General features: G+C 58.3%; 47 protein-coding genes and 3 pseudogenes (1 of these 50 only partly in view). 18 read left to right on the forward strand and 32 right to left on the reverse strand.

Annotation, left to right across the window (positions count from 1 at the left end; all coding sequences use genetic code 11):
* On the forward strand, positions 1–687 hold the 3' portion of the coding sequence (locus CXF97_RS06185) for an MDR family oxidoreductase (protein ID WP_101157187.1). It extends 297 nt beyond the left edge of the window; 687 of the gene's 984 nt are visible here — the last part of the coding sequence; its start codon lies beyond the left edge, outside the window; the stop codon is at positions 685–687.
* Here CXF97_RS06185 and ada read toward each other — a convergent pair.
* The 4 genes from ada to CXF97_RS06200 all read right to left on the reverse strand — a co-directional run bounded on the left by ada (position 677) and on the right by CXF97_RS06200 (position 2,996).
* Positions 677–1,735, reverse strand: coding sequence for a bifunctional DNA-binding transcriptional regulator/O6-methylguanine-DNA methyltransferase Ada (ada, locus tag CXF97_RS06190; RefSeq protein ID WP_101157189.1), 1,059 nt, complete (start codon positions 1,733–1,735; stop codon positions 677–679). The two genes, CXF97_RS06185 and ada, sit on opposite strands and share 11 nt — an antisense overlap.
* A gap of 80 nt (positions 1,736–1,815) precedes the next feature.
* A complete protein-coding gene (gene alkB / locus CXF97_RS06195) occupies positions 1,816–2,487 on the reverse strand; it encodes a DNA oxidative demethylase AlkB (RefSeq protein WP_101157191.1) in 672 nt (223 codons plus the stop codon).
* Positions 2,488–2,494: 7 nt separating this feature from the next.
* A complete protein-coding gene (locus CXF97_RS28175; protein ID WP_016774926.1) occupies positions 2,495–2,665 on the reverse strand; it encodes a hypothetical protein in 171 nt (56 codons plus the stop codon).
* A gap of 28 nt (positions 2,666–2,693) precedes the next feature.
* Complete coding sequence (locus CXF97_RS06200) at positions 2,694–2,996, reverse strand: DUF1883 domain-containing protein (protein ID WP_007912251.1); 303 nt, start codon at positions 2,994–2,996, stop codon at positions 2,694–2,696.
* Positions 2,997–3,207: 211 nt separating this feature from the next.
* On the opposite strand from CXF97_RS06200, the gene CXF97_RS06205 reads away from it, so the two are divergent.
* The gene (locus CXF97_RS06205) at positions 3,208–3,564 is read left to right on the forward strand and encodes a hypothetical protein (RefSeq protein ID WP_016774925.1); all 357 of its coding nucleotides are present in this window, start codon (positions 3,208–3,210) and stop codon (positions 3,562–3,564) included.
* 72 nt (positions 3,565–3,636) lie between these two features.
* On the forward strand, positions 3,637–3,867 hold the full coding sequence (locus CXF97_RS06210; RefSeq protein WP_039762740.1) for a hypothetical protein: 231 nt from the start codon (positions 3,637–3,639) through the stop codon (positions 3,865–3,867).
* A 3-nt stretch (positions 3,868–3,870) separates the two neighbouring features.
* On the opposite strand, the gene CXF97_RS06215 is transcribed toward CXF97_RS06210, so the two are convergent.
* Together CXF97_RS06215 and CXF97_RS06220 are read right to left on the reverse strand one after the other, a co-directional pair.
* The gene (locus tag CXF97_RS06215; protein WP_101157193.1) at positions 3,871–4,158 is read right to left on the reverse strand and encodes a hypothetical protein; all 288 of its coding nucleotides are present in this window, start codon (positions 4,156–4,158) and stop codon (positions 3,871–3,873) included.
* Positions 4,159–4,298: 140 nt separating this feature from the next.
* The gene (locus CXF97_RS06220; RefSeq protein WP_101157195.1) at positions 4,299–4,481 is read right to left on the reverse strand and encodes a hypothetical protein; all 183 of its coding nucleotides are present in this window, start codon (positions 4,479–4,481) and stop codon (positions 4,299–4,301) included.
* A 258-nt stretch (positions 4,482–4,739) separates the two neighbouring features.
* On the opposite strand from CXF97_RS06220, the gene galU reads away from it, so the two are divergent.
* Positions 4,740–5,579, forward strand: a complete 840-nt coding sequence (gene galU, locus CXF97_RS06225) for a UTP--glucose-1-phosphate uridylyltransferase GalU (protein WP_024013124.1) — start codon at positions 4,740–4,742, stop codon at positions 5,577–5,579.
* Positions 5,580–5,708: 129 nt separating this feature from the next.
* Positions 5,709–7,067: a glutathione-disulfide reductase gene (gorA, locus tag CXF97_RS06230; RefSeq protein ID WP_101157197.1), complete on the forward strand. Its 1,359-nt coding sequence runs from the start codon at positions 5,709–5,711 to the stop codon at positions 7,065–7,067.
* Here the strand turns inward: gorA and CXF97_RS06235 are convergent.
* Positions 7,064–8,080: a DNA-binding protein gene (locus CXF97_RS06235; protein WP_101157199.1), complete on the reverse strand. Its 1,017-nt coding sequence runs from the start codon at positions 8,078–8,080 to the stop codon at positions 7,064–7,066. The two genes, gorA and CXF97_RS06235, sit on opposite strands and share 4 nt — an antisense overlap.
* A 177-nt stretch (positions 8,081–8,257) precedes the next feature.
* On the opposite strand from CXF97_RS06235, the gene CXF97_RS06240 reads away from it, so the two are divergent.
* The 3 genes from CXF97_RS06240 (at position 8,258) to ahpF (ending at position 11,584) form a co-directional block, all read left to right on the forward strand.
* Positions 8,258–9,196 (forward strand): site-specific integrase, encoded by a 939-nt coding sequence (locus CXF97_RS06240; protein ID WP_101157201.1) that lies wholly within the window; start codon positions 8,258–8,260, stop codon positions 9,194–9,196.
* Between the two features lie 137 nt (positions 9,197–9,333).
* Positions 9,334–9,897: an alkyl hydroperoxide reductase subunit C gene (ahpC, locus tag CXF97_RS06245; protein WP_101157203.1), complete on the forward strand. Its 564-nt coding sequence runs from the start codon at positions 9,334–9,336 to the stop codon at positions 9,895–9,897.
* 124 nt (positions 9,898–10,021) lie between these two features.
* Entirely contained in the window at positions 10,022–11,584 is a 1,563-nt protein-coding gene (gene ahpF, locus CXF97_RS06250; RefSeq protein ID WP_101157205.1) for an alkyl hydroperoxide reductase subunit F, read from the forward strand.
* A gap of 161 nt (positions 11,585–11,745) precedes the next feature.
* On the opposite strand, the gene gloA is transcribed toward ahpF, so the two are convergent.
* The gene (gene gloA, locus CXF97_RS06255; protein WP_101157207.1) at positions 11,746–12,267 is read right to left on the reverse strand and encodes a lactoylglutathione lyase; all 522 of its coding nucleotides are present in this window, start codon (positions 12,265–12,267) and stop codon (positions 11,746–11,748) included.
* Positions 12,268–12,404: 137 nt separating this feature from the next.
* On the opposite strand from gloA, the gene CXF97_RS06260 reads away from it, so the two are divergent.
* Positions 12,405–12,923, forward strand: coding sequence for a DUF4946 domain-containing protein (locus tag CXF97_RS06260; RefSeq protein ID WP_101157209.1), 519 nt, complete (start codon positions 12,405–12,407; stop codon positions 12,921–12,923).
* Between the two features lie 214 nt (positions 12,924–13,137).
* Here the strand turns inward: CXF97_RS06260 and CXF97_RS06265 are convergent, their stop codons facing one another.
* Entirely contained in the window at positions 13,138–13,503 is a 366-nt protein-coding gene (locus CXF97_RS06265) for a histone-like nucleoid-structuring protein, MvaT/MvaU family (protein ID WP_101157211.1), read from the reverse strand.
* Positions 13,504–13,730: 227 nt separating this feature from the next.
* Entirely contained in the window at positions 13,731–15,266 is a 1,536-nt protein-coding gene (locus CXF97_RS06270; RefSeq protein WP_101157213.1) for an EAL domain-containing protein, read from the reverse strand.
* A gap of 435 nt (positions 15,267–15,701) precedes the next feature.
* On the opposite strand from CXF97_RS06270, the gene hppD reads away from it, so the two are divergent.
* Entirely contained in the window at positions 15,702–16,778 is a 1,077-nt protein-coding gene (gene hppD / locus CXF97_RS06275) for a 4-hydroxyphenylpyruvate dioxygenase (protein ID WP_101157216.1), read from the forward strand.
* Between the two features lie 91 nt (positions 16,779–16,869).
* On the opposite strand, the gene rarD is transcribed toward hppD, so the two are convergent.
* The 3 genes from rarD to CXF97_RS06290 all read right to left on the reverse strand — a co-directional run bounded on the left by rarD (position 16,870) and on the right by CXF97_RS06290 (position 20,456).
* Positions 16,870–17,751, reverse strand: coding sequence for an EamA family transporter RarD (rarD, locus tag CXF97_RS06280; protein WP_101157218.1), 882 nt, complete (start codon positions 17,749–17,751; stop codon positions 16,870–16,872).
* Positions 17,752–17,953: 202 nt separating this feature from the next.
* Positions 17,954–18,967: an aldo/keto reductase gene (locus CXF97_RS06285; RefSeq protein ID WP_101157220.1), complete on the reverse strand. Its 1,014-nt coding sequence runs from the start codon at positions 18,965–18,967 to the stop codon at positions 17,954–17,956.
* A 178-nt stretch (positions 18,968–19,145) separates the two neighbouring features.
* Positions 19,146–20,456 carry an MFS transporter gene (locus CXF97_RS06290; protein WP_101157222.1) on the reverse strand — a complete coding sequence of 437 codons (1,311 nt, stop codon included), beginning with the start codon at positions 20,454–20,456 and terminating at the stop codon, positions 19,146–19,148.
* A 171-nt stretch (positions 20,457–20,627) separates the two neighbouring features.
* Between CXF97_RS06290 and CXF97_RS06295 the strand changes: the two genes are divergently transcribed.
* The 4 genes from CXF97_RS06295 to CXF97_RS06310 all read left to right on the forward strand — a co-directional run bounded on the left by CXF97_RS06295 (position 20,628) and on the right by CXF97_RS06310 (position 26,193).
* Positions 20,628–21,746 carry a sugar diacid recognition domain-containing protein gene (locus CXF97_RS06295; protein WP_101157224.1) on the forward strand — a complete coding sequence of 373 codons (1,119 nt, stop codon included), beginning with the start codon at positions 20,628–20,630 and terminating at the stop codon, positions 21,744–21,746.
* Positions 21,747–21,894: 148 nt separating this feature from the next.
* Positions 21,895–23,034, forward strand: a complete 1,140-nt coding sequence (locus CXF97_RS06300) for a glycerate kinase (RefSeq protein ID WP_101157226.1) — start codon at positions 21,895–21,897, stop codon at positions 23,032–23,034.
* A 304-nt stretch (positions 23,035–23,338) separates the two neighbouring features.
* Complete coding sequence (locus CXF97_RS06305; protein WP_101157228.1) at positions 23,339–24,964, forward strand: methyl-accepting chemotaxis protein; 1,626 nt, start codon at positions 23,339–23,341, stop codon at positions 24,962–24,964.
* 41 nt (positions 24,965–25,005) lie between these two features.
* A complete protein-coding gene (locus CXF97_RS06310; protein WP_101157230.1) occupies positions 25,006–26,193 on the forward strand; it encodes a pyridoxal phosphate-dependent aminotransferase in 1,188 nt (395 codons plus the stop codon).
* A gap of 197 nt (positions 26,194–26,390) precedes the next feature.
* On the opposite strand, the gene CXF97_RS06315 is transcribed toward CXF97_RS06310, so the two are convergent.
* From CXF97_RS06315 to CXF97_RS06350, 8 genes are all read right to left on the reverse strand, one after another.
* Positions 26,391–27,368: a D-glycerate dehydrogenase gene (locus CXF97_RS06315; protein WP_101157232.1), complete on the reverse strand. Its 978-nt coding sequence runs from the start codon at positions 27,366–27,368 to the stop codon at positions 26,391–26,393.
* 13 nt (positions 27,369–27,381) lie between these two features.
* Positions 27,382–28,680, reverse strand: a complete 1,299-nt coding sequence (locus tag CXF97_RS06320; RefSeq protein ID WP_101157234.1) for an MFS transporter — start codon at positions 28,678–28,680, stop codon at positions 27,382–27,384.
* 57 nt (positions 28,681–28,737) lie between these two features.
* Positions 28,738–29,763, reverse strand: a complete 1,026-nt coding sequence (locus CXF97_RS06325) for a sugar kinase (protein ID WP_101157236.1) — start codon at positions 29,761–29,763, stop codon at positions 28,738–28,740.
* Positions 29,756–30,538 (reverse strand): sugar phosphate isomerase/epimerase, encoded by a 783-nt coding sequence (locus CXF97_RS06330; RefSeq protein WP_101157238.1) that lies wholly within the window; start codon positions 30,536–30,538, stop codon positions 29,756–29,758. Before CXF97_RS06330 ends, CXF97_RS06325 begins: the two co-directional genes overlap by 8 nt.
* Before the next feature lie 85 nt (positions 30,539–30,623).
* Positions 30,624–31,649: a LacI family DNA-binding transcriptional regulator gene (locus CXF97_RS06335; RefSeq protein ID WP_101157240.1), complete on the reverse strand. Its 1,026-nt coding sequence runs from the start codon at positions 31,647–31,649 to the stop codon at positions 30,624–30,626.
* A gap of 141 nt (positions 31,650–31,790) precedes the next feature.
* Positions 31,791–32,432 (reverse strand): DUF1345 domain-containing protein, encoded by a 642-nt coding sequence (locus tag CXF97_RS06340; protein WP_101157242.1) that lies wholly within the window; start codon positions 32,430–32,432, stop codon positions 31,791–31,793.
* 146 nt (positions 32,433–32,578) lie between these two features.
* Positions 32,579–35,671: an efflux RND transporter permease subunit gene (locus CXF97_RS06345; protein WP_101157244.1), complete on the reverse strand. Its 3,093-nt coding sequence runs from the start codon at positions 35,669–35,671 to the stop codon at positions 32,579–32,581.
* Between the two features lie 15 nt (positions 35,672–35,686).
* On the reverse strand, positions 35,687–36,844 hold the full coding sequence (locus CXF97_RS06350; RefSeq protein WP_101157246.1) for an efflux RND transporter periplasmic adaptor subunit: 1,158 nt from the start codon (positions 36,842–36,844) through the stop codon (positions 35,687–35,689).
* 265 nt (positions 36,845–37,109) lie between these two features.
* On the opposite strand from CXF97_RS06350, the gene CXF97_RS06355 reads away from it, so the two are divergent.
* Positions 37,110–37,811 (forward strand): response regulator transcription factor, encoded by a 702-nt coding sequence (locus CXF97_RS06355; RefSeq protein WP_016774890.1) that lies wholly within the window; start codon positions 37,110–37,112, stop codon positions 37,809–37,811.
* A gap of 4 nt (positions 37,812–37,815) precedes the next feature.
* Complete coding sequence (locus CXF97_RS06360; protein WP_101157248.1) at positions 37,816–39,117, forward strand: ATP-binding protein; 1,302 nt, start codon at positions 37,816–37,818, stop codon at positions 39,115–39,117.
* 5 nt (positions 39,118–39,122) lie between these two features.
* Here CXF97_RS06360 and pncA read toward each other — a convergent pair whose 3' ends face one another.
* From pncA to CXF97_RS06370, 3 genes are all read right to left on the reverse strand, one after another.
* Entirely contained in the window at positions 39,123–39,749 is a 627-nt protein-coding gene (gene pncA, locus CXF97_RS06365) for a bifunctional nicotinamidase/pyrazinamidase (RefSeq protein ID WP_101157250.1), read from the reverse strand.
* 51 nt (positions 39,750–39,800) lie between these two features.
* Positions 39,801–39,968, reverse strand: coding sequence for a hypothetical protein (locus tag CXF97_RS27930; RefSeq protein ID WP_157830861.1), 168 nt, complete (start codon positions 39,966–39,968; stop codon positions 39,801–39,803).
* A gap of 65 nt (positions 39,969–40,033) precedes the next feature.
* Positions 40,034–40,393 carry a DUF2834 domain-containing protein gene (locus CXF97_RS06370; RefSeq protein ID WP_101157252.1) on the reverse strand — a complete coding sequence of 120 codons (360 nt, stop codon included), beginning with the start codon at positions 40,391–40,393 and terminating at the stop codon, positions 40,034–40,036.
* A 250-nt stretch (positions 40,394–40,643) separates the two neighbouring features.
* Here CXF97_RS06370 and ilvA point away from each other — a divergent pair.
* A pseudogene (gene ilvA, locus CXF97_RS06375) lies at positions 40,644–41,633 on the forward strand (threonine ammonia-lyase, biosynthetic); the annotation flags it as partial.
* A 30-nt stretch (positions 41,634–41,663) separates the two neighbouring features.
* On the opposite strand, the gene CXF97_RS06380 reads toward ilvA, so the two are convergent.
* A complete protein-coding gene (locus tag CXF97_RS06380) occupies positions 41,664–41,969 on the reverse strand; it encodes an NIPSNAP family protein (RefSeq protein WP_101157256.1) in 306 nt (101 codons plus the stop codon).
* 14 nt (positions 41,970–41,983) lie between these two features.
* The gene (gene eco, locus CXF97_RS06385) at positions 41,984–42,469 is read right to left on the reverse strand and encodes a serine protease inhibitor ecotin (RefSeq protein WP_101157258.1); all 486 of its coding nucleotides are present in this window, start codon (positions 42,467–42,469) and stop codon (positions 41,984–41,986) included.
* 369 nt (positions 42,470–42,838) lie between these two features.
* Here eco and CXF97_RS06390 point away from each other — a divergent pair, with 369 nt between their 5' ends.
* On the forward strand, positions 42,839–43,108 hold the full coding sequence (locus CXF97_RS06390) for a DUF1652 domain-containing protein (protein WP_101157269.1): 270 nt from the start codon (positions 42,839–42,841) through the stop codon (positions 43,106–43,108).
* On the opposite strand, the gene CXF97_RS06395 is transcribed toward CXF97_RS06390, so the two are convergent.
* From CXF97_RS06395 to CXF97_RS06420, 6 genes and pseudogenes are all read right to left on the reverse strand, one after another.
* Positions 43,105–43,503, reverse strand: coding sequence for a hypothetical protein (locus CXF97_RS06395; protein WP_101157271.1), 399 nt, complete (start codon positions 43,501–43,503; stop codon positions 43,105–43,107). The genes CXF97_RS06390 and CXF97_RS06395 overlap by 4 nt on opposite strands.
* Before the next feature lie 90 nt (positions 43,504–43,593).
* Complete coding sequence (locus CXF97_RS06400; protein WP_101157273.1) at positions 43,594–43,863, reverse strand: DUF2790 domain-containing protein; 270 nt, start codon at positions 43,861–43,863, stop codon at positions 43,594–43,596.
* Between the two features lie 155 nt (positions 43,864–44,018).
* A complete protein-coding gene (locus tag CXF97_RS28180; RefSeq protein WP_178081151.1) occupies positions 44,019–44,480 on the reverse strand; it encodes a hypothetical protein in 462 nt (153 codons plus the stop codon).
* A gap of 124 nt (positions 44,481–44,604) precedes the next feature.
* Positions 44,605–45,546: pseudogene (locus CXF97_RS06410) on the reverse strand (PoNe immunity protein domain-containing protein).
* Between the two features lie 5 nt (positions 45,547–45,551).
* Positions 45,552–47,120: a hypothetical protein gene (locus tag CXF97_RS06415; protein WP_178081152.1), complete on the reverse strand. Its 1,569-nt coding sequence runs from the start codon at positions 47,118–47,120 to the stop codon at positions 45,552–45,554.
* A pseudogene (locus tag CXF97_RS06420) lies at positions 47,117–47,885 on the reverse strand (type VI secretion system tip protein VgrG); the annotation flags it as partial. The pseudogene CXF97_RS06420 and the gene CXF97_RS06415, both read right to left, overlap by 4 nt.

Consider the following 47,885-nt stretch of genomic DNA (forward strand, 5'->3'; position numbering starts at 1 on the left):
GCGCAAAAGGCCCGGCTCAACGGTGACTGGCTGATTCCACTGCCGCAAGCTTTCACCCCCGCGCAAGCCATGGCCATCGGCACGGCAGGTTATACCGCGATGCTGTGCATCCTGGCGCTGGAGCGCCATGGCGTGACGCCGGATCACGGCGAAGTGCTGGTCACTGGCGCCAATGGCGGGGTCGGCAGCTTTGCCATCGCCTTGCTCAGCAAGTTGGGGTATCGCGTGGTGGCGTCCACGGGGCGGGTGTCCGAGCATGAATACCTGCAGCAATTGGGCGCTGCCGAAATCATCGATCGAGCCACTTTGTCCGAGCCGGGCAAGCCATTGGCGAAGGAACGTTGGGCGGCGGTGGTCGATTCGGTCGGCAGCCATACGTTGGCGAATGCTTGCGCCAGCACGCGCTCCGAAGGCGTGGTTGCGGCATGTGGGCTGGCGCAGGGCATGGATTTTCCGGCGTCGGTTGCGCCGTTCATTCTGCGCGGCGTCACTTTGGCCGGGATCAACAGCGTGACTCAACCGAAAGCACGCCGTGTCGAGGCATGGGATCGACTGGCCAGGGATCTGGATTTCTCCTTGCTCAACCTGATCAGCCAGGAAATCAGTTTGAGCGAAGCCCTTGAGGCCGCGCCCAAACTGCTCGCCGGTCAACTACGGGGCAGGGTGGTGGTCGACGTCAATCGCTGAGTTCGCGCTCTAACAGTTGACGTTTGCGCTCGACGCCCCAGCGGTAGCCGGAAAGATTGCCATCGCTGCGCACCACGCGGTGGCAAGGAATCGCTACCGCCAAGCGGTTGGCGCCGCAAGCCTGGGCGACGGCGCGCATCGAGGTCGGTGCGCCAATGCGCTGCGCGATCTGGGCGTAACTGGCGGTGCTGCCCGGCGGGATCTCGCGGAGTGCCTGCCAGACTCGCTCCTGAAACGCTGTGCCGCGTATATCCAGCGGCAAGTTCAGGCCGGTCGCAGGTGCTTCGACAAAGCCGACGACGTTGGCGATCAACCGTTCAAATTCGCGGTCGGCGCCGATCAGATTGGCGTTGCGAAACTGATCCTGCAGGTCGCACACCAATAGATGCGGATCGTCGCCGAGCAGAATCGCGCAAATCCCCCGTTCGCTTTGCGCGACCAGAATCGCCCCGAGCGAACATTGGCCTACGGCAAAGCGGATGTCATTGTTCTGCCCGGCGGCGCGGTAGTCGGTGGGCTTCATGCCGAGCAATTGGTCAGCGGCTTCGTAAAAACGGCTGTTGGAATTGAAGCCGGCGTCATACAGCGCATCGGTCACCGAGCCGCCGTTCGCGAGTCGCGCACGCAGCTTGCGTGAACGATGCGCCGTGGCGTACGCCTTCGGTGTCAGGCCGGTCGCAGTTTTGAATACCCGGTGGAAATGAAAAGGGCTAAGGCCGGCGGTGGCCGCCAGGCTGTTGAGCGCCGGCAGCGTCTCACAGGCCTCGATCTGCCGACACGCTGCCGCAATGATCGCTGCATGCTGCGTATCATTCTGATCCTTACTGGCGCGTTTGCTCGGCCGATATCCGGCAGCTTCGGCCAGTTCGGCTGTATCGAAAAATACGACGTTCTGCGGTTTCGGCAACCGCGCAAGGCTGCTCGGTCGGCAATAAACACCGGTGGTTTTTACCGCGTAGACAAATGTCCCGTCGGCACTTGAGTCGCGAGCCACCACGGCGGCCCAGCGTGGATCGTCTTCAATACTGGTGTTCGAAAGCGTGTCCATGAGAGGGAATCCGTTGACCTGTTTGACTCAGGTTAACCAGCATCGGAGCTGACGACACTCCGCGCCTTGCGGTCAAACTTTTACTGATCGCCAGCGACGCGGAAGGTGATGTTGACGCGCCGCTCGCCCAAGAGCGGGTGATGGCCGGGTTTGATTGGCAGTACGCCGTGATAGCGCAGGCGATCCACCCCACCCCAGATCGCCATGTCGCCGTGCAACAGCGGGATGCGCTGGCTCTTGTCGCTGCGTTCGAAACCGCCGAACAGAAACATCGCCGGCAAACCCAGCGACAACGAAACGATGGGCGCGGCATAACCCTTTTCGTCCTTGTCCTGATGCAACGACATCTTGGCACCGGCGACGTATTGGTTGATCAGGCAAGAGTCGGGATGGAAATCCTTGAAGCCGGCTTGCTCTGCCGCCTCGCTCGCGAGTATGGCAAACACCGCCGGCATTGACGGCCAGGGCAAACCGCTGAGTGGGTCGACGTTGGAATAGCGGTAACCGCTGCGATCAGTGATCCAGCCCAGCTGCCCGCAACTGCTGGTGCCGACCGACATGCTGAAACCGCCGGGCGTGACCATGTGGCGTAGCGGGGCGGCGACAAGAATCGCTTCAAGTTCGGTCAGCAGTTGCTCGACCTGCGGCAAGGCGAATCCGCGCAGCACCCACGATTGTTCGCCGATCTGCTCCGCGCGGGCTTGCTGTACGGGTTCGTTGTCGGCGAACAGGTCAAACGTGGTCGGTTGCATGGTGTTGTTACAGCGCTTTGCTGACCTTGATGTCACTGAGCTCTTCGTCAGCGTGCATTTTTTTCAGCGCCGCTTTCGCTTCCTCGTCAGTGCCCGTTTCCAGCTCGGCGAACTCGAAACGCTGTTCACCGTCCAGTTTGTACTTGATCACGTATTTGGTTTTTTGCGCCACGGTCATGTTTTCCTTTCAGAATTGGCTGCGCGTCTCAGCTCAGTTTAGTGCTGGAACGACGGATGATCTTGATCGAATGGGTCAGCGTCGGCTTGCGCGTTACGCTGATTGCGCGGCGGTTGACGGTGTCGATGGTGATGTTCCAGAAGCCGGTGCTTGGCGCCGTGATGCGCGCTGGGAAGGTGTCGAACGCGCCGCCGTGATAGGTGTGACGGCCGCCGTTTTTGAAGCTGCGAAAGTTGGCATCGTTCATCAAACGGATGTTGCACATTTGCGAGCATTGAATGACGACGATGTCGTCTTCGTTGAGGTGCTCGCGCTGGTGAATGAATTTCATGGGCGCCTCCAGAAGGGCTTTTTCTACAAAATCAAAACGATAGCTTGTCGATGGGCGCAGTTTATCAGCCCGCACGGGTTATTATCTGGCCGTCGGGCGTTGCTTTGACAAATTTTGAACAGAACTTCGCCACGGCAGGCGGGTTAAATGCAAAAGGCCCCGGAGAAAAGCGGCGTTTGTGCTGTCGGACGGTCTTTAACGGAGGATTTGTATGAAGTGGGGTGTGGTGTGTGTGCCGTTGATTCTGGCGATGGCCGGTTGTGCAAATGTTTCAGAAATCAATGAAACGCTGCCAACCATGAGCGTGATCTCCGGCAAAAAGCCCCAGGAGTACGCGCAGTGCCTGACCGACAAGCTCGCTGATAGCCGCGGTGCGTTGCAGGTTCAGCCGCAAAAGGACGGTGTTCGAGTAATTGTTCCGGGCAAACTCTCTTCAGGCCCGGCAGCAGTATTTGATATCGAAGATCGCGCTGGCGGCAGCAGCATCAAGCTGCATGAGCGCATGTCCAATGTGCCGGTTCGCCCTCGCGATGTGCAGAAAGCCGCAAACGCCTGTATTTCCGGCTGATAGACTACCCAATCTCGGCACCCGATGCCGTCACAGTCCTGCTGTGGCGGCATTGTCATTTTTGGAGTTGCGATGAAGCGAGAGCACGTGCGCGAACGCCATGCAGAGGGCCTTATCTCTGCCACCCATGTGATCCAGAACCCGGCCAATCCTGGCGAATGGATCGTATTTTTCAAGAAGAGTGCAGGGCGCAGCTACTTCCTGGTGGATGACAATGATGAAGTCGAGTCTTTCAGTCGGCTCGACGATCTGATCGAGGTCGTCCGTGGCCTCGGAATCAAGTTCGCCGAAATTCACATGTAAGGCTTACTTGCAGACGACCACGACGTTGCGGGTTTTGTAATTGCCAACGTCGACGCCCAGGGTCTTGTCGTCTTCCTCAGGGGCCGGTGTGCCGTCAGTGCCGACGATGCGATAGCCGGTTCCCGCGCAGGACGCATCGGCCTTTTCATAGCACATCGCCCAGGAGTTGGCTTCGCCGGAGCAGTCGATGCTCAACCCTTGTTCGCCGTTCTTCAGATAGGTCGGCTGCGAGGTGGCACAGCCGCTTAGTACCAATGCCGCGATAAGCGGCTGCAGTTTGTTCAGGTTCATGATTGCGTGGTCTTCAAGTGGGGGACTGGATGCTCTGACAGCGGCGCGATGAAAAGGTTATAGCGATTGGCCACTTGTTTGCCAACAAGGCACAAAAAAGCCCTGCGTGGTGGCAGGGCTTGGGGCGTGTGACGACTGGATCAGTCCTCTTTGCCGCGACGCTTGGCTGATGCAGGCGTATCGGTGAACACCGAGGCTACGTCCGTCGCCATCTGCTCGCTGTCGAAAGGCCCGGCAATGTGCTCGCCGTTAGTGGTGGTCAGCGTCCACTTGCCGTCTTTCTTGTCGATCACATACCCGTTGATGATTTTTACCGCAGCCATCTAGTCTGTCTCGTTCGCTGGTTCAAAGGCGCAATGATAGCGGCAAATGCTCGCATCGGGGGCGGATAAGCGTATGGTGATCCAGTTTCGACAGATCTTGAGCTACGCTGACTTTGCTGCTGAAAAACCCGGATGGAACTATCCGCGCGAATATTTCTCTATGTTGGCATCGGTTAGCCAGCGCGGGGCATTGTAAGGCGCGCGCCGCCTGATTAGACTGCCTCGAAACTCGTACACACAGCCTTTTCAAGGACTTATATGATCAAGAAATGCTTGTTTCCAGCAGCCGGTTACGGCACTCGCTTCCTCCCAGCGACCAAAGCCATGCCTAAAGAAATGCTGCCGGTGGTAAACAAGCCACTGATCCAGTACGGCGTTGAAGAAGCACTGGACGCGGGCCTGACTGAAATCTCCATTGTTACCGGCCGTGGCAAGCGTGCTCTGGAAGACCACTTCGACATCAGCTACGAGCTGGAAAACCAGATCAAGGGCACCGACAAGGAAAAATATCTGGTCGGTATCCGCAAGCTGTTGGACGAGTGCTCGTTCTCCTACACCCGTCAGACCGAGATGAAAGGCCTGGGCCACGCGATCCTGACCGGTCGCCCGCTGATCGGCGACGAACCGTTCGCTGTGGTGCTGGCAGACGACCTGTGCGTCAACATCGATGGCGACGGCGTGCTGACCCAGATGGTCAAGCTGTACAAGCAATTCCGCTGCTCGATTGTCGCCATCCAGGAAGTCGATCCGCAGGAAACCAACAAATACGGCGTAATCGCCGGCGAAATGATCCGCGACGACATCTACCGCGTACACAGCATGGTCGAAAAGCCAAAGCCTGAAGACGCGCCGTCGAACCTGGCGATCATCGGTCGTTACATCCTGACCCCGGACATCTTCGACCTGATCGAACAGACCGAGCCAGGCAAGGGCGGTGAAATCCAGATCACCGACGCCCTGATGAAGCAGGCCCAGAACGGTTGCGTGATGGCCTACAAGTTCAAGGGCAAGCGTTTTGACTGCGGTGGCGCTGAAGGCTACATCGACGCGACCAACTTCTGCTTCGAGAACTTCTACAAGACTGGCAAGGCTTACTGATAGCGTTCGCCTCGTCTGCAAATGAAAGCCACCTTCGGGTGGCTTTTTCATTTTCTGCCCTTATGTGGATGGCAGTGCTTGCCCAATGGGTGACTGCAGGTATGCTGATCCCCTGCCGAGGAGAAAGAAATGGCCTACGATTTTGACCTTTATGTGATTGGTGCCGGTTCTGGCGGTGTGCGTGCTGCGCGGTTTGCCGCAGGCTTCGGGGCGAAAGTGGCGGTGGCCGAGAGCCGTTATCTGGGCGGGACCTGCGTCAATGTCGGATGTGTGCCGAAAAAGCTGTTGGTGTACGGCGCGCACTTTGCCGAAGACTTCGAGCAAGCTTCCGGTTTCGGCTGGAATCTGGGCGAAGCCAACTTTGACTGGGCCACGCTGATCGGCAACAAGGATCGCGAAATCAATCGCCTCAATGGCATCTATCGCAACCTGCTGATCAACAGCGGTGTGACCCTGCACGAGGCGCACGCGAAAATCGTCGGGCCGCACGAGGTTGAGGTCAATGGCGAGCGCCACACGGCGAAGAACATTCTGATCGCCACCGGCGGCTGGCCGCAGATCCCTGAAATTCCAGGGCACGAACACGCGATCGGTTCGAACGAAGCGTTCTTCCTGAAAGAATTGCCCAAGCGTGTGCTGGTGGTTGGCGGCGGTTACATCGCGGTCGAGTTCGCTGGAATTTTCCATGGCCTCGGCGCCAACACCACGCTGTTATATCGCGGCGATCTGTTCCTGCGTGGGTTTGACGGTTCGGTGCGCAAGCATTTGCAGGAAGAATTGACCAAGCGCGGTCTCGACCTGCAATTCAACGCCGACATCGCGCGCATCGACAGGCAGGACGACGGCAGCCTGAAGGCGACGCTCAAGGATGGTCGCGTACTCGAAGCTGATTGCGTGTTCTATGCCACCGGTCGGCGTCCGATGCTGGACAATCTCGGCCTGGAAAACACCGATGTGCAACTGGACGACAAGGGCTTCATCAAAGTCAACGACGAGTACCAAACCACCGAGCCGTCGATTCTGGCGCTGGGCGACGTCATTGGTCGCGTGCAGCTGACACCGGTTGCGCTTGCAGAAGGCATGGCCGTGGCGCGGCGTCTGTTCAAGCCGGAGCAATACCGTCCGGTGGACTACAGGATGATTCCGACCGCCGTGTTCAGCCTGCCGAACATCGGCACAGTTGGATTAAGCGAAGAAGAGGCACGTGAATGTGGCCACGAGGTGGTGATTTTCGAGAGTCGCTTCCGGCCAATGAAGCTGACCTTGACTGAGTGTCAGGAGAAAACCCTGATGAAGCTGGTGGTCGACGCCAAGACTGACAAGGTGCTTGGCTGCCACATGGTCGGCCCGGACGCTGGCGAGATTGTGCAAGGTCTGGCGATCGCCTTGAAGGCTGGTGCGACCAAGCGTGACTTCGACGACACGATCGGGGTGCACCCGACGGCCGCCGAAGAGTTCGTCACCATGCGCACGCCGGTCAGCGCTTAAGCGTCCTTCGCGTTGGCCGAGTCTGGCGCTGCCGCAGTGGCAGCGGCCAGGCGCTGGCTGTCCTCAAGGCTCGCCTGAGCCTTGAGCAATTCCTTTTCCAGTGACTGATTGAGCTGTGTCTGCTCCTCGACGCTCTGCTTGAGTGCTTGGCTTTCCAGTGTCGCCACGCGTAGACGTTCCTGGAGGAGGGTACGCTCGCTGTCCATTCTTGTGGCCTGTTCGAGTAACTGATCCTGACGCTGATTGCTCTGCTTGAGCTGATCCTGCAACAGGTTCAGCTCGCGTTGGGTGCCACGGTTCTCGGTGAGCAGTCGTTCGTTATCGCGGTGCAGTTGAGTGATTTCGTCCTGGCGCACCAACGCGCTTTGCTGTGCTTGACGCAGTTCGGCCTGAATCTGCTGGATTTGCCCTTCGTGGCGGGCCTGTTCCTGCTCCCGCTGTTCCTTGGTCGCGTTGCGGTAATGCTCCAGCGCATCGCGCGCGTGCAGGTGTTTTTCTTCAAGCGAGCGGATCTGTTCGTCCTTGTCCTGCAAGCGCAATTCAAAATCTGCCAAGGCCTGGTTCAGCCCGGCATTGCGCGTCTGTTCGGTTTGCAGCATCGAGCGCGTGCTGTTCAGCGCTGCGGATTCGCGCTGCAGCGCAGCGCTTTGGATGTCGTGGTCGTGCTCGAGTTTTTCCAGCGCCTGGCGCGTCTCTTTCAGCTCGGTTTCCAGGGCTTCACGCTGCTCCTCGAACTGTTCGCGGGCTTGCTCGATGGGCTCCTGAGCCTGCTCTTTCAGGCGCTGGGCGAGGCGAGAGACGAGGGCGCTCAGCTCATCATCGATCGGTTCTGCTGACGCCTCTGTTGGTTGGGCACCGTCATCGAGTTCTTTCAGATAGCGATGGATCGTGGTTTTCGAACCGGTGTTGCCCATTTCAATGCGTACTGCATCGATGCTCGGGTGTTCGCCGCGAGCGAGAATCGCTGTGCGCGCGATTTGCACCAGTGCTTTGGTAATGCCGCCACGGGCCATGTTAACTCCTACCGTTACGTACTGTGGTACATGCCACTAAAGTACGCAGTGTACCATGCTTAAAATATAGGTAAATCCTTGAAATAAAACAGGCGGGATATACTGGTATTACCCAATGTCAGGCGGCAAAATGCGCCTCTGCATGTCTGAACCCGTACGCCAGCGAGAAAACTGCACATGAGTGACATCGATCGATATCTGCAAGCCGCCACTCGCGACAACACCCGTCGCAGCTATCGCATGGCTATCGAACATTTCGAAGTGACGTGGGGCGGGTTCCTGCCCGCCACCGCCGACAGCGTTGCGCGGTATCTGGTGGAGCACGCTGGAGTGCTGTCGATCAATACGCTGAAGCTGCGCCTGTCGGCGCTGGCCCAATGGCATAACAGCCAGGGTTTTGCCGACCCGACCAAGGCGCCGGTAGTGCGCAAGGTATTCAAAGGGATTCGCGCGCTGCACCCAGCGCAGGAAAAACAGGCCGAACCTTTGCAACTGCAGGATTTGCAGCGAGTAATCGATTGGCTGGAGCTGGAGGCGCAGACGGCCCGGCGGGAACAGGACCGCCCGACCTTGCTCAAGGCTTATCGCGATCGTGCATTGATTCTGTTGGGCTTTTGGCGCGGCTTTCGCAGCGATGAGTTGTGCCGCTTGCAGATCGAACACGTGCAAGCCAGTGCTGGCAAGGGCATCACTGTGTATCTGCCGCGCAGCAAGGGCGATCGAGAAAATCTCGGCCAGACGTATCAGGCCCCGGCGCTGTTGAAGTTGTGCCCGGTGCAGGCCTATATCGACTGGATCACGGAAGCCGCGCTGGTGCGCGGCGCAGTCTTCCGCAGCATTGACCGCTGGGGCAACCTGAGCGAGGACGGCTTGCACGCCAACAGCATCATCCCTCTTCTGCGCCAAGCCTTGCATCGCGCCGGGATCGCCGCCGCCAATTACACCAGTCATTCATTGCGGCGGGGTTTTGCGACTTGGGCGCATCAAAGCGGTTGGGATCTGAAATCGCTGATGAGTTACGTTGGCTGGAAGGACATGAAATCGGCTATGCGCTATGTTGAGATCAGCCCATTCCAAGGAATGGCTCGGATTATGGATAAACCGGAGCAACCGTAGAGATCGTTTTCTTCTATTAATACAGTCAGCTAATAGCGAAAACAAATCAGCAGTATCAGGTTTGCCAATGAGCCTTCCGTCGAGTGAGTGGGTAGGATTCACCCATCAACTTCATAACCCCTGACGGAGAGTCATCGATGCCTATCATCAACAGCCAAGTAAAACCGTTCAACGCTACCGCGTTCAAAAACGGCGACTTCGTTCAAGTCTCGGATGCTGACTTGAAAGGCAAGTGGTCCGTTGTGTTCTTCTACCCAGCCGACTTCACCTTCGTGTGCCCAACCGAGCTGGAAGACCTGGCAGACAACTACGCTGAGTTCAAGAAACTGGGCGTGGAAATCTACAGCGTTTCGACCGACACCCACTTTGCTCACGCTGCCTGGCACAACACCTCGCCAGCCATCGGCAAAATCGAATACACCATGATCGGCGACCCGACCCACGTGATCTCGCGCAACTTCGACGTGCTGATCGAAGAAGCCGGTCTGGCTGACCGCGGCACCTTCGTGATCAACCCTGAAGGCCAGATCAAAATCGTTGAGCTGAACGATGGCGGCGTTGGCCGTGACGCTTCCGAGCTGCTGCGCAAGATCAAGGCTGCTCAGTACGTCGCTGCACACCCAGGCGAAGTTTGCCCAGCCAAGTGGAAAGAAGGCGAGGCCACTCTGGCTCCGTCGCTGGACCTGGTCGGCAAGATCTAAGTCTGTGACATGCAACGCAGGGCGGCACGCCGCACCTTCTTAAGTTAGCTGCACCGCCCAATAAAAATGCCCGGGCGAGATTCGCTCGGGCTTTTTTTTGCCTCAAATAAAGGAAATCGCCCGTATGTTGGACGCCAATCTTAAAGCCCAGTTGAAATCGTACCTGGAACGGGTCACCCAACCGATCGAGATCGTTGCATCGCTCGACGACGGTGCGAAATCCCGTGAAATGCTGGACCTGCTGAAAGACGTTGCGAGTCTTTCGAGCCAAATTACCCTGATCGACAGCGGTGACGATGCCCGCAAGCCATCGTTCTCGATCAACCGCCCCGGAGCCGACATCAGCCTGCGCTTCGCCGGTATCCCGATGGGCCATGAATTCACCTCACTGGTGCTGGCCTTGCTGCAAGTCGGCGGCCACCCGTCGAAAGCCAGCGTTGAAGTCATCGAGCAGATCCGCTCGCTCACAGGCGAGTTCAGCTTCGAGACCTACTTCTCGCTGTCCTGCCAGAACTGCCCGGACGTCGTTCAGGCGCTGAACCTGATGGCCGTGCTCAACCCGAACATCCGCCACGTCGCCATCGACGGCGCGCTGTTTCAGGATGAAGTCAACGACCGCAAGATCATGGCCGTGCCGAGCGTCTACCTCAACGGTCAAAACTTCGGCCAGGGCCGTATGGGTCTGGAAGAGATTCTCGCCAAACTCGACACCGGCGCCATCGTGCGTCAGGCCGAGAAGATCAGCGCAAAGGAAGCCTTTGACGTGCTGGTTGTCGGCGGTGGCCCGGCCGGTGCTTCGGCCGCTATCTATGCTGCACGTAAAGGCATCCGCACCGGTGTTGCCGCCGAGCGATTTGGCGGTCAGGTGCTGGACACCATGGCCATCGAGAACTTCATTTCCGTACAGGAAACCGAAGGGCCGAAACTGGCCACGGCGCTGGAAGAACACGTCAAGCAATACGACGTCGACATCATGAACCTGCAACGTGCCGACAAGTTGATCCCAGGCAAGAACGGTGAGCTGCACGAAGTCCACTTCGCCAGTGGTGCGACTCTGAAAGCCAAGAGCGTGATCCTGGCGACTGGTGCGCGGTGGCGTGAAATGAACGTGCCTGGCGAGCAGGAATACCGTAACAAAGGCGTGGCGTACTGCCCGCACTGCGACGGCCCGCTGTTCAAAGGCAAGCGCGTGGCGGTGATCGGCGGCGGTAACTCCGGCGTTGAAGCGGCTATCGATCTGGCCGGTATCGTGTCGCACGTAACGCTGCTTGAATTCGATGTGCAACTGCGCGCCGACGCTGTGTTGCAACGCAAGCTGCACAGCCTGCCGAACGTCACCGTGATCACCAGTGCGCAAACCACTGAAGTCACCGGTAACGGCGAGAAGGTCAACGGTCTGCGTTACAAGGATCGTACGACTGATGAGTTGCGCACGGTCGAGCTGGAAGGCATTTTTGTGCAAATCGGCCTGCTGCCCAACACCGATTGGCTCAAAGGCACCATCGAGCTGTCGCCGCGTGGCGAGATCATTGTCGACAACCGTGGCGAGACGTCGATTCCAGGGATCTTTGCAGCGGGTGACGTGACGACTGTGCCGTACAAGCAGATCGTGATTGCCGTCGGCGAGGGCGCCAAGGCTTCGCTGAGTGCGTTCGATCACCTGATCCGGACTTCGGCACCGGCGTAATTGACTGGTCGGAAATGAAAAAACCCATGAGCGATCATGGGTTTTTTTATGCGTGAGACACGGCAAATTTGGGAGCGAGCTTGCTCGCGTGGGGCAACATCATCGTCATGACGCACCGCAGTCGCGAGCAGGCTCGCTCCCGCATAGATTCAGGCAGCTCCTTAGAGCGGCGCCGGCTGAATGATTTCGACCCAGTAGCCATCCGGATCCTTGATGAACGCCAGGCTTTTCATGCGGCCATCGGTCAGGCGCTTCTGGAAGTCGCAGCCCAGCTCTTCGAAACGTGCACACGCTGCGACGATATCCGGCACCGAAATACAGATGTGGCCGAAACCGCGCGGGTCGGTGTTGCCATTGTGATAGGCGAAGTCAGCATCGTTTTCGGTGCCGTGGTTATGGGTCAGTTCGAGAATGCCCGGGATCGATTTCATCCATTCGGTACGCGCGGCGGCGTCGGTCGGGATCTGCGCTTTGTCGACGAGTGCGAGGAAGTACAGGCTGAACTCGGCTTCCGGGAAGTCACGCTTTTCGACCAGCGAAAAACCCAATACGCGGGTGTAGAAGTCCAACGACTTGGTGATGTCCTTCACGCGCAGCATGGTGTGGTTGAACACGAAGTTGCGGGTTGCGCTGTCTGGCGTGGCAGTCACGCCGGGGAAAGTGTTCAGTTCGTTGAGGCTCATGGGCCCTCCAATAACAATGGGCGAGTGAATGGGCGCAATGATACGCATGCCGGGCGGCATCGCCAAATGCAAGGCGGGCTTGCTCTGTGCGAGGGTGGGGGGCAGACTTTGCCTCCTACCTTCGAGTGCGTCCGGCAATGATCCGACTGTTGAAATTCGTGTTTGTTTTTTTGGCTTTGTCGTTGGCCGTGGTTTTTTCTGCCTCGGCCGAACCGAGCATCACTTGGCCGCCAGGCTGGGAGGTCGAAGTATTGCCGGACAGCGCGCCGCCAGTTTCGCGACAGAGGGCAGTGAAGCTCGACGCCGATGGTAACCGGGTCATGGTGATGGAGTTGACCATGACTCAAGTGGAGGCGGGGCATCAGGTCAATCTGCACGGCGTGCTGCTGGAAATGCGCAAATCCATCCAGAAAGATTTTTTCCGCAGTGGCTATCAGAGTGTCTGCAACCGGATTCATCCGGCAGCCTTCGGTCCCTTGACCGGTTTGGAGACGACCTGCACGGTCACCGAAAACGGTCGGCACGTGTTATCACAAACCTTGGTAGCCGCCGTGGAAACGGACAAGGCTTATGTACTTTCGTATGCCGGTCAGGTCGAGGCTTATAAGGCGAGCGCAGACGATATAGAGTCGGCACGCAATAGCCTGAAATTATAAACGTCCGTACCAACTAGCGACGGTCTAATACCGGAAAGGATTAAGCACAAAGTTTGATTCAGCTCATCGCAGCAACATCACGCAGCAAAATGTTTAGCCTGATGATTCATTATCGTTACACACATTTACAACTTGTTCGATGAAAATCATTTCATCTGTTAGATATTGTCAATAAAAAGCCCTGCATGGAGCAGGGCTTCTTGTAGGCGTCAAATCAACTGCGCAACCAGGAATCCACCGTGGCTGCACCGTACTGTTCTTTCCAGGATTTGAGGCCGCGGTGGTTGCCACCCTTGGTTTCAATCAGTTCGCCAGTGTGCGGGTTCTGATAAACCTTGACCACCCGGGCGCGTCGAGTCTTAGGCGCTGCGGGCGACTGCAAGCCCGACTTTGCCGGGTTCGGATCAAGTATGGCGATGATGTCTTTGAGGCCTTTGCCATAGCTTTTCATCAGCCCCTGGAGCTTTTCTTCGAATTCGATTTCTTTCTTGAGCCCGGCATCGTTCTTCAGCGATTCCAGCTGTTTGAGCTGTTCCTGAAGGGCCTTTTCAGCTGCGCGGAATTCGGCGAGTCTGGACAATATCTTTACTCCAATAATGTATTTGGCTGATACCAACCGCAAACAAAGCTATAAGCCAAGAGCCTTGAAGCGACTCGGTGATAACTGGCTCACCTGCCAGTCTGGCTGAGGTTGAAAAAATTGTAGTAGTTAATGCGACAAGAGTAAATCCTGATGTTGTCGTCATGTAACAACAATGACTTTTTGTATCAATTTGGTGCGCCGGTCGGCCGAGTCATGATAGTGGGTTAACGATCATTTAATGCTCTGATGAAATCAGCGGCCGGCATTGGTTTGCCGAATAAATACCCTTGCAGGAAACTCACCTTATGCGCAGTCAAATAGTCGACCTGGGCCTGAGTTTCGACACCTTCGGCAACAATCCCAAGATCCAGCTTGGCCGAGAGCTCGATGATGGAATCGAGAATATGCCGTGATAGCGCATCGATGCCGATCATGGCGATAAAACTCTGGTCGATCTTGAGAAAATCGACCTTGAAAGTTCGCAAATAGCCGAGGCTTGAATGGCCGGTACCGAAATCATCTATCGCGATTTTTACTCCAAGAGCACGCAATTGCTCGAACAGCTCAAGAGTGATGTCGTTTGGCTCGATCAGCTCGCGCTCCGTCAATTCCAGCACCAGCTCTACGCTGCCCGGTTCAAACGCAGCGAGGAAATCTCGACAGTCCTTAACCAGCTCCAGGTCGTGGCAATGGCTGGCAGCGATGTTGATACCTACATGGAACGGTTTGTTGAAGGTTGCAGATTGTGGGCCCAGCAGCACCGCTGTCTGTTGCATCAGGGAGCGGGTCATCGGCACGATCAAGCCCGAGTGCTCGGCAAATGGAATGAACAGGTCCGGGCGTACCAGGCCCTCTTTGGGATGATTCCAGCGCATCAGCACTTCGGCACCCGACCATCGCTTGCTGTCGCCGTAAACCACGGGCTGAAAGTAAGGAATGAACTCCCCAGCCTCAAGTGCACGAAGCATTTCATGACTAGGCGAAGTCGAGCGTTGCTGAATGAAATGTCCGATCGCGCCGGAGACCACGCCGAAAAAGAGCAGCAGGCTGAACAGTGGCGGATACTCTGCCGCCATGTAACGCCAGATTTCGCCTTTGGGGAAACCCGCCGATACTTTGAAACCGTAACGCTCGGATTCCAGCACGCTCTGCGCAACCGGCAGGACGGGCAGGGATCCCTTATGCACGTTACCGTCTGCGGACAGCCAGTTCTCGCCCACCTGCAACATCAGTAATGTCTGGCGGCCGATCAGGCGCAGAATGTTGCTCAGGTGATAACCATCCAGTGTGGTCAGCGCGCCGCCACGACCGTTGCTGAGGCGATAAATCAACAATGCCGTATCAGGCGTTACCGGATTGCCGTTCATCAGCCACAGTCTGCCGTCGTGGTAATTCCCGGCATTGACGACTTCCTTGAACTGGCCGAACAGCGAGCTGCAATAGAGATTGTTGTCCCAGACCAGATTGGTCGAGCGCACGAAGGGGCGGCGGGTTACTTGTTCGCGCAAGGCCAGTTTTACCTCTTCGCAATTTTTCCCGGCAAGTGGCAACAGAATCCGCGCGGCTTCTGCGGTGTTATCGAGCATTAAGTCGAACTGTCGCAACGCTTGCTCGGCAGTTTCCCCGGCACTTTGCTGCAACGTGCGTTCTGCCTGCATATAGAGGATGACACTCCCGAGCACGACTGGCAGCAGGCCGCTGAGCAAAGTCACAACGATGCGGGTGCTGCGTTTGCGGCGGGGTCTGCGGGTCAACGGCATGGGCGCATCCTGTGAATGTTGGTATTGGTCGGCGCTGCTGCGCGCGCCCAGGTCAAGTGGGCCAAGGGGAGAATAGATGGCAGGTAGCGCTTGTGCTGGCCATGACTCAAGAGTTTCGCCGGGATCATCCTGACCAGACTTATTGGTGCAACAAACCTCTTGCGCCTTGGGAGAAAAAGCGGATTTTATAGAGAGGGCAGACAGGTCCGGTTACGCTGTGTAGAATCGGTTTACGCATACAATAATAACCGTCTTCTGGCAGCAGAAGCCTCGCCCGCAAGAGCCTTGGGTCGACAATGAAGATATTCGGGTTTCAACTGATCTATGGAGACTTCCTCGCCCGCAGCGTGCGTGGCATCTCCTGTGCGCCTCCCTCTTCATCAATTTCCTGACAGGTAATTCTGGTTAATTGATAAGAAATGATGAGGCGTCACCATGGCAGATTTATACGAAAACCCAATGGGCCTGATGGGCTTTGAATTCATCGAGTTCGCATCTCCGACTCCAGGTACGCTGGAGCCGATCTTCGAGATCATGGGCTTCACCAAAGTCGCGACCCACCGTTCCAAGAACGTGCACCTGTATCGTCAGGGCGCGATCAACCTGATCCTCAACAACGAACCCAACAGCGTCGCTTCGTACTTTGCCGCCGAGCACGGTCCGTCCGTTTGCGGCATGGCATTTCGCGTGAAGGATTCGCAGAAAGCCTATAGCCGCGCGCTCGAACTCGGCGCTCAGCCGATCCATATCGAAACCGGCCCGATGGAACTGAACCTGCCGGCAATCAAAGGCATCGGCGGCGCGCCGCTGTACCTGATCGACCGTTTCGGCGAGGGCAGTTCGATCTACGATATCGACTTCGTGTTTATCGAAGGCGTTGATCGCAACCCGGTCGGCGCCGGTCTGAAGATCATCGACCACCTGACTCACAACGTTTATCGCGGTCGCATGGCCTACTGGGCGAACTTCTACGAGAAGCTGTTCAACTTCCGTGAGATTCGTTACTTCGACATCAAGGGCGAATATACCGGCCTGACCTCGAAAGCCATGACCGCACCGGATGGCATGATCCGCATCCCGCTCAATGAAGAGTCGTCCAAGGGCGCCGGTCAGATCGAAGAGTTCCTGATGCAATTCAACGGGGAGGGCATCCAGCATGTTGCGTTCCTCACCGATGACTTGATCAAGACCTGGGATCAGTTGAAGAAAATCGGCATGCGCTTCATGACGGCGCCACCAGACACTTACTACGAAATGCTCGAAGGTCGCCTGCCAAATCACGGCGAGCCGGTCGATCAACTGCAATCGCGCGGCATCCTGCTCGATGGCGCGTCGGAGCAGGGTGACAAGCGCCTGCTGCTGCAGATCTTCTCGGAAACCCTGATGGGCCCAGTGTTCTTCGAGTTCATTCAGCGCAAGGGCGACGATGGTTTCGGCGAAGGCAACTTCAAGGCTCTGTTCGAATCGATCGAACGTGACCAGGTGCGTCGTGGTGTGCTGACCACCGAGTAATCTGCACTGAAATAAAAATCCCGTCCTGCAGCGATGCAGGGCGGGATTTTTTTGCTTCACAGAAAAACTGTGGGAGCGGGTTTTGTAAAGCTCAGGCTCGGCGTTGCCGCATCAGGTGTTTAAAGCCTTCGAAAACCAGCACCACCACCGCCAGCCAGATCGGTATGTAGGTCAGCCATTCACCCGACTTGATGCTTTCTCCGAGCAATAATGCCACGGCAAGCAACAACACCGGTTCCACATAACTCAACAAACCAAACAGACTGAACGGCAGTAAACGGCTGGCAATGATGTACACCACCAGCGCGGACGCACTGATCACGCCAAGCAGCGGAATCAACCACATCAACCCTGGGTATTGATCAAACACGCCCAGTCCCTGTTCGCCATTCTGCACAAACCAGTAGGCCACTGGCAGCATCAGGGTCATGTCGACCCATAGCCCTCCCAGGTTGTCGGTTTTCAGGTATTTGCGCAGCACGAAGTACAGCGGATAGCCGACCACGACGACCAGCGTCGCCCAGGAAAATCCGCCAACCTGATACAACTCATTCAACACGCCAAGGCTTGCGAAGAATACGGCGATTTTTTGCAGCCGAGACAAGCTCTCGCCGTAGGCAATCCGCCCGGTCAGCACCATCGCCAGTGGCAACAGGAAATAGCCCAGCGACACATCCAGGCTGTAGCCATTGAGCGGCGCCCACATGAACAGCCACAGCTGCACACCGAGCAGGGCGGAAGAAACCAACAGTCCAGCGATCAGTTCTGGCCTGGCCGCCATCAATCGGATCAGCTCCAGCACCCGTCGCCATTCCCCGGAAACCAGCATGAACACGGTCATGCACGGCACGGTCAGGAGCATGCGCCAGCCGAAGATCTCCACGCCGCTCAGAGGCGTCAGCAGCGATGTGTAGTAATACATGACGGCAAACAGCATCGAGGCTGAAACCGATAGAGCGATACCTTTAGACAAACTGTCCTCGCGGTTTGATGGTTAAACGGGGCGGGCAGGATACGTGGTTTTTGTGCTGAATATTGAGCGGGTGCTCATTATTTCCTACACGCTTGTGCTGGGTTGGCTATCCCTGGCAAGCCAGCTCCCACAGGATGTACGTTGAACCATAGCTTGCGTTTCAACACAGAGCATTATGGGAGCTGGCTTGCCAGCGATGCTTTCAGGATTGCAGCGGTTTGCGGCCCGACACAAAATGGCTCACATCATTGAACCCCGGTGTCGAGGCATGCCCCGGTGTCACCAGAGAATCAATGAAAGCCTCGTCTTCGGCCGTGATGGTCAACGCCTGCGCCAGCGTATAGGCGTCCCATTGCTGTTCGGTGCGCGGCCCGACAATCGCCGAGGTCACCGCGCTGTTGTTCAGCACCCAGGCAATCGCGAACTCGACCATGCCGACGCCGCGCTGCTCGGTGTATTGCTGAATCTGCTGGGCAATGCGCAGCGACTCCACCCGCCATTCGGTTTCCAGAATGCGTTTGTCCTGACGCCCGGCGCGGCTGTTGGCGTCCGGCGTGACATTCGGGGCGTACTTGCCACTGAGTACGCCTCGGGCCAAGGGGCTGTAAGGCACCACCCCAAGGCCATAGGTCTGCGCGGCGGTGATCTGCTCGCTCTCGGCCTGACGATTGACGATGTTGTACAGCGGCTGGCTGATCACCGGGCGATCGACACCGAGCTTGTCGGCGATGCGAATCACCTCGGCGATCCGCCAGCCGCGATAGTTCGACAGACCCCAGTAGCGAATCTTGCCCTGGCGGATGAGATCGCCAATCGCCGATACGCTGACTTCCAGCGGGGTGTGGTGGTCTTCGCGGTGCAGGTAATAGATGTCGACGTAATCAGTGCCGAGCCGCGCGAGGCTGGCCTCGAGTCCGTTGAAGATGTGTTTGCGGCTCAAACCGCTGCGGTTCGGCACGCCGTCAACCGGGCCGAAGCCGACTTTGGTCGCGAGCACCCATTCGTGGCGATGACGGGAGATCGCTTCACCGACGATTTCTTCGGAGCGGCCATTGGTGTAGACGTCGGCGGTGTCGATGAAATTGATGCCCTGATCCCAAGCCTTGTCGATGATGCGCAGCGAGTCTTCGGCGCTGGTCTGCTCGCCGAACATCATCGTGCCGAGGGTGAGCGTGGAGACCTGCAAGCCTGAATGGCCCAGTGTGCGGTAGCTCATGCCGAAATCCTTTTGTCGGTGGGGGGAAGTCAATCAGATACCAGAAGCATCGAAGGTCGCAAAGTGAATTGTTGCGCCGGATAAACGCAAAAAGATCGCAGCCTTCGGCAGCTCCTACAGGGAACGCATTCCAAAGTAGGAGCTGACGAAGGCTGCGATCTTTGATCTGCGCCTCTAATTAAGCCCGCAACGTCCGCGTCATCCGCAACGCCAGCAAACTTCCGCCGACAATCACCGCTGCCAGCACATACAGTGCCGCATCCGTCGAACCGGTGCTGTCTTTGACCCAACCCACCAGGTACGGGCTGAGGAACCCGGCCATCTGCCCCATCGAGTTGATCAACGCCAGGCCGCCAGCCGCCGCACCCGCGCTCAACATGGCGGTCGGCACCGGCCAGAACATCGGCAGGCCGGTCAGTGCGCCCATGGTTGCGATGGTCAAACCGAGGATTGCAATGGCCGGGTTGGCGGCGAAGTTGACTGCGATCACCAGACCAATCGCGCCCATCAGCATCGGCACCACCAAATGCCAGCGGCGCTCCTTGCGCAAATCTGCGGAGCGGCCGACCACCAGCATGAATACCGCCGCGAGCAGGTACGGAATCGCACTCAGCCAGCCGATCACCAGGTTATCGCTGAAGCCGAGGTTCTTGATGATCGACGGCAGCCAGAAGTTGATCGCGTACACGCCGCTCTGGATGCAGAAGTAGATTAGACCAAAGGCCCAGATCGCTGGGTTCTTGAACACCGCAAGCAGTGAGTCGGTCGCGGTTTTCGGTTTGTTGGCGAGGTCTTCGGCGTGGTCGGCTTCGAGCACCGCGCGTTCGTGGGCGGTCAGCCATTTGGCATTGGCAAAGCTGTCGCTCAAAAGGAAATACGCCAGCGCACCGAGGATCACCGTCGGAATGCCTTGCAGCAGAAACATCCACTGCCAGCCTGCCAGGCCACCCTGGCCGGCGGCGAAGTGGTTGAGGATCCAGCCGGAAAACGGGCTGCCGAGCAAACCGGAGACCGGAATCGCCGACATGAACAGGGCCATGATTCGCCCTCGGCGGAAGGTCGGGAACCACTGCGAGAGATACAGCACTACGCCCGGGAAGAAACCGGCTTCAGCTGCACCGGTGAAAAAGCGCAGGGTGTAGAACTCGGTCGGGGTAGTGACGAACAACAGGCAGGTCGACAGCGTGCCCCAGGTGATCATCATCAAAGCGATCCAGCGCCGAGGACCGAAGCGGGTCAGCGCCAGGTTGCTGGGCACGCCGCACAGCACGTAGCCGATGAAGAAAATCCCGGCGCCGAGACCGTACACGGTTTCGCTGAATTTCAATGCGTCGAGCATCTGCAACTTGGCGAAGCCAACGTTGACCCGGTCGAGGTAGTTGAACAGGTAGCAGATGAAAATGAAGGGAATCAAACGCAGCGTGATGCGTTTGTAGACGGCGTTTTTACCGTCGTCGATGGTCTGGGTAGCTGCGGCGCTCTGCGACATAGCGGCTCTCTCTTTATTATGATTTTTTGCGATGCAAAGGGTAACGTTGATCGCCCTGAGAGTCTCGGCCACCTTTGGCCGGATTGTCTTTGTGCCTGAGCACAGGGTTTGCCGCCAGACCCTGTGCGGCTGAACAACCGTTCGTGCCTGAAATGAAGGATTGCCGCCGCTATGTTCGAACTCGATCACGACCTTGCCCAGGATATCGTCGACCGGGCCATGGCCATTTTGCCGTACAACGTCAACGTCATGGACAGTCAGGGTCTGATCCTCGGCAGCGGCGAACCGGAACGCATCAACACCCGGCATGAAGGTGCGCAACTGGTGCTGGCCAACGGGCGTGTGGTGGAAATCGATGCGCAGACGGCGGTGCATCTCAAAGGCGTGCAGCCGGGTATCAACCTGCCGCTGCTGCTCGATCAGCGCTTGATCGGCGTGCTCGGCATCACCGGCGAGCCCGAGCAATTGCGCACCTACGCCGAACTGGTGCGCATGACCGCCGAAATGCTCGTCGGCCAGCGCAATCAGCAGGCCGAGCAACAGTGGCGGCGCCAGCGTTGCGATGATCTGCTGGCGTTGCTGTTGAGCGAGGCGGGGGATTCGCCGCGTCTGGTCGACGAGGCGCAGCAGCTTGGGCTCAAGCCGCAATTGACGCGGGTGCCCTATCTGTTCGAGCTGGGTCTGGAGCACGCCCCAGGACAAACCGTGGAAGCACTGAGCGCTTGGCTGACGTGGCGCTATCCCGACAGCTGGTGCGTGAGTTCGGCGAAATCGTCGCTGCTGTGGTGCCGCCCGGCGAGCCAGAACGTCGAGCACGATCGCCTGCTGGAAAAACTCGATGGCCTCGGCTGGAAGATCCTGCGCATCGCCGTCGGCGGGCAGGCGGATGGCCTGGCCGGGTTGCGCCGCTGTTATCGACGGGTCGGCGATTTGCTGGCGTATGGTCGTGACGTCTTGCCGAATTCGAGACTGCTGACGCTCAATCGTTATCGCTTGCCGGTGATGCTGTGGCGTCATCGCAACGATGATGCGTTGGACGAACTGCTTAAACCGCTGCGCAAGGTCATCGCCAAGGACAGTAACGGCCAGCTACTGGCGACTCTGCGCAGCTGGTGCGAGCACGACGGGCAGAGTCAGGCCTGCGCCGAGGCGTTGGGCATTCATCGCAACAGCCTGCGCTATCGCATGGAGCGGATTGCCGAATTGAGTGGGGTTGATCCGTTGAAACTGGACGGGATGCTGGCGTTGTATCTGGGGGTGCAGCTGTTGCCGCAGACTGATCCGAATTGATCGGTGTATTCCATAATCTTTTCGCGAGCATCCGCCGCCAGCCTTTTGTGGAAATGAACAATAAACGCCGACGGCACTTGTGCAGCCGACCGGCGTCAACGCGCGGGCCGACTGGCAGCATGAACGCCATTGCAACCGGAGAATTCCCATGAAGATCGTCATCGCCCCCGATTCGTTCAAGGACAGCCTGAGTGCTCAGGGCGTTGCCGACGCCATTGCCCTCGGGCTGGCTCAGGTATGGCCGCAGGCGACGCTGGTCAAATGCCCGATGGCCGATGGCGGCGAAGGGACGGTCGAGTCGATTCTCGCAGCGTGTGAAGGCGATTTACGCCGCGCCCGTGTGCGCGGCCCTTTGGGCGCGCCGGTCGAAGCTGCATGGGGCTGGCTGCCGCACAGCCACACCGCGATCATCGAAATGGCCGAAGCCAGCGGCCTGCAATTGGTCCCACCGGTGCAGCGCGATGCCTGCATCAGCAGCACGTTTGGTACCGGTGAATTGATTCGTGCAGCGCTGGATGCCGGTGCGCAACGGGTGATCCTGGCGATTGGCGGCAGCGCGACCAATGACGGCGGTGCCGGGGCGATGCAGGCGTTGGGCGTGAAGTTGCTTGATGGGCAAAGTCAGCCGTTGGCGCCGGGTGGGCTGGCATTGGCGCAACTGGCGCGGCTTGATCTGAGTGAACTTGACCCACGTCTGGCCGAGGTACGTTTCGACATCGCCGCTGATGTGAACAATCCGCTGTGCGGCCTGCATGGCGCCTCGGCCATTTTCGGCCCGCAGAAGGGCGCGTCGCCTGCGCAGGTTGAACAACTCGATCAGGCGCTGGGGCACTTCGCCGAACTCTGCGCGCAGGCACTGGGCAAGGACGTGCGCGACGAGCCGGGCAGCGGCGCGGCCGGTGGACTTGGATTCGCGGCAAAGGCGTTTCTCGGCGCGCAGTTTCAGGCGGGCGTCGAGGTGGTGGCGGAACTGGTCGGCCTTGCTGACGCGGTCAAAGGTGCGAATCTGGTGATAACCGGTGAAGGTCGCTTCGATGCGCAGACCCTGCGCGGCAAGACGCCGTTCGGTGTCGCGCGGCTTGCCAGACAGCACGCCGTACCGGTGATCGTCATTGCCGGAACCTTGGGCGACGGCTATCAGCAACTCTATCAACACGGCATTGATGCCGCGTTCGCCGTGACCAGCGGGCCGATGACCCTGGAACAAGCCTGCGCCGACGCACCCCGACTGCTGCAAGAACGCGCTACCGACATCGCTCGGGTCTGGCAACTGGGCACCAACCGCTGATCGGCTTGCCTATGTAGGAGCTGTCGAGAGCAACGAGGCTGCGATCTTTTGATCCTGCTTTTAACAGTCAAAAGATCGCAGCCTCGTTGCACTCGATAGTTCCTACCAAAGGCAGCGGGGCTGGGCAGATTCTTGTAACGTACCGAAAAATATTTATCGCAGACCCGAAACCTTCCTCAAGCCTGGCCGATACAACGATCAGGCGCACACAAATCCACAACTCAGTGACGCCGGACTGTCGCCCGCTATGGGCCAGTGCTCACGGCATGGATGCTCGTAGTTTCTTTCTTTCGAGAGTCCGACCATGTCCCTGCGTAACCTGAATATCGCGCCGCGTGCTTTCCTCGGTTTTGCCTTCATCGCCTTGCTGGTGATTGTCCTCGGCGTGTTCGCCGTCAGCCGCATGACGGTCATTCGTCAGGCGTCGATCGACATGGACACCAACCAGTTGCCCAGCGTGACCCACCTCAGCGTGGTCACGGAAAACGTCCTGCGCATGCGTATCCTCTCGTTCCGCGTGCTGGTCAACCGCGAACCGGCCAGCCTGCAAGAGGCAGAAACCCGCATCGCGGTGCTGGTCGACAAAGTGCGCAAAGCTCAGGCCAGCTACGCTGCGTTGCCGGCAGGCCCTGAAGAGCGCGCGGTCTTCCAGACGTTTTCGACCACGCTCGATAACTACCTGCAAGCGCAGAACCAGATGCTTGACCTGTCGCGCCAGGGCGATCTGGAAGCGCTGCGTGCGTTGATCAACACGCGCATCAAGGAAGGTACCGATCAGATGGGCGAGCAGCTCAACAAATTGATCGGCCTGAATACGGCCGGGGCCAGAGCGGCGGCCACTAAAGCCGGTGAAAACTATGACAGCGCTATCACCGGGATCATCATCGTCGCGGTGATCGCCGCGTTGGCCACCGTGTTGCTGGCCTGGTTGCTGACCCGCAGCATCGTCACGCCGCTCAACCGCGCCGTGCTCGCCGCGCAAACCATCGCCGGCGGCGACCTGAGCAAAGCCATCGAAATCGACGGCAAAGACGAACCGGCACGCCTGCTCGAAGCCTTGGCCGCGATGCAGACCAACCTGCGCAAAACCATCGAACAGATCGCCGGCTCCGCCACCCAACTGGGCGCCGCAGCCGAGGAGCTCAGCGCCGTTACCGAAGAGGCGTCCCGTGGCTTGCAGCAGCAAAACAATGAAATCGAACAGGCCGCCACTGCCGTCAATGAGATGACCGCTGCGGTCGAGGAAGTGGCGCGCAATGCCGTGTCGACTTCAGAGGCCTCTAATCAATCGACCCATGCCGCTCGCGAAGGTCGCGATCAGGTGGTGAAAACCGTCGACGCAATCCAGACCATGACTCACGACGTGCAGAACACCGCGCAGATGATCGAAGGCCTCGCCGCGCAGGGTCGCGACATCGGCAAAGTGCTGGACGTCATTCGTGCCATTGCCGAGCAGACCAACCTGCTGGCGCTCAACGCCGCGATTGAAGCCGCGCGTGCTGGCGAGGCCGGGCGTGGTTTTGCCGTGGTCGCGGATGAAGTGCGCGCGTTGGCCCATCGCACGGCGCAATCGACTCAGGAAATCGAAAAAATGGTCGCCGGCATCCAGAACGGCACCGGGGAAGCGGTCTCGTCGATGCAGCAAAGTAATCAGCGCACCCAGTCCACATTGGAAATGGCCCGCGCGGCCGGCGTCGCGCTGGAGCAGATCACTCAATCGATTCACCAGATCAACGAGCGCAACCTGGTCATTGCCAGCGCTTCGGAAGAGCAGGCGCAAGTCTCACGAGAAGTCGATCGCAACCTGGTCAACATCCGCGACCTCGCCACGCAATCGGCCGCCGGCGCCAACCAGACCAGCGCCGCGACCCACGAACTGTCGCGACTGGCAGTGGATTTGAACGCCATGGTGGCGCGTTTCGTGATTTGAGATACGGTGAAGGCTGGAAACCGCGCTAACAGGAGACGTACATGCGCTATTCAGCCTTGACCCAACGAATCGCCGGGGAGGGTGCCGCTGCCTGGCAGATTCACGACCGAGCGCTGGAACTGCGCGCCGAGGGCGTTGATGTTTTGTTGTTGAGCGTCGGCGATCCAGATTTCGATACGCCGTTGCCGATCGTGCATGGCGCTATCGACAGTCTGCTGGCCGGCGATACCCATTACGCCGACGTGCGCGGTCGGCTCGAGTTGCGCAGGCTGATTGCCGAGCGTCATCGCCAGCGCAGTGGTCAGCAGGTTGATCCTGATCAGGTGATTGTCCTGCCCGGCGCGCAATGTGCGGTGTATTCGGTGGCGCAGTGTCTGCTCGATCCTGGCGACGAAGTGATCGTCGCCGAGCCGATGTACGTCACCTACGAAGGTGTGTTTGGCGCCTGCGGTGCCAAGGTTATTGCGGTGCCAGTGCGCCCGGAAAACGGTTTTCGCGTCGACCCGGCCGATGTCGCTGCACGCATCACTCCGCGAACTCGCGCCATGCTGCTCAACAGCCCGAATAATCCCAGCGGTGCCAGTTTGTCCTTGCTGATCTGGCAGGATCTGGCGGCGCTGTGCATTCGTCATGATTTGTGGCTGATCAGCGATGAGGTGTACAGCGAGCTTTTATACGAAGGTGAACACATCAGCCCGGCGAGCCTGCCGGGCATGGCCGAGCGCACCGCGACCATCAACAGCCTGTCCAAATCCCATGCCATGACCGGTTGGCGTATCGGCTGGATGATCGGTCCGAGACCTTTGGCTGAGCATCTGGTGAACCTGTCGCTGAGCATGCTGTTCGGTTTGCCGGATTTTGTACAGAAGGCCGCGCAAGTGGCGCTGCAAAGCGATTGGCCGGAAGTCACGCAGATGCGAGAAGAATACCGATTGCGTCGGGATCTGGTGTGCGAGCGATTGCACGGCTGCCCCGGCTTGCAGCCGATTCGCCCCGACGGCGGCATGTTTGTGATGGTCGATGTACGCCAGACCGGGCTCGGCGCCCAGGCGTTTTCCGAGCGGTTACTGGAAGGGTATGGCGTGTCAGTCTTGGCTGGCGAAGCGTTCGGACCGAGCGCGGCGGGGCATATTCGCATCGGGCTGGTGGTGGATCGGGTCAAACTGGCGGATGCCTGCGCGAGGATTGCGTTGTGTGCGGTGCAGCTGCTTCAAGCGCGCAGGGCCTGAGACGCTGTAGCGTCTTCGCTGGCCCCTTCGCGAGCAAGCCCGCTCCCACATTTGAAATGCATTCTCCTGTGGAAGCAGGTTTGCTCCCACGTTTGAAATGCATTCTCCTGTGGAAGCAGGTTTGCTCCCACTTTTGAAATGCATTCCGTGTGGGAGCGGGCTTGCTCGCGAAGGCGGATTGGCAGGCGCCAGGGATCTCAGCTTTGCCATGCAGAGGCATTCACCAGATTCGCCGGCCGCTGCCCGTTCAAAGCCGCCAGCAGATTCTCCACCGCACAGCGCGCCATCGCCTCACGCGTTTCATGGGTCGCCGAGCCCATGTGCGGTGTCGCCACCACATTGCTCAGCTGCAACAACGGCGATTCATGATTCAACGGTTCGCGCTCAAACACGTCCAGCCCGGCCGCACGGATGCGCTTGTTGCGCAACGCCTCGATCATCGCCGCCTCATCAACGACCTTGCCACGCGAGATATTGATGAAGATGCTCTCTGGCCGCATCAGCGCAAACTGTTCGGCGCCGATCAAACGTTCCGTCTGGGCTGTCAGCGGCAAGGTGAGGCAGATGAAGTCGGCCTGCTGGAGCAGATCTTCGAGGCTGCGGTATTGCGCGTCGAAACGCTGCTCGACCGCCGGTTTGCGCGACTGGCTGTGGTAGATCACCGGCATGCCAAAACCGAAATGCCCGCGCTGGGCCAAGGCTTCGCCGATGCGGCCCATGCCGATGATGCCCAGCGTCTTGCCGTGCACATCGGTACCGAAATGCGACGGCCCGATATTGCGGCTCCACTGCCCGCCACGCACCATGTTCGCCAATTCGACCACCCGCCGGGCAGCAGCGAGGATCAGGGCGAAACCGGTGTCGGCGGTGGTTTCGGTGAGCACGTCCGGCGTGTTGGTCAGCAGGATCTTGCGCTGGCTCAGGTAATCGATGTCGTAGTTGTCGACGCCCACCGAGACGCTGGCGATCGCTGCCAACTGCGGCGCCAGATCCAGCAGCGCCGCATCGAGTTTCAGACTGGCGCCGAGCAACCCGTGGGCGCGGGGCAGGGCATCGCGCAACTGCATGAGGCCATCGGCATCAAGGCTTTCGATCAACGTCACGTCGAATTGTTCTTGCAACCGCGCCATCAGCGCGGGCGAAAGTTTCTTGTACAGCACGACCTGTTTTTTCATGGCAAAAGTCCTTTCAGGAATGCGCCGGCACACGTGGCGTGGCGACGGCTTTGGCGACGACGCGATCACTGGCGCCGGGCTTGAGAAAGATTGTCAGCACCACCGACAGCAGCAATGCGCCGCTCATCAATAGGTATGAGGCGCCGGGCGAACCGGTGGAGCTGTTCAGATAACCGACCAGATATGAGCCGCCGAAAGAACCGAGCGCGCCCATGCTGTTGATAAGCGCCATGGCGCCGCCAGCGACGTTGGCCGGCAGAATCTCCGGAACAATGGCGAAAAACGGACCGTACGGCGCGTACATGCAGGCGCCGGCAATCACCAGCAGCGTGTACGACCACCAGAAATGTTCTGCCCCCAAGGCATACGAGCCATAGAACGCGATCGAAGCAATCAGCAGTGGCGGCCAGACGAAGCGTTTGCGTTTCTGCAACTTGTCCGAGCCCCACGACACCGCGAGCATGCCCAGCACGGCCGCCAGATACGGCAGCGCCGACAGCCAGCCAGCCTCGATCATGTCCATCTGCGCGCCTGCCTTGAGGATCGACGGCAGCCACAGCACAAAACCGTAGACGCCGATGCTCCAGCAGAAAAACTGCAGCGCGAGAATGATCACCTTCGGCGAACGGAATGCCTCGGCGTAGTTCTTCACCGCTTTGATACCGACCTGCTCAGCGGCGAGCGCGCTTTCCAGATCGTGCTTTTCCTGTTCGTTGAGCCACGTGGCCTGAGCCGGACGATCATCGGCCAGACGCCACCAGATAAACGCCCACAGCACCGCCGGCAGACCTTCAATGATGAACATCCAGCGCCAGCTGAAATGCTGCACCAGATAACCGGAGACTACCGACATCCACAGCATCGTCACCGGGTTGCCGAGGATCAGAAAGGTGTTGGCCCGCGAGCGTTCGGCACGGGTGAACCAGTGGCAGAGATAGACCAGCATCGCCGGCATCACCGCTGCCTCGACCACGCCGAGCATGAAGCGTATGACGATCAGCCAGTAGGCGTTGGACACCACGCCAGTCAGCGTCGCCAGGCCGCCCCAGAGAATCAGGCTGACGAATATCAGCTTCTTCACGCTGTGCTTTTGCGCGTAGATCGCGCCGGGTACCTGAAAGAAAAAGTAGCCGAGAAAGAACAGCGCACCGAGCAGCGAGGACAGGCCCGGCGTGATCATCAAGTCTTCGGCCATGCCCGATGCAGCAGCGAAACCGTAGTTGGCGCGGTCGAGATAGGCCAGGCTGTAAGTGATGAACACGATCGGCATGATGTACCACCAGCGGCGGGTGGCGAGGGTTGCGGTTTTCATCGGAGTGACTCCTGAGCTTGTTGTTTTTGTCGCAGCAGGTTCGATTATTTGCGGTGACTAGGCTGGCCTCTTCGCGAGCAAGCTCGCTCCCACAGTGTCCGATGTGTACACAAAACCTGTGGGAGCGGGCTTGCTCGCGAAAGCGGCCTCGAATTCAGCGGCTAACTCCAGGCGAGTGGGCAACCCTTCCATATCGCCACGACTCTGCACCGCGCGACTGCCAATCCAGTTCGCCCGCTGCACGGCCTCGGCAAAGCTCTGATGCTCGAGCAGGGCGCTGATCATCCCCACCGCAAAACCATCGCCTGCGCCTACCGTATCGACCACATTTGTCACCGGCACGCCAGCCACGAAACCCTGATCCAGCTGCGTGCGGTAATAAGCCCCTTCAGGCCCGAGCTTGATCGCTACCGCTTCGGCGCCTTGGTCCAGGTAAAACGCCGCGATGTCCGCCGGGTCGTCGAAACCGGTGAGCAAACGACCTTCGCTCAACCCCGGCAGCACCCAGTGGGCGAGAGCGGCGAGGCGGTTGACTTCGCGGATCATCTCGCCCTCGCTGGCCCACAGGCTTGGGCGTAGATTCGGGTCGAACGACACGCTACGCCCGGCGTTGCGCATCCGAGTCATCAGTTCCAAGGACATTTCCCGCGCCGAAGCGGACAGCGCCGGTGGAATGCCGGTGGCGTGCAGATGGCGGGCGCTGAGCAGGCTGTCGGTGATGGAGTGCGGCGACAGATGACTGGCCGCTGAGCCGCGCCGAAAATACTCGACCTGCGGGTCGCTACCATCGTCGTTGCGCGATTTGAACTGGAACCCGGTGGGACGGTTTTCATCGACTTCGACGTGGCTGCAATCCAGACCTTCTTTGATCAGCGTCTCGACCACATAGCGCCCGAGCGAATCATTCCCGACCCGGCTCAGCCACGCGACGTTGAAACCCAGACGCGACAAGCCGATCGCGACATTGCTGTCGGCTCCGGCAATGCGTTTGTGAAAGTGCTCGACCTGCGCCAGATCGCCGGTCTGCTCGGCGACCAGCATCGCCATGGTTTCCCCAAAGGAAAGAATATCGATCTCAGACATGAGCAGGCTCCAGGCGCGATTGACCGAGGCGGGCGAGGGCGGCGACGTGTTCACGGGTCAGTTGCACCAGGTCATCGCCTTGTAGCGGGTATTCGGCGGCGCGCATAACGCCTTGGTCCATGTGCCGCAGCAGTTGTTCCCACAGATGCAGGTCCCTGATGGCCGGTGGCACGGCGACCAGTTTGCCGTCGGCGCGGCGGGCCACGGCTTTGCAATGCACATAACCGACGTGCCGGCCGAGCGCGCGTGCGGCGCTGGCGGCTGACTGGTCCTGCCAGTGCCAGTTGCCAATGTCGAAGGTCATTTTGATCGGCAGGTCGTGCTGCTCGACGGCGGCGAAGAAACGCTGAAACGGCTCAATGCGTCCGCCGTGCAAAGTCTGGTCGTTCTCCACCAGCAGATGCACCGGGCTCTGCTGGAGTCGCTCGGCCAGCGCTTGCAAGTCAGAGTTGTCAGTGAAGTAGCCGAGCGAGACTTTCAGCCATTTCGACCCGAACGTCTGGGCTTGTTGAAGTGCGGTCATCAATTCGGGATTCGGTTGCGCTTGCCCTGCCAGCCACAGTTCTGTGGGCGAGGAATAGATACTTTGCAAGCCTTGCGCCCGAGTGGCCTGAGCCAGTTGCGCCGGGTCTTCGCGGGTCAGCAACTCTTCGCGCCACTCGATGCGATTGGCGCCGGCGGCCGCGAGAATGTCGACAAAAGCATCCTGTCCACGCTGGCGCACGACCTCGGCACCGTAGCTGGACAGACTGATGGAAACGGCTGGTTTATTCATTGTTATCGACCTCTGAAACCGGTTTCATTTTTGTTCAAAAAAATATCAGGTGTTTCTGTGTTGTCCCTGCGCATTCGCGAGCAGTTCAGACATCAACTCCTCGGGTCGAGCCCCGCTCGATCAGCAACGGTGCGAAATCCACCACCCGTGCCGCCGCATCATCCCCACGCAAACGCTTGAGCAGACACTCAAACGCTCGCGCGCCAATTTCCTGTGTAGGCTGCGCCAGCGCAGTAATCCCGCTACTCACCAACGGGTACCAGTCGAGATCATCCAGGGCGATGAGCCCGACATCCTCGAACAACCGGCAACCCATTTGGTGCAACGCCGTCGTCGCGGCTAACGCTGCCACACCATTGGCGCAAAACAGCGCTTTCGGCCCGGCATTGGTGTTGTTCATGAACGTCTGAAGTTGGCTCGCCAGATCATCATCAGTTTCAACAACTGCCCCGGTTAACCCTGAGCGCTGAGCGATCTGCGCCTGAAAACTGCTGACCCGCTCGACCCGCGAACTGGTGCCGTCAAATGGTTCGGTGACCAGCAGAAGATCCCGATAGCCACGCTGTTCAAGGTGTGCGAGTGCCATCTCAACCGCTTGCGGGTTGTTCAACCCGACCATGTCGCTGTCGATGCCTTTGACCTTGCGATCCACCAGCACCAGCGGCATCTCGCGGCGCAGCTCGTGCAATTCGTCACGATGGTGGCCCAGCGTGTTCACGATCAGCCCCTCGATGTTGTACGAGCGCAGGAGCGCCAGATGCTGGCGCTCCTGCTCGTCATCGCGATCGGTGTTGCACACCACCAGACTGTAGCCGTGCGCACGGCAGGCGGTTTCCACCCCGTGCATCACGGCAATCGAATAAGGGTTGCGGATATCGGCGACCAGCATGCCGATCAGGCGCGTACGCCCGCGCTTCAAGCCACGGGCCATTTGGTTGGGGCTGTAGCCGAGTTCGTTTATGGCCTGCTCGATGCGCAAGGCGATTGCATCGGAGAGCAGCGCGCGGTCATCGCCGATAAAGCGCGAGACACTGGCCTTTGACACGCCAGCGCGTTCGGCAACATCAAGCATCGTCACGCGGCTGCGCTGGGCGGCGGAAAAGTCGTTCACAGGCTGAAACCTTGTTATTGGATTTATAGGTTTAGGAGCAATGGCTGCTCTGAAACCGGTTTCAGGAAACACCAGAAACAAATCTGTCGTCAAGTAAATGATCACCCGGGCGGCATCTGATACCGACGGACGGGTGATTCGCTAACCAAACAAACCGGCGGCGATATTGATGGAAAAACCCAGAATCGCAGTGTTGAACACAAAGCCGATCAGCGACTGCGCCAGGACGATTTTGCGCATGCCCCGCGTTGCGACGCCTACATCCGAAGTTTGCACAGCGACGCCGATGGTGAAGGAGAAGTACAGGAAATCCCAGTAATTGGGCGTAGTCAGCCCTTCGGCGAAACGCAGTGCCGGCTCCTTGCCGTCCCAGGTGTAAAACAATCTGGCGTAGTGCACGCAGAAAATCACACCAATCAGCAGCCATGAACCGATCACCGTTAGTGCGGTGAACGCGTAATGCAGCAGTTTCTGGCTGCTATCCAGGTCCTTGCTGCCGGCCAGTTCGAGGGTAATGGTGGCCAGGCTCGCCAGCGCGGCAATGCACACCACGAACAGCACCAGGCCGGCGTTCTCGTCTTCGACTTCAGCGATGCGTTTGACGTCCGGTGCCTTGGCGCGCACGGTCAGCCAGAGCATCAGGATCAGATAAGTCCAGACACCCGCGTTCCAGCCGCTGAGGATTTTGCTGACGATGGAATCGGCAGGGGCCAGCAGACCGGTGGCAAGACCGAGCAGGGCGGCAGCGGAAAGGCGAGGGTGGGTGCGGGCGAGGAAGCGCATGGTGACTCACGTTGGTGAACTGTCAGCGCACCATAGCGCAGGCGATCCGGCTTTTGTAGGAGCGGCCGAAGGCCGCGATCTTTTGATCTTCTAAAAGCAGAGTCAAAAGATCGCGGCCTTCGGCCGCTCCTACAATTGGATCAGTGCTATTTGGTAAATCGTTGAACGAGCTTCATGACTACGACGAAGAATACCGGCACGAAGATAATCGCCAGCGTCGCCGTAATCATCCCGCCAATCACACCTGTGCCGATCGCTTGCTGACTTGCCGAGCTGGCGCCGGTGGCAATGGCCAACGGCACCACGCCGAGAATGAACGCCAGCGAGGTCATCACGATCGGCCGCAACCGCAAGCGCGCTGCCTGCAAGGTCGCGTCGATCAGGTCGTGCCCCTCGTCATACAGGCTCTTGGCGAACTCGATAATCAGAATCGCGTTCTTCGCCGACAGGCCAATGATGGTGATCAGGCCAACCTTGAAAAACACATCGTTGGGCATTCCGCGCAGCGTCACCGCCAACACCGCGCCCAGTACGCCCAAGGGCACCACCAGCAACACCGAGGTCGGAATCGACCAGCTCTCGTACAACGCCGCCAGACACAGGAACACCACCAGCAACGACAGGCCCAGCAGAATTGGCGCCTGATTGCCGGACAGGCGCTCCTGCAGCGACAGACCGGTCCACTCCTGGCCCAGGCCTTTAGGCCCCAGCGCTACCAGACGCTCGACTTCGGCCATGGCCTCACCGGTGCTGTGCCCCGGCGACGGTTCGCCGGAGATCGCAATGGCCGGGTAGCCGTTGTATCGGGTCAACTGCGCAGGCCCTTGTATCCAGTTGGCCTGAACGAAAGCCGACAGCGGCACCATGTTCCCGGCGTTATTGCGCACGTGCATTTTCAGCAAATCATCTACCTGACTGCGCTGATCGCCTTCGGCTTGCACGACCACGCGCTGCATGCGGCCCTGATTGGGAAAATCGTTGATGTAGCTGGAACCCACCGCCGTGGACAGGACATTGCCGATGTCGGCAAACGACACACCCAGGGCATTCGCCTGCTTGCGGTCGACGATCAACTGCACTTGCGGCGCTTCGGCCAGGGCGCTTTCACGGACGTTCATCAATACCGGACTTTTCTCCGCAGCGGCGAGCAGTTCCGTGCGCGCTTGCATCAACGTCGCATGCCCCAGACCGCCGCGATCCTGCAGGCGAAACTCGAAACCGCTGGAAGTGCCGAGGCCATCCACCGGCGGCGGTTGCACCGAAAAGGCCATGGCGTCCTTGATCTGGCTCAGGGCAGCATTGGCGCGGTCGGCAATCGAGCTGGCGGCATCGTCACTGCCACGTTCAGACCAATCCTTGAGTGTCGAAAACGCCAGCGCTGCGTTTTGCCCGCTACCGGAAAAGCTGAATCCGAGAATGACCACGCTGTCACTGATTCCCGGCTCACCGGCGTTATGCGCTTCGAGCTGTTCAGCCACTTGCACGGTACGGTTCTTGGTCGCGCCGGGCGGCAGCTGGATATCGGTGATGGTGTAGCCCTGATCTTCGGTCGGCAGAAACGAAGAGGGCAGGCGCGCGAAACAGATTCCGAGTCCAATCAGCAGGACGACGTAAATCAGCAAGTAGCGACCGGTGCGCTTGAGCGCGTACCCGACCCAACCCTGGTAGCGATCGGTCAACCGCTCGAAACGGCGATTGAACCAGCCAAAGAAACCGGACTTTTCGTGGTGCTCGCCCTTGGCAATGGGTTTGAGCAATGTCGCACACAGCGCTGGCGTCAAGGTCAGGGCGAGGAATGCCGAGAACAGAATCGAGGTGGCCATCGACAGTGAGAACTGCTGATAAATGACCCCGACCGAACCCTGCATGAAGGCCATCGGAATAAACACCGCAACCAGCACCAGGGTGATGCCGATGATCGCCCCGGTTATCTGCGTCATCGCCTTGCGCGTGGCGTCCTTGGGCGACAAGCCCTCGCTGGCCATGATGCGCTCGACGTTCTCCACCACAACGATGGCGTCATCCACCAGAATGCCGATGGCCAATACCATGCCAAACATGGTCAATACGTTGATCGAGAAGCCCAGCGCCAGCATGGTCGCAAAAGTGCCCATCAACGCCACCGGCACCACCAGTGTCGGGATCAGGGTGTAGCGCACGTTCTGCAGGAACAGGAACATCACCGCAAACACCAGCAGCATCGCTTCGCCGAGGGTATAGATCACTTTGGTGATCGAGACTTTGACGAACGGCGAAGTGTCGTAAGGGATCTTGTATTCCACGCCGGCCGGGAAGTAGCGCGCCAGTTCATCCATCTTCGCCCGCACCAGCGTGGCAGTGTTCAGTGCGTTCGCGCCCGGTGACAGTTGCACGCCGACGGCGGTAGATGGCTTGCCGTTCAGACGGGTGCCGAACTGGTAATCCTGACTACCGATCTCGACCCTCGCAACATCACCGATGCGCACCGTGGAGCCGTCGCGATTGGCCTTGAGCACGATGTCGGCGAATTCCTGCGGTGTCGACAATTGGCCTTTGACCAGAATCGTCGCGGTGATTTCCTGCGTCGAAGGTGACGGCAGGTCGCCGATGCTGCCGGCCGAGACCTGCGCGTTCTGCGCGACGATGGCTTCATTGACATCAGCCGGCGTCAGGTTGAAGGCGATGAGCTTCTGCGGATCGATCCAGATGCGCATGGCTCGCTCGGCGCCGTACAGCTGCGCTTTGCCGACCCCGTCCAGACGTTTGATCTCGTTCATCACGTTGCGCGCCAGATAATCGCTGAGCGCCACGTCATCAAGTTTGCCGTCGCTGGAGGTCAGGGTGATCAGCAACAGGAAACCGGAAGAGACTTTCTCCACCTGCAAACCCTGTTGATTGACCGCTTGCGGCAGGCGCGACTCGACCACCTTGAGGCGGTTCTGTACATCGACCTGCGCCAGCTCGGGATTGGTACCCGGTTGGAACGTTGCTTTGATCGTCGCGCTACCGAGGCTGCTTTGCGATTCGAAATAGAGCAGGTGGTCAGCGCCGTTGAGCTCTTCCTCGATCAGGCTGACCACGCTTTCATCGACGGTCTGCGCCGAGGCGCCGGGGTAGACAGCATAGATTTCGATTTGCGGCGGTGCGACGTCGGGGTATTGCGCGATCGGCAACTGCGGAATGGCCAGCGCACCGGCCAACAGGATGAACAGGGCGACTACCCAGGCGAACACCGGGCGGTCGATAAAGAACTGCGGCATAAAAGAGCGTCCTGCTTACTGACCAGCGTTCTGGGCAAGTGGAAGAGGGGTTTCGTCGATCTGTACTTTTTCCCCGGGACGGGCGTGTTGCAGGCCTTCGATGACGATACGATCGCCGGGCTTCAGGCCGCCGGTGACGATCCAGCGATTGTTCTGCACTGCACCCAGTTGCACCGGTTGCTGCGCCACGCGCATTTGCTCATCGACGGTCAGCACTTGAGCAATGCCGGCGCTGTCACGCTGCACTGCGCGTTGCGGCACGGTGATGCCGTTCTGGATGGTTGCCTGCTCAAGGCGAACGCGGATGAAACTGCCCGGCAGCAGGTCAAGATCCGGATTGGGAAATTCGCTGCGAAGGATGATCTGACCCGTGCCCGGATCGACGGTGATGTCGCTGAACAGCAGCTTGCCGGGCAAGGGATACAGACTGCCGTCATCCTCAATCAGCGTGGCCTTGGCCTGATCCTGGCCGACTTGCTGCAACTGCCCGGAACGGAACGCACGTCGCAGTTCATTGAGTTCTCGCGTCGATTGGGTCAGGTCGGCATGGATCGGGTCGAGTTGCTGTATCAGCGCCAGCGGCGTGGTTTCGTTCTGTCCGACCAGCGCACCTTCGGTGACCAGCGCGCGACCGATACGCCCTGAGATCGGCGCGGTGACGGTGGCATAACCGAGGTTCAGCTTCGCCCGTTCCAGCGCTGCCTTGCTGGCGGCGACGTCGGCGGCAGTCTGGCGGGCAGCGGCGCGGGCGTTGTCGTAGTCCTGACCGCTGATGGCCTGGTCCTCGATCAACTGCGCATAGCGTTGCTCTTGCAGTTTTGCCTGGAAGGCGTTGGCCTCGGCTTTGCGCAGCGCAGCTTCTGCGCTGTCCAGATCGGCCTTGAACGGCGCCGGGTCGATGCGGAACAGCACGTCACCCTTTTTCACGTCGCTGCCTTCGCGGTAGGTGCGCTGCAACACCACACCGGCGACTCGCGCACGCACTTCGGCCATCCGTGGCGCGGCGATGCGCCCGCTCAACTCGCTGCTGATCGATAGCGGCTGGGTTTTGACGGTCTCCACGCGAACCGTGGCCGGTGATGCTTGCTCTTCGGCATTCGAGGACGAATCACACGCGCTCAGCGTCAGCGCCAATGCGATCAGGCCGAGCCCGGCCAGCAATTTTCCAGACATGTACAACCCCCAATATTGAAGGCCGCATCCTACGGCCAGTCGGGGAGGTTAGCGGTGAAGCTTTGTAGCTGCTGTGTGAAATTGTGTAAGGGTTTTGCTCAGGAGCGGGCGGGGGCGTATATCCTGCGGTCCTTGAATTCTTTTGTGACGGTTAAACCACTTTCGCGCTGCCAGATGTGTTTGCGAACAATGCAAAACCCATGTGGGAGCGAGCTTGCTCGCGAAAGCGGTCTGACATTCACCACAGCAATATGTGGAACACCCCATGCCCAATATCCTCCTGGTCGAAGACGACACCGCCCTCGCCGAACTGATCTCCAGCTATCTGGAGCGCAACGGCTATTCCGTCAGCGTCATTGGCCGTGGCGACCATGTGCGCGAGCGGGCGCGCATCAGTCCGCCGGATCTGGTTATTCTCGACCTCATGTTGCCGGGCCTCGATGGTTTGCAAGTGTGCCGCTTGTTGCGGGCTGATTCGGCGACGCTGCCGATCCTCATGCTGACGGCTCGCGATGACAGTCATGATCAGGTGCTGGGCCTGGAAATGGGCGCTGACGACTACGTCACCAAACCCTGCGAGCCCCGGGTGCTGCTGGCGCGGGTGCGCACGTTGTTGCGGCGTAGCAGCCTCGGCGAACCGCTGGCGGTCAATGACCGCATTGTCATGGGCAATCTGTGCATTGATCTGTCCGAGCGCACCGTGACCTGGCGCGATCAAGCGGTTGAGCTGTCCAGCGGCGAATACAATTTGCTCGTAGTGCTGGCCCGGCATGCCGGCGAAGTGTTGAGTCGCGATCAGATTCTGCAGCGCCTGCGCGGTATCGAATTCAACGGCACGGACCGCTCGGTGGATGTGGCGATTTCCAAACTGCGGCGCAAGTTCGATGATCACGCCGGCGAGGCGCGCAAGATCAAGACTGTGTGGGGCAAGGGCTATCTTTTCAGCCGCTCCGAGTGGGAATGCTGAGCTGATGTTTCGCATCCTGTTTCGCCTGTATCTGGTGACGATCGTCTCCTATAGCGCGGCGATCTATCTGGTGCCGGATCTGGTGGTGATGGTCTTTCGCGATCGATTCGTCACCTACAACCTGGAGTTTTCCCGAGGTCTGCAGTCGCTGATCACCAAGCAGTTCCATGCCGCGCCGCAAGAGCAGTGGCCGGCGATTGCTGCGGCGATGGACAAGGAATTCCAACCGTTGCACATCGTCCTGACGCCAATTGCTGACCCGGCGTTTACGCCCATCGAGCAGGAACGTCTGCACCGTGGTGAAAACGTCGTGCGCATCGGCGACTGGGGCTGGCGGACGCTGGCGGTGACTCCGTTGAATGCGGACATGGCCGTGCGCATGGTCGTGCCGCCCGATCCGGTTGACGTCGATCTGTTGTACTGGAGCATCAATGTGCTGATCGGCGCCATGTTGCTTGGCTGCCTGTTGCTCTGGCTGCGGCCGCACTGGCGCGATCTTGAGCGCTTGAAAGGCACCGCCGAACGCTTCGGCAAAGGCCATTTGAGCGAGCGGACCAAAATCGCGCCGAGTTCGAACATTGGCAGCCTGGCCAACGTGTTCGACACCATGGCGGGCGATATCGAAAACCTGCTCAACCAGCAACGCGATCTGCTCAACGCTGTTTCCCACGAGCTGCGTACACCGCTGACGCGTCTGGATTTTGGCCTGGCCCTGGCGTTGTCCGAAGACCTGCCCGCCGCCAGCCGCGAGCGTTTGCAGAGCCTGGTCGCGCATATCCGTGAGCTGGATGAATTGGTGCTGGAATTGCTTTCCTACAGCCGCTTGCAGAACCCGGCACAATCGCCCGAGCGCATCGAGGTGTCGCTGGACGAGTTTATCGACAGCATTCTTGGCAGTGTCGACGAGGAGCTGGAATCGCCAGACATTATTATTGACGTTCTGCTGCACGGTCAGCTCGAACGATTTGCACTGGATCCGCGCCTGACTGCCCGGGCCATTCAGAACCTGTTGCGCAACGCCATGCGCTATTGCGAAAAACGCATTCAGATTGGCGTGCAGGTCATCGCCGGTGGTTGTGAAATCTGGGTCGACGATGACGGCATCGGCATTCCCGACGACGAGCGCGAGCGGATCTTTGAACCCTTCTATCGACTTGATCGCAGCCGTGATCGCGCGACAGGTGGTTTCGGCCTTGGCCTGGCGATCAGCCGTCGCGCGCTCGAAGCGCAGGACGGTACGTTGACCGTTGAAAGCTCGCCCTTGGGTGGAGCGCGATTCAGGCTGTGGTTGCCGGCCACGGCCTGAATCTCCTAACGGATATCAGATGATTGAATCAGGCTGACGCCGGCCTCTTGCATCCGCGTAATGGCGGCCGCAAGCGAACCGTCCAGATCAATTGCCCGACAAGCATCCACCACCACACAGGCATTGAAGCCCGCCGCCCGCGCGTCCAGCGCCGAAAACATCACACAGAAATCCAGGGCCAGGCCAACCATATAAACGGTGTCCACGCCACGCTCTTTCAAATAGCCGGCAAGCCCGGTGGTGGTACTTCGGTCCGCTTCGAGAAAGGCCGAGTAGCTGTCGATGTCGGGGTTGCAGCCCTTGCGGATGATCAATTGCGCGTGCGGTAAATCCAGTTCTGGATGCAACTCGGCGCCGGCGCTGGCTTGTACACAATGCTCGGGCCACAGCGTCTGTGGGCCGTAGGGCAATTGGATGACCTCGTAGGGCTGCCGTCCGGGATGACTGGATGCAAACGAGATGTGCCCACTCGGGTGCCAGTCCTGTGCAATCACGACTTGCTTGAACTGGCGCGCGAGCCGGTTGATCAGCGGCACAATTCGCTGACCTTCAGGCACCGGTAATCGGCCGCCGGGAATGAAATCGTTCTGAACGTCGATAACCAGTAATGCAGCGCGGGACGAAATTGGCACAGGGAGATCTTCCTGAGAATAAAAACCTTGGCCAGTCTAGCAGGGCTCCTGTCAGCCGCTGGTCTGCAATACGCACTGCTGGGTTTTACTGTCCCAGACCTGGCCTTTCGGACACTCAGGCTTTTTCACGGCGTCGCTTTCATCGACGGCGAAAACAGCAGGGCTGGACAGGGCGGCGACCAGCAGCGGGACGGCGAACAACATTTGACGGATATTCATGGTCAATCTCCACTTTCATCGGCTTGGAGCGGAAGTTGTTGTGCTCTTTTGCAGTGACTGTTCAGTCATTCGGAAGATTCAAATTTGTGGGGCCAGGCGGACGCCTTCGTGCCTGATTCGCGCCGGTCTCGGATCCCGCGAACCACCAGATACAACAGCGGCCCTATCGAAACGAACACTGCCGTCAGCAGCAAATACGGCAACACAGACCAGACCGATCGGCCGCGACCCTTGGCGTCCTTGACCATCCACACCCCGGCGAGCGTCGCCAGCAGATACAGATCGATCACCACCTGCGCGGTGTCTGGCCGCGACATAAGGCTGATGCCGAAGTCAATCAGGGATTGTTCAGCCTGGAGCATTACCGAAACGGTGTAGCCGCTGAACGCGAGCAAAGCGCTGAGAGGCAGGGCGATGGGCATCATGCTTTCCTTCCTTGGTGTGATGAGCAGAATCGCCAGCCTACCGGCGCGACGCACAATTGACCATTGACTTGTCATCCGCCGGCAGGCTAATTTCCAGCCCATGACTTTCATCGTATCGCGCTGCCAGCCAAGCATTATTACCGCCATTCCTCATTTGGCGGGCTAGCTCACGACTGCAGCACCCAACCCGCCCTAGAGGCGGGTTTTTACTTTCTGTCTCCGGGGTACTGAAAAATGTCAGGAGACGACCATGCCGCACAGCCCCGACCAGCAAGCACTGCTTGAGCACTACGTGAAAAAGATCCTGGCTGCGCCGGTTTACGACATTGCGCTGCGTACACCATTGCAGTCGGCGCCGGCGTTGTCGGAAGTACTGGGCAACCGGGTTCTGCTCAAGCGCGAAGATCTGCAACCGACGTTCTCTTTCAAAATTCGTGGTGCCTACAACAAGCTCGTGCAACTGAGCGATGAGCAGAAAGCTCGGGGAGTAATCACTGCATCGGCAGGTAATCATGCGCAAGGTGTAGCGCTGGCGGCGCGGGAGTTGAACATTGCCGCGACGATCGTCATGCCGTCCACTACTCCTGAGCTCAAAGTACTGGGCGTGCGCAGTCGCGGTGCTAAAGCATTGCTGCACGGCGAGAGCTTCCCGTTTGCCTTGGCTCATGCGCTGCAATTGGCCGAGCAGACGGGGTGCACGTTCGTTTCACCGTTCGATGACCCAGACGTGATCGCCGGCCAAGGAACCGTGGCCATGGAGATCCTGCGGCAGCATCAAGGCGCGCTGGACGCCGTTTTCATCCCGGTTGGCGGCGGCGGCTTGATCGCCGGCATCGCGGCTTACGTCAAATATTTGCGTCCGGAAGTGCGGATCATCGGCGTTGAGTCTGAGCATTCGGCCTGCCTGCAGGCGGCTTTGCGCGCGGATGAGCGTGTGGTTTTGCCCAGCGTTGGTACTTTCGCCGATGGTGTGGCAGTGGCGCAGATCGGCGCATATGGCTTCGAAGTTTGCCACTTCTGCGTAGATGAAGTGATCACGGTCAGCAACGATGAACTCTGCGCCGCGATCAAGAACATCTACGACGATACCCGTTCGATCACCGAGCCATCCGGTGCCCTGGCAGTAGCGGGGATCAAGCAGTACGTCGCGCGCAGTGGCGTTCGCGGTCAGATTCTCATCGCCATCGATTCAGGGGCGAACATCAACTTCGACAGCCTGCGCCATGTTGCCGAGCGCGCCGCTGCTTGCGGCGTGCCGGCGTGATGTTGATCAGGGCAGCAACGGGCGCAGAAACGTGCGCTCGTAACTGACAATGAATTTCTTCTCGACCAGATCGGCTACCAATGCGGTGCTTTCCGAGTCGGTCATTGCGATATGCCGATAGCTTTCGTAATCGGCCAGCGACGGGAAGCTGAACAGGCAGTAAGCGATGTTGCTCGCGCCCTCGGATGGCAGAAAGTAGCCGTGATGGGTGCCGCCCAAACGCTCAACAATGTCGAGCCAGGCTATGGCATAAGCCTCGAACGCGGCCAACTGATAAGGATCGATCACATATCTGACGTGGCAAGTAATCAAGGGCTGGGCTCCGGTTATTCCTGCAGGGCGGTGCCGACTTTGTCCGACGCCGACCAGATGCGATAGCGCACTTCGACGTCCGAAGGCGCGTACACCACGACTGGCAATTTGCTGTTGTAACGCAACATGAAGCCGTCACCGACGACCGGAACGAAAGCTCGTTTTTTCTGACTGCCGGGTGGGCAGGCCATCATCGTGCTCATCGGGCCGATGACCTTTTCCAGGCGATAGAACGGATAGCCCCAGCCTTGCAGGTTCTTTTCGTCGAGAACACCGCCCAGACGTTGACGGTTGCAATCCACTTCCAGAGTTTTGCCAGCGAGAATTTCAACCTGGAAATTCTCTTCCTGCTCTTGCTTGGGCAGATGGATGACCTGTCGGGTAAACCCGGCTTCGGCTTTGGGATACGGCGCCACGTCTTCGAGCTTGGCGGCGTGGGCGAGGGTGGCAAGGTTGGCGATCAACAGGCCAGTGATCGCGCAAATGCGTAAGGAATTCATGGAAGCCTCCGTGCGGGTTGAATTGCAATGGGAGACATTCTTGCCGTCATAGACTTCGAAAGCAAATTCGCTCAGAGATTGCAGATTGCAGGGGACGGATGGTCGGTTCATGCATTTTGCAAATAGCAGGATACTGGCCACTTTTCCAAGTGCTTGATTTTGAAGGAAGCAAAACGAACCGATCAAAGGCACGTTTTATGCGTGCTCTCGGTGAGGCGCACCGGATTTGGGCGCCTACACTCCAATGGGCATTTCGCAGTACCACCACTTGCCGCACCAAGGAAACAGCGGGGGCACACCCGCGAAGGCGCAGCAAAGGGTCAGCGTGAATACTTGATTGGCAATCGCACAGAAAGGAGAGGGTTCGCCATGTTTTTATCTGCCTTGGAACTACGCAACATCATTGAAAGCAGCTTCCTGCCGAAACGCTGCCAGTGCACGCTGTCACCCGACTTGTCGATGTCCGTCAAAGTATTTGGCGACCATCGAACCGACCAAGCCGATCTCTACGTCAGCGGAATCGACGCCAGCCGATTGAACAGCTGCCGTGAAATCAACAATCTGGTCGCAGGCCTGCGTTCAGATCTCGCTCAGCAAACCAGTACACATCAAACCAGCGCTCGTTCTCGAGCCGTTTAACCGACCGGTTCACCCAGTTCGACCGTCACGCGCCGGGCCTGTACAAAACCAAGGCCCAGCGCGAACTCGACCAGCACCGCGAGCAAAATCCCGGGGCCGACATGGCCATTGAGCCATTCGCCAAAACCCAACGCCGCCAAACCGAAACAGCCAACGATGAAACCATTGCTCAGTGCACTGCGTGCTGCTGAGGGCGGAGCATTGCGCAGCAAATAAAACATCACCCCCAACGCCGCAAACAGCACCGCGCTGCGCCGAGCGACTACGCCGGTGCCATCCGAATAACCGATACTCCAGATCGCCAGCAACACCTCTGGAAAAAATCCCCAGACCAGCGCCAGCAGCAAACACAGGATTGAAGTGAAGCTCGACAACGTGCGGAACGACAACTGCATGGCCAATCCTTGCGGCAGTAGTGAAGGCCCCGAGCATACCCGCCGAAACCACCCCATGCCTACGGCCAACCGGAAATTCAGAATCGTCTGTCAGTTCTGCTGACTGCATGCGTCAGACAATTTCCTGTAGCTGATTTGTGCGGGCTTGCCGGTGTCGTCGATGTATTTCATGTCGGCAGTGATGACTTTGCATTTCAGGGTCGGCGGTTCGGTTAGCGAAAGTACCTTCGCCACGTGCAGTGGCATGCCGTATTGGTAGGGTGTTTGATTAGATGTGGCGGAGGTGTCGTTGGCTTGGGCCAGTGCGGCGTATGAGCAGCAGGCGAGGGTGGCGGTGAGCAGGAAGGGACAAATGTTCATGAGAGGACTCCAGCGTAACGGATAGGCGCCCGGGCAAGAAGCCGGGCGAGCCTGCCGCACTGGGCTTCAGCGGGGCAGAGCTGAGGGTGTGCGGTGGTATGGAGTCTCTGACTGTGGCGTTAAGGCTGGGTTAACCGCGGTGAATATGAGCTGCGCTATTCACGGTTGCTTTTAGTCGTATTTTCGCGGAATGAGTTTTTATCAAGCGTAGTTGCAGACCACGTGAGCTCTATTTTATTACCGGGAAGAAAGTAAACATGCAGCGTGTCGTCCCCAGCCTTGCGCTTTGGCATAGGCATTAGTTCTTCATGTCTTTCTATTTTCATTCCTTGATCCTCCTGAGCTTTCGACATGCTCAGGATCCAAACTACCTTCGCAGTGTCGCCGGACATCTTCGAGCAACAGGTCACGCCACCATTTCCTCCCCAGTTGTCATTTACCCAATAGCTACCTACTGGCCTGTTCATATAATTGTGGGAGGTGAGAGCAGTGCCGGATATTCGGGTTTTGCTGTAAATATATAGTCCCACGAAAAATACCGCGAGAATCAGAATTACGATTGCTGAAGATCGGCGTTTCCGTCGTCGTTCATTCGAGCTATTCATAGTCAGCGACATCAATGTTCCCTGTGTCATTTTACAAAGCGATGTTATATAGAAATTGAGAATTCAGTCAGACAGCTGCTCATTTGACCAAGCGCTTATCAACAGCCCGGATCATAACCGAGAGATGCGGCAATGGTTACTCTTCGCCAGACCAGTACCAGATAGTTTCGCCCCATTTGGAATCACTGAATCTTGGCATAATCTCGCCTTGCTGGAAATGTTGTCTTGAGTCAGTTTTTGCAGGAGTAAACCAGTAACCAGCTTTACTGCAGGCTTGGCCGCCGTCGATTCGCGACACTTGAGAATTATTGGTTGGCTGATAGGTGCGTGCGTATTCGACTAGATCCTTTGGATAAACCATGTGGTTTATTTTGCTGTCGTCAATACCGTATAGAAACGCAACGGCGCCAGCCTCGAAAGCCCAGTATCCAACATAGTTTCCTTCCTCTCCCTGAAGGTGGGTGTCATGCCAAGGGGCCTGTTTGAAAGCTGGATACCATTGGCTACAGAATTTCTTGAGAAGGTCCGAAGCTTCTTCTCCTGTATCTGCATAAATCGCTTGAATTAGAAGAGAATAAACCTCGTGATACCACTGATCTACATCTGTTCGGTCAGGCAGGATTTTGCAGAGCAAGTCTTCATATAGTGTGTCGTCACCGGCATATCCCGCATTGTCGAGCAGTCCTACGAATCGCTTAAGGAGGTCTGTGCGATGAAGCAAAATACATAGACTGATAACTTGCACGCATTCTTCATATTCATGCACCCAATCATCAATGGCTAACGGTGATATTTCGGGTAGGTTTTCAGATTTCGCTAGCGTGGCCTGCCTAAGCTAATACTTTTCAACTAAATTTTCAAGGAGGGGAATCAAAGACTGAATCTCTTCTCCCGCCGTATAAGTCGCGGTCAACTTGCGAAGTGTCAAACGCTGAATAAATCTCGCGCGGATTGTTTGTTCGCCTTCTGGAGTGTCGGATTTGAATATAGTGGTTTTCAGAAGCTCAGTTGCTTCGTCGTGCTCTCGTAAAAAGTTTTTATAATGAGCTTCGCTAAAGAATTTTTGTCTTTTAGTCATTTTTTTTACACCTCTAGCTTAAGCGAATTTATTACGCCATACTTCTTTGTTAATGATTTTTTACGTTTATTGACAAAACTCTTCACTTCAACTTCCGAATAGTGGAACGCTTTATGGTTTTCATGAGTCGATTCGTTTGTATTGTTAAGGCGAGCGCTAGCGTGTTCCTTAGGGCTGGAGCTGATGTGGTAGAGAGGGGTGTAAAACAAATGGCGACTATACGAGCCAGCTACTTGCAGTTGTAGCGAATATCCCGATACCGCTTTCTCCAGATTTTCCTCAATCCATTCGTCACTCATCTGCACGAGTATTCTTTTCATTTTTTTAGTTGTAGGTTTCTCACTTTTTTGGGCGTGAGTTTGTTTCTTGCCTTTGTTGATTTTTCTCTTGGTTGCAGCGATGGCTGTGGGTTCGGCGTTTTCGGCAGGTTCTATGAGTTCACTCGGTTCCGTGAGCCCAGAAACACCTAACTTCGATGCGACCCCTGGCTTTCTCGTATTATTCAGTTTCCGCATGAACTTCGGTGCATCTTCATCACGGCTTGCCTTTGCCTCCACAATGGCGAACTTTTCGCCGCCATTGTTTGCGGGATTAGCCCGCCAAACCGCGTCTATCCCGGTGCCGTTAGCACCGTCCGTGAGCTTGTACAACATATGTTTGGCCTTGGGACTGCCGCCCGCCGAAAGTTTCCCCAACTTGCTTGCGCTTGGCACTCCCTCAAGCCACTTACCGTCAGCGCCCTTGTCGTGTCCATCCCAGTCCTTGCCCCAGCCAAACTCCACGGCACAGATGTAGTCGGCGATGTGCTCGCCGCTGACACCCAAGCCCTCGTTCAAAATGCTGGAAGGAGCCTGAAGACCAACTTTGGAGGCTTCGACCTGATTGGAGTGAGTGCCACTGGCACCGTCTGTGCCTTTGGCTGCAACGGCGGCATCTTTGTTCGCAGGTTTTTCCGCTTTTTTCGGATGGCTTGAACCGGAGGAGGCAGCAGAGCTGTTGCGCTGCATGCCTTTCCATTTGACCAAGCGCTTTTCAACAATTGCGACCATGGCCGGCATGTTGTCGCGGGAGGCGGCAAGGACGGTGACGACTGAGGTCTTTGCCCAGTTGGGCAGGCTTTGAAAAGTCGAAGAGCCTTTTACGCCGGTGATGATTCCGTCGAGTTCGGCGCGCAGCTTGCCGGCGTCGAATATCTGCTTGAGCAGTTCTTCCGGGCTGGTTTTGATGCCGCACTCTTGCAGAACGAAGCGCAGCAGGTCGAACAACACCGGGGCGTAGCGTTGTGGGTCTTTGTTGACGATTCGCAGGCTCTTTTTCAGGCCGTCGCCGGGACCGGGGATCCAGCCGATGACGGCCATCAGCAGGTCGAATTGCGCATCTTCCTTGCCATCGGTCGACTCTGCGTTGTAGAGGACGATGGAGGATTCGATGGTGTCGTAGGCGTCAATGGCCTGTCCCAGAAACGGCACTGCGCCCAGCGCGATACCTTTCGCCAGTTCAACTGCAGCCTCTTGATAGGCGGCGCTACGGTCTTGGCCACCGTCGTTTGCGCTTTCAGCTACTGCCTCGCTCATGTCAGCCTCCCTGCGGCTTTCTCCACCAGTGCCTGTAAATCGACCTGATTCGGGTCGAGCCCGAGTTTGCGCAGGTCTTCGTTAACCTTTTCATCCGAGTTCTGCACGACCGCCACGCTTTCACGGGTGAATGGCCGCGGGTCCTCACCGTAATAAACCTTGGCCGGGCCTTTCGGGACGTCCTCAAGGCGGGCAAAACCGTCATTGTCCAGCACACCTTCGCGAGTTGAACCATCTGCAAACTCAACGCGGTAAGAGGCACCAGGGACAGGCTCAAGGTTGTCGTAATGCAAATTTAGTTCAAGCCACGTCGGATTGGCTTTGGCCGTATCCATCAGTCTGCCGGCGGCGTCCACCGCCGCGAGCCCTGGAATCAAAGGCGTCAGAATCCCAATCCCTGCCCCCACCCCCGGCGCACCACCGGTATTCACCTTCACCTCAGCGCCGCTAATCGTGACACCACCCGCATCAACCTTCACAAAACTCCCGCCAGCCTTGGCGGTGAGTTCCATGCCACCCTCAATCACTACCTTCTCACCCGCGTGATAGTGAATCTCCGTCCCGGCCTCAACAAACTGCCCAGTCCCCACCTTCACATGCTGCGTCACACCCACCGTCAGGTGATCATCCGCGCGCATCTCACTGATGCGACCCAAATGGGTAATCCGGTGTTCTTCAACCTTGAACTCGCTCAACACGTTGGCTTCAACGGTGTCATGCCGTTCGTTGCCGACGCGGATTTTCTGGTCGTGTTCGATGTTTTCA

It is taken from the genome of Pseudomonas sp. Choline-02u-1, from assembly GCF_002836515.1.
GTDB lineage: Bacteria > Pseudomonadota > Gammaproteobacteria > Pseudomonadales > Pseudomonadaceae > Aquipseudomonas.

Coding starts and splice junctions, on each gene's coding strand:
- CXF97_RS06215 (WP_101157193.1), bottom strand. CDS start 4,158: ATGAACCTGAACAAACTGCAGCCGCTTATCGCGGCATTGGTACTAAGC.
- hppD (WP_101157216.1), top strand. CDS start 15,702: ATGGCAGATTTATACGAAAACCCAATGGGCCTGATGGGCTTTGAATTC.
- gloA (WP_101157207.1), bottom strand. CDS start 12,267: ATGAGCCTCAACGAACTGAACACTTTCCCCGGCGTGACTGCCACGCCA.
- CXF97_RS06205 (WP_016774925.1), top strand. CDS start 3,208: ATGAAGTGGGGTGTGGTGTGTGTGCCGTTGATTCTGGCGATGGCCGGT.
- CXF97_RS06290 (WP_101157222.1), bottom strand. CDS start 20,456: ATGTCGCAGAGCGCCGCAGCTACCCAGACCATCGACGACGGTAAAAAC.
- CXF97_RS27930 (WP_157830861.1), bottom strand. CDS start 39,968: ATGAATATCCGTCAAATGTTGTTCGCCGTCCCGCTGCTGGTCGCCGCC.
- ahpC (WP_101157203.1), top strand. CDS start 9,334: ATGCCTATCATCAACAGCCAAGTAAAACCGTTCAACGCTACCGCGTTC.
- CXF97_RS06315 (WP_101157232.1), bottom strand. CDS start 27,368: ATGAAAAAACAGGTCGTGCTGTACAAGAAACTTTCGCCCGCGCTGATG.
- CXF97_RS06300 (WP_101157226.1), top strand. CDS start 21,895: ATGAAGATCGTCATCGCCCCCGATTCGTTCAAGGACAGCCTGAGTGCT.
- CXF97_RS28175 (WP_016774926.1), bottom strand. CDS start 2,665: ATGACCGTGGCGCAAAAAACCAAATACGTGATCAAGTACAAACTGGAC.
- CXF97_RS06295 (WP_101157224.1), top strand. CDS start 20,628: ATGTTCGAACTCGATCACGACCTTGCCCAGGATATCGTCGACCGGGCC.
- CXF97_RS06345 (WP_101157244.1), bottom strand. CDS start 35,671: ATGCCGCAGTTCTTTATCGACCGCCCGGTGTTCGCCTGGGTAGTCGCC.
- ahpF (WP_101157205.1), top strand. CDS start 10,022: ATGTTGGACGCCAATCTTAAAGCCCAGTTGAAATCGTACCTGGAACGG.
- CXF97_RS06350 (WP_101157246.1), bottom strand. CDS start 36,844: ATGTCTGGAAAATTGCTGGCCGGGCTCGGCCTGATCGCATTGGCGCTG.
- CXF97_RS06235 (WP_101157199.1), bottom strand. CDS start 8,080: ATGGCCCGTGGCGGCATTACCAAAGCACTGGTGCAAATCGCGCGCACA.
- CXF97_RS06320 (WP_101157234.1), bottom strand. CDS start 28,680: ATGAAAACCGCAACCCTCGCCACCCGCCGCTGGTGGTACATCATGCCG.
- CXF97_RS06415 (WP_178081152.1), bottom strand. CDS start 47,120: ATGAGCGAGGCAGTAGCTGAAAGCGCAAACGACGGTGGCCAAGACCGT.
- CXF97_RS06220 (WP_101157195.1), bottom strand. CDS start 4,481: ATGGCTGCGGTAAAAATCATCAACGGGTATGTGATCGACAAGAAAGAC.
- CXF97_RS06390 (WP_101157269.1), top strand. CDS start 42,839: ATGTTTTTATCTGCCTTGGAACTACGCAACATCATTGAAAGCAGCTTC.
- CXF97_RS06270 (WP_101157213.1), bottom strand. CDS start 15,266: ATGCCGTTGACCCGCAGACCCCGCCGCAAACGCAGCACCCGCATCGTT.
- CXF97_RS06330 (WP_101157238.1), bottom strand. CDS start 30,538: ATGAATAAACCAGCCGTTTCCATCAGTCTGTCCAGCTACGGTGCCGAG.
- CXF97_RS06325 (WP_101157236.1), bottom strand. CDS start 29,763: ATGTCTGAGATCGATATTCTTTCCTTTGGGGAAACCATGGCGATGCTG.
- eco (WP_101157258.1), bottom strand. CDS start 42,469: ATGAATTCCTTACGCATTTGCGCGATCACTGGCCTGTTGATCGCCAAC.
- CXF97_RS06355 (WP_016774890.1), top strand. CDS start 37,110: ATGCCCAATATCCTCCTGGTCGAAGACGACACCGCCCTCGCCGAACTG.
- CXF97_RS06400 (WP_101157273.1), bottom strand. CDS start 43,863: ATGAACATTTGTCCCTTCCTGCTCACCGCCACCCTCGCCTGCTGCTCA.
- CXF97_RS06395 (WP_101157271.1), bottom strand. CDS start 43,503: ATGCAGTTGTCGTTCCGCACGTTGTCGAGCTTCACTTCAATCCTGTGT.
- CXF97_RS06260 (WP_101157209.1), top strand. CDS start 12,405: ATGATCCGACTGTTGAAATTCGTGTTTGTTTTTTTGGCTTTGTCGTTG.
- gorA (WP_101157197.1), top strand. CDS start 5,709: ATGGCCTACGATTTTGACCTTTATGTGATTGGTGCCGGTTCTGGCGGT.
- CXF97_RS06360 (WP_101157248.1), top strand. CDS start 37,816: ATGTTTCGCATCCTGTTTCGCCTGTATCTGGTGACGATCGTCTCCTAT.
- CXF97_RS06285 (WP_101157220.1), bottom strand. CDS start 18,967: ATGAGCTACCGCACACTGGGCCATTCAGGCTTGCAGGTCTCCACGCTC.
- ada (WP_101157189.1), bottom strand. CDS start 1,735: ATGGACACGCTTTCGAACACCAGTATTGAAGACGATCCACGCTGGGCC.
- CXF97_RS06200 (WP_007912251.1), bottom strand. CDS start 2,996: ATGAAATTCATTCACCAGCGCGAGCACCTCAACGAAGACGACATCGTC.
- CXF97_RS06305 (WP_101157228.1), top strand. CDS start 23,339: ATGTCCCTGCGTAACCTGAATATCGCGCCGCGTGCTTTCCTCGGTTTT.
- CXF97_RS06340 (WP_101157242.1), bottom strand. CDS start 32,432: ATGCGCTTCCTCGCCCGCACCCACCCTCGCCTTTCCGCTGCCGCCCTG.
- galU (WP_024013124.1), top strand. CDS start 4,740: ATGATCAAGAAATGCTTGTTTCCAGCAGCCGGTTACGGCACTCGCTTC.
- CXF97_RS06240 (WP_101157201.1), top strand. CDS start 8,258: ATGAGTGACATCGATCGATATCTGCAAGCCGCCACTCGCGACAACACC.
- CXF97_RS06210 (WP_039762740.1), top strand. CDS start 3,637: ATGAAGCGAGAGCACGTGCGCGAACGCCATGCAGAGGGCCTTATCTCT.
- alkB (WP_101157191.1), bottom strand. CDS start 2,487: ATGCAACCGACCACGTTTGACCTGTTCGCCGACAACGAACCCGTACAG.
- CXF97_RS06310 (WP_101157230.1), top strand. CDS start 25,006: ATGCGCTATTCAGCCTTGACCCAACGAATCGCCGGGGAGGGTGCCGCT.
- CXF97_RS28180 (WP_178081151.1), bottom strand. CDS start 44,480: ATGTCGCTGACTATGAATAGCTCGAATGAACGACGACGGAAACGCCGA.
- CXF97_RS06370 (WP_101157252.1), bottom strand. CDS start 40,393: ATGATGCCCATCGCCCTGCCTCTCAGCGCTTTGCTCGCGTTCAGCGGC.